Here is a 53,600-nt window from a genome sequence, read left to right on the forward strand (position 1 = left end):
CGTGCGGCGGACGGAAAAGCCGGTCGAAGGAAAGGTGCCAGCGAAACCACAGCCGATCTCCCCCCGTGTGGGGGAGATGCGCGGCAGGGCAGAGGGGGGCGCAAAGGAACGCAACGATTCCGCCAAACCCATTGTCCGCCAGCGCAGTGGTATCGGCTCCTACGAAGACCCGGCCGACGCCCGCCGTGAAAAGCGCCGCCCCGGCAAGACGGGGCGCCCGGGACGCTAGCGAGCTTCCCTTCTCCCCCTGGGGGAGAAGGTGGATCGGCGCGCAGCGCCGAGACGGTTGAGGGGTGCTGGACGGATCGCCGTCGGTGCCAAGCTGGAGCACCCCTCATCCGACCGCTTCGCGGCCACCTTCTCCCACAAGTGGAGAAGGGGGAGCCTAGCCACTTGCCATCGGCCCTAGCCTTGGTGTAGCCAGTTTCTACAACTCGAACGTCTTGAAAGGAGGGCTGCGTGTTATTTTCTCACCACCGTCAGCGCGGCCCTGTCTTTGCCCTGCGAGCTAGCTTGCAGGGCTGACCAGGGACGGTCCGGGTTTTTCCCCGCTTCGATTTTTTGGTCTGCCCTTCGTGGTGCGCAATGCCGAGCCTAATGGCTGGCACGTGCACCGTCAAAGTGCATTGAGCCGGGCTCCGGCAAGACCAGAGAAATCAAAATGGCCCTGATCAGCCTCAAATCCCTCGGCGTCACCCTGAATGCGCCGCTGTTTTCCAACCTCGACCTCACCATCGGCACCGGCGACCGGCTCGGCATCGTCGCCGCCAATGGGCGCGGCAAATCCACTTTGCTGAAGTGCCTGACCGGCGAGATGGAGCCGACATCAGGCGACATCACCCGTACGCGCGGCCTGCGCGTCGGCTATGTCGAGCAAGTCGTCCCGGCAGCGCTGGCCGGGCGCAGCTTCCAGCAGGTGGTCGCTGATGCCTTGCCGGCCGGACAGGTCGAAAGCGAACAATGGCGCGTCGATGTGGTTCTTGACTCGCTTGACGTGCCAGAACCGATGCGCGGGCGGCCAATGCAGGCGCTGAGCGGCGGCTGGCAAAGGCTGGCGTTGATCGCCCGCGTCTGGGTCACCGACCCCGACGTCCTGCTTCTCGACGAGCCGACCAACCATCTCGACCTCGGCAAGATCAGCCAGATCGAGACCTGGCTGAAGGCGCTGCCGCGGGAGGTGCCGGTGGTGATTGCCAGCCACGACCGCGCTTTTCTCGATGCTACGACCAACCGCACGCTGTTCCTGCGCCCCGAACAATCGCCGGTGTTTTCGCTGCCCTATTCGCGGGCGAGGCTTGCGCTGGACGAGGTCGACACCTCGACCGAACGCAAGTTCCAGCGCGACATGAAGGTGGCGCAACAGCTGCGCCGGCAAGCGACCAAGCTCAACAATATCGGCATCAATTCCGGCAGCGACCTTTTGACGGTCAAGACCAAGCAGCTCAACCAGCGGGCAGAGCGTCTGGAAGAAGCGGCAGCGCCGGCACACCGCGAAAGATCGGCGGGCGCGATCAAGCTCGCCAATCGCGGCAGCCATGCCAAGGTGCTGATCACGCTCGACGATTTGGTGGTCGGAACACCTGACGGCACGGTTCTGTTCAGCACCGGCAAGCGCCACATCTGCCAAGGCGACCGCATCATCCTGCTCGGCCGTAACGGCGTCGGCAAGTCACGGCTGATCGGCCTGATCCGGAACGCCATCGTCGAGCCGGAAACGGCGGCGCGAAGCCTGAAGGTGCCGCCGTCGACGGTGCTCGGCTATAGCGACCAGGCATTGTCGGGCATCGGCGGCGACGACACGCCGCTGGCGATGCTCTCGCGCAGATTCGATGTCGGCGAGCAGCGCGCCCGCTCGCTGCTGGCGGGCGCCGGCGTCAGCATCGACATGCAGGAGCGCAGGATCGGCGTGCTGTCGGGCGGACAGAAGGCGCGGCTGATGATGCTGGCGCTGAGGCTCGCCAATCCCAATTTCTATTTACTCGACGAGCCGACCAATCATCTCGATATCGATGGTCAGGAAGCACTGGAAGCGGAATTGCTGGAACATCAAGCGAGCTGCCTGCTTGCCTCGCACGACCGCTCCTTCATCCGCGCGGTTGGCAACCGCATCTGGCTGATCGAGAAACGGCGATTGACCGAGATCGACAGCCCGGAGGAGTTCTTCCGGGAGGTTGCCGAAGCCGGCGGCTGAAGGCTTGCGGAAAAAAATTCCGGCGCCTGTCGGATGATGATCGCATGCCACGTCCTTGGGTTGCCGACACGGTGATGCCGGCGCCAATCGAGGAGAAAGCATCATGTCTATTCTGTCATCCATAGGTCACGCCGTGACGCGTTACTCGGCGGCTCGCGCCCGCTATCGCAGCGAACGCGCCATCCTTTCATTGCCGATCGAGCTGCGCAAAGATATTGGCTGGCCGGAAATCGTCGTCGACGCGCAAAACAGCCCGCGGATTCGCATCGAAGGTTGAAAGGTGGCAGTTGGCCGTCGCGGCAGGCGCCATTTCGAATCCAAAAAACCATCGGCCGTGTAGGATCGTCGCCGTTCCGTTCGTCCTGTGGTTCGCAAAGGCAAACCAGACGCAAAGAGGAGCATGACATGAATGACCAGCCGCAGACCCAGCCCGCCGTCAAAGTGCTTGGCGGATTGACGCCCTACCTTCAGTTGGATGGCGCTTTCAAAGCCGCCGAATTTTACCGAAAGGCCTTCGGTGCCGAGCAGGTCTTTGCCTATCCGCCGGACGAACAGGGCCGTACCATGCATATCCATCTCCACATCAACGGTTCGACCCTGATGCTTTCCGACTTCTATCCCGAGCATGGAATGGCCGCTGTGAAGCCGCAGGGCTACACCATGCAGCTCCATCTCGGCAGCGACGACATCGACGCCTGGTGGCAGCGGGCCATCGAGGCGGGCTGCGAGGAAGTCGTGCCGTTGCAAGTGATGTTCTGGGGTGATCGCTGGGGCAATATGCGTGATCCGTTCGGCGTCGAATGGGCAATGAACGCACCGGTGAAAGCAGCTTAGCATTCCACACAGGCTGTGTCTGAAATCACCTCTCCCGCTCCAGAGGGAGAGGAAAACGATCGCATGGAGGAAATCAGATGTCCTATGTCGACGGTTTCGTACTTGCCGTACCGAAGGCAAAGCTCGATGCTTACAAGAAGCTGGCGGAAACCGGCGGCGCCGTCTGGAAGGAGCACGGTGCTCTTGCCTACGTCGAATGCGTCGGCGACGACGTCCCTTATGGCGAGCTCACCTCGTTCCCGCGCGCCGTACAGGCCAAGGACGACGAGGTCGTCATCTTCTCATGGGTGGTCTACGAATCGCGCCAGAGCCGCGACGCGGTGATGGCCAAGGTGATGGCCGATCCTCGTCTCAAGCAGGACTGGGAGACCATGCCGTTCGACGGCAAGCGCATGATCTTTGGCGGTTTTCAGCCCTTCATCGAGCTGTAGGCGCCCCTCGATCAAGTTTATTGAGCAGCGGCTTCAGCCGGTCGCCATAGCGCTTCCACAGGTCGACCGAGCCCTGATACATCGGCTGGCGCACTTGCGCAGCCGACGCCGTTCGCACCGGCCGGTCGGTCTGGTGGAACGACAGCACGGCGTCGTCCCACGGCAGGCCGAGATGGGCGATCAGCGCCCGCGACTGGCCTTCTTGGTCGGCGACGAAATCCTCGTAGCGAACGTCGTGCACGACATCAGGCAGCACGGCGTGCCAGTGCGCCATGATGTCGGTGTACAGATTGTGGAAATCGGCGAGCTCGTCGAGATCGTAGCCGTAGCGATGGCTGTCGCCGCGGAAGTGCACCTTATAGATCGACAGGCAGGTCGCCGCCGCATCGCGCGCGCAATGGATGATCTTGGCCTTCGGCAGCATCATATGGATGAAGCCGACCAAGAGGAAATTGCCGGGCATCTTGTCGGTGACGTGCCGAAAACCCGGATAGCGGGCGTGCAGCATGTCGAGATAGGCCTGGCCGGCCTCGGCATAGGCCTTGTCGGGCATGTCGGCGATGCCCCAGGGAAAGCCGCCCTTCATGCTGAGCGGAAACTGCTTGCCGACCGCCGTCTTTAAAATGCTGAGCTCGCCGGCGCCATAGACCTGCGGATGGCTGGCGATGATCTGCTCGACCAGCGTGGTGCCGGAACGCGGCATGCCGACGACGAAGATCGGCGTGGCGTCGGCTATCCCGCCTGGCCTGTGCCTTTCAAAAAAGGCCTTGTCGAACACCGCCTTCATCGCCTCGAACTCGCCGCGCGTCTTGCCGGCGTCGTAGTCTATGCCCTGTCGGCGGATCGCGTTGCCTTCGGCGAAATAGTCGAAGGCGCGGCCATAATCCCTGAGGTCGTCGTTGGCCTTGCCGAGACCGAAGGAAAGCTGCATGCGCGCCAGGCTGCCTTGCGGCGCCTTGGCGTGCTCCGCCTCCATGCGGGCAAGCTCGGCATCGCGCTCCTTCTGGCGCTTGACCTGGGTAAGCATCAGCCAGGCCCTCGCCATGCCGGGGTCCACAGCCAGCGCCTGCCTGAAAAGATCCGCAGCCTCGTCGAGATTGCCCTTTTCCATCAGCCCGACACCCAGGCCGTGCAAAAGATCGGCATCCTTCGGCCGGATCGTCAGCGCCTCGCGAAAAACAGCCAGTGCCTCATCCAGCCGGCCCGCTTCCTGCAGCGTTTCGGCAAGCCCGACGCGGGCGCGGACATGGAACGGGTTACGGCCGATCGTGCCGCGATAAATATCCTCGGCGCCTTCGAATTGGCCGAGCTGCTTCAGCGACGAGCCGAGATTGTCACGCGCCGCCAGCTGGTCCGGCCGAATCGCCACCACCTTGCGGAAGAGATCGGCGGCGGCCGCGACCCGGCCGAGGTCGCGCAGCACGGTGCCGAGATTGTTGAGGAAATCCGGGTTGTTCGGTTGCAGACGCACCGATTGTTCGATCAGCGCCAGCCCCTCGGCGCTGCGCCCGGTCTGGTGCAGCAGAAGCCCAAGGAAATGCGCAGCAGCCGGGTGGTTGGCCTTTTGCGCCAGCACCTGTCGGTAAAGCGCCTCGGCTTCCTGCCGGCGCCCCGCCTGGTGCAACTGCAGCGCCTGCTGCACGTACTGGTCGAGCCCCAGTGGTGGCTGCCCGCCTGAGCCGTAACGTGCGCCTGCCGGTTGTCTCGGATCTCTGTTGATGGGAAACCTGCCGTGTTGTCCGCCTGCCGCGATCTAGGCCATCGCTGCGGCGCGTGCAAGAGCAGAGGCGGTCGCAAGGGAGCGAACCTCGGAACCCACCGAGCTACCGAAAGTCGGCCGGCGTCAGCACATACATGTTCCTGCGGCCGTGCGAGTAGGCTTGGCGCGCAATCTCGTGGATCGACGAACGCTTGGCGTCGAAGGCGCTGAGAAATTCGGCCTCGGCTCCGCTTGCTGCCGGGTTTGCCGCCGAAAGTGCCGCGACCTCGACAAAGAACGGGACTTCGAGCATGCCGTCATGGCCGACGAAACGAATGCGCTTGGCCGCCGGGTCATAGGAGCGGCTGGGATTGGGAAAATTGAGCGTCATGGCTTGCGCGTCAAATCAGGCGGTTGCTTTCGGCAAGCTGGCGCGCCCGCCGCGCCGTGCCGTCGGTGTCGGCAATCCTTCGCCTTGCCGCCTCGTCGCTTCTTATCGTGAGACGCGGCGACAAGACCTTTATCGGCTTTGCGACAGGACTGACTGCAACTGTCGGGACATCCGGTGTTCTTGCGGAGTTCATGACTCTCTTCCTTCCATTGCTAGATAAATACAAATGCCGGAGGAATTTTTTCGGAAGTTCTTTAAACAATTTTTGAGGTGCACCGGGACCGTATCATCGTTCTGCGGATAACTATAGAAAAGTAATTTGACGTTGGTAGGGGTAAGAGGCCGAAAACTTCTTGAATAAGCCGTATTTTCAGACTAATGGTATAAAACCGTTTTGGGTCATGCTTGGCCCCGCGGTGTCAGGGATTCTCGGCCCGCCAAACTTATCCAAATCGCCGACACCTGGTACCGCAATGCAGGCTCCGCTTCCGGGGCAGGCCGGAAAGAAACTTCAAGGCACGAGAACTTCAAGGCACAAGCGAGAACTTCGAGGCACAAGAATGTCTGCTCGCACCACCCATTCCATAGCGCATTTCGCGGCACCTTTCGTGCTTGGCGGGCTGGATGGCGCGCAGCCGGCCGGCGACTATGACATCGACCACGACGAAGAACTGATCGACGGCATGTCCTGGCCTGCCTGGCGCCGCGTCGCCACTTTCATCCATCTGCCGGCAAGGACAGTGAAAAGCGCGACCAGCCAGCTTGTCGCCATTGACCATGCCGAGCTCGACGCAGCGCTTCGGCACGACCAGGAGAATGTCACATGATCCGCTTCCAGCAGAATGCGCGGCGCACGGACACGCCGGCGCATATCTTCACCGTCGGCCAGACCGTCCGCATGAAGAGCCGCACCGGCCTTGCCCAAAAGACCGCGGAGCTGTTCCAGATCAAGAGCCGGCTGCCGGTCAAGGACGGCTCGCCGCAATATCGCATCCGCAGCGATCAGGAGACCTATGAGCGGGTCACCACGGAAGACAATCTCGAACCGGTCGACAACCCGGCCAACTGAGCCGACGCGCCGCAACGCTGCTTCACATGCTGATGATGCCGCAGATCCGCGTCGCCTGCGCATCTTCAAGGGAACGGCGCTGAGCTGTACGCCGGCCCCCAGATGGTGCTTATCCGGCCAGGCTGTAGGTCGGTGCGCTAGCAGGACCCGTCATCGACGACGCGATAGTCCGCCGCGCGGGCTTCGCATTCGTTGGGGAATGTGCGCAGTTCGCCATGGCGACGGGCACAGACGGGGCGGTATTCGCGGGTGCAGAATGTCTGCTCCTCACCGCCACCACCACCGCCGCGGCACTCGCCCTCGCGAATGATGCGGTATCCGGCCCGTTCGGCAAGGCAGGCATTGGCAAAGGTCTGGCGGTCGCCGCCGCGCCGGGCACAGACCGGGTCATATTGCCTGGTGCAGAATTGCGGCCCCGGCCGTGGCGGGCGCGGCCCCGGCCCCTCATCATCCACCACGACGGTGCAGGCTGCGAGAATTGCCGACAGGAACAGGATGGAAAAAACCTGCCGCGGAAAGATTGCCGCAAGAAACCGCATGAATGTTCTCTCCCTCGAAACTCCGGCCCGCACAAATGGTGCCTGGGTCAGGCCGATCCTCGTCATTCCGCTGCCAGATGCAACCCCTGTTTGCAACTGGCGAGCCAGAGCGGTATGCCGGCGCAAGCCAAGACAGCACCTGCCCCGCTTGCTGGACCATGCCTGGGTGAAGTCTGGCCGATGACCGCGCAGCGAACCCGGACTATCGGTGCGATGCGTCGGGATGCGCCTGTTGGGGCCGCCCGCGGCTGTGTCTTGCAAGCATCACGTTTCCGTGCGATAAATTTTGTGTTCGGGCATTTGCGACCCGGAGAGCGGAACGTTTTGGACGACCTTTCCCCGATACTGTGAATCTCTGACAGCCCCGTTTTCGGCGGGGGGTTTTACCATGCGCCAATGCATGACTGCCGAAGCAACCACCGGGACTTGCCCACGGCGCCAGGCGGCGGGCGGAACCACCAAGACTGACACGGGTGAAGGAGTTTCCCCAATGGCCCAGACCGGCACCGTTAAATTCTTCAACGCTACCAAAGGCTTCGGCTTCATCACGCCCGATGGCGGCGCCAAGGATGTGTTCGTCCACATCTCGGCGATCGAGGCTTCCGGGCTGCGCACGCTCGTCGACGGTCAGAAGGTCACCTTCGATGTCGAGCCCGACCGTATGGGCAAGGGTCCGAAAGCGGTCAATCTCCGCGCCGCCTGAACGGCGGCGTTCCGCGCGTCCTTTCGGGGTGTGAGGATGCTGCAAGGCTTTTGAGTGAACTTGAATTCTGTAAAGGCGCGGCGGTTTTCGTCGCGCCTTTTGTGTTCCGGGATGCTTGCCGGCACCCGCAAAACTTTCTCTTGCCGATGGCACTAAAATAAAGGACAAATTTCCGTCCGGGCATTTGCCGGCCCGAGACTGGACTTGTGGGATCAAAGGAGCTTCCCATGCCGCAGACCGGCACCGTCAAATTCTTCAATCACGCCAAGGGCTTCGGCTTCATCACGCCGGACGACGGGGCAAAGGATGTCTTCGTCCATATTTCGGCCGTGCAGGCGTCGGGTCTTCCCGGTCTCGAGGATGGGCAGAAAGTGACATTCGACACCGAGCCGGACAAGCGCGGCAAGGGTCCGAAAGCCGTCAACCTGTCGATCGGCTGAACCACCCCCGGGCAGAATGGACGTGGGCCGGTCTGGCCTGCGGTATTTGCCGCACGCTTGAACCGCCCAGTTAGATGAACCGCCTGGCCAAATTTCGTTCAGCCCCCGTTCAGCCACGGTCGCATATTAATCTTCGTTAAAGCCGGACCGCATCCCCCGAAACGACCCGGGCCGGCACGAAGGAGACTGACATGAACCGAATTTTCAAGACTGCCATCCTGTCCGCCGCGGTCGTTGCGACCACGCTTGCGACCTTGCCCGCGGCCAATGCCGACGAATGGCGCCATCACCGCCGGCACCACGGCAACGGCGACGCCGTTGCGGCCGGCGTGCTCGGCCTTGCGGCCGGTGCCCTGATCGGCGGTGCGCTCGCCAGCCCGCAGCCCCGCTATTACGACCCGGCCTATGATGATGAATACTACAGGCCTGCCCCGGTGCGCCGTTATTACGTGCAGCCGCGAGTGGCCTATGCCGAAAGCTATGCGGAGCCGTGGACCCGCGGCTGGTACGAATACTGCTCGGACCGCTACCGGAGCTTCAACGCCCGTACCGGCACGTTCACCGGCTATGACGGCGAACAGCATTTCTGCACCGCCAATTAGCGAAGGCAGTTTCCCGTCGGAAAAAAGCGCGGTCGCACAGGCCGCGCTTTTTGTTTCCGGCAAGCGGTTTCAGACCAGAAAAGGATTGCTCCGCCGCTCCTCACCAAAACGGCCGCCGGGACCATGGCCGCAGATAAAGCCGATGTCGTCGCCCAACGGCAAAAGCTTCTCCTTGATCGAGGCGATCAGCGCGGCGTGGTTGCCGCCCGGCAGATCGGTGCGGCCGACCGAACCGCGGAACAGCACGTCGCCGACATGGGCGAACTTCGCAGCCCGGCTATAGTAGACGACGTGGCCGGGTGCATGGCCCGGACAATGGAGCACCTCGAACACGTGCGAGCCGAACGAAACGGTCTCGCCTTCGGCAAGGAACCGGTCGGGGACACAGTTGCGCACGGGATCGGTGATGCCGTAGCGCTTTGCCTGGTTCTCGAGATTGGCGAGCAGCGGCCGGTCGGCGGCATGCGGACCGATGATCTCGATACCGAGCGCCTCCTTCAGTTCCATGGCCCCGCCGGCATGGTCGATATGGCCGTGCGTAATCCAGATCGCGCCGGCAGTGATCGCATTGTCCTCGAGCGCCGCCAGCACCTTGTCGATGTCGCCGCCCGGATCGACGACAACGCCTTGCCTGTCGTCCATGTCGAAGAGGATGGTGCAGTTCTGCTGGAACGGCGTGACCGGCACGATGCCGGCGTTGAGCTGACCCATATTCGTCCTTTCACGCTGTCGGAGCGCTGCGCGTCCCCTCGAACGCGTCAGGAGAGCTCCAACCTTGAACCAGGCCCTGATGTAGAGACACACGCGAACGGCGTCCACCGCTCCCACAAACGGCAAACGAAATGGGCGGCCGAAGCCGCCCATTTGAAAACCTGAAACGTCAAAGCTTATTTCTTCATCGCGTTCATGACCGCACCGATGATGCCGGTCAGGATGGCGCCGCCGCCGGCACCGCCAACGATATTTGAAATGTTCAACGCGCTGCCGGCCCCTGCCGCCGTGGCGGCGGCTGCCGGATCGACCGAGCCACCCAGCAGACTGTTGAGGATGGCCGCACCGCCGACGCCGCCGACAGCGCCGCCCAGGATTTTGGTAAGCTGCCCCATCGCCGCAGTCTTGATAGCCGCGCCAACCGCCTGACCACCGATGATACCCGTAATCACCTGAATAATGATCGGAAGAAGCGTGTTCATATCCATATTTCCAGTCCCTCCATAGCTGCCAGCCTCCCGGGCCGACCCCATCATGAGACGCCGAATTGTGTGAAAGTCAAATGCAGAAGCGCTTAAATAAAAGGGGCGGCCCGAAAACCGCCCTTACTAGTTAAAAAAGCTGTGACTTTCGTTATTCTGCAGCGATTGCGTGCTTGGGCTGAACGGCCGCAGAATAGTCATTCATCAGCGTCTTGGCGATTTCGCCGACCTCGAATCGGTATGGACCGATCTCCGAAACCGGCGTCACCTCGGCTGCCGTCCCGGTGAGGAAGCACTGCTGGAAGCCTTCAAGCTCATCCGGCATGATGGCGCGCTCGATCACCTCCAAACCGCGGTCCTTGGCAAGGCCGATAACCGTGCGGCGGGTGATGCCGTCGAGGAAGCAATCAGGCTTGGGCGTATGGATCTTGCCGTCCTTGACGAAGAAGATGTTGGCGCCTGTCGCTTCCGCCACCTGGCCACGCCAGTCGAGCATCATGGCGTCGGCATAGCCCTTGGCCTCGGCGGCATGCTTGGACATGGTGCAGATCATGTAGAGGCCGGCCGCCTTCGATTTCGACGGTGCGGTGCGCGGGTCGGGGCGGCGCCATTCGGCCATGTCGAGGCGGATCCCCTTGAGCTTCTGCGCCGGGTCGAAATAGCTTGGCCACTGCCAGATGGCGATGGCGCAGTTGATCCGACTGTTCTGTGCGGAAACGCCCATCTGTTCGCTGCCGCGCCACGCGATCGGCCGGACATAGGCGTCCTGGAAACCTTGCTTCTTCAACAGCGTGCGGCAGGCGTCGTCGATCTCGGCGACCGAGTAGGGTATCTTGAAGCCAAGCAGGCGCGCCGATTCATGCAGGCGTTCGGTGTGGTCGGTCAGCTTGAAAATTTCGCCCCCATAAGCGCGCTCGCCCTCGAATACCGCGCTGGCGTAGTGCAGCCCGTGGGTCAAGACGTGGATCTTGGCGTCGGCCCATTTGACGAATTCGCCGTTCATCCAGATAAAGCCGTCCAGTTGGTCGAAGGGAACGGATGCCATGGTAACCTCCCGCGGGCGGCAGCCCGCACATCATTGTGTCGTTGCGTGTTTCGCCTCGGCCGCTGCGGGCGGCCATTGTCTCAAAGCGTAGGCGGATATTTAAGGTCTGGCAAACTCAGGAAGTTCCGGAAAAAACGGCTTCGCTTGCCTTTTCGTTCGCAATCCGCCGAAAAGCTTGCCAAAAATTACCATCGCGCGGAAAATACGTCAATAGTGCTGACATAATTTCCTGCTTCACACGGAGAAAAGATGACGAGCCACGCAGCCGCAGAGCCGATCAGGACGGCGATCACCGACGAGGACGGCATCGATTTCGCCATCATCGAGTTGTTCTTCTTCGCCTATCGCGACTTTACCTCCGATCCGGACCAGATCCTGGCCGATTACGGTTTTGGCCGCGCCCATCATCGGGTGTTGCATTTTGTCAATCGCCGGCCCGGCCTGACGGTCGCCGAGCTCCTCGATGTGCTCAAGATCACCAAGCAGAGCCTGGCGCGCGTGCTCAAGCAACTGATCGACACCGACCATATCGTGCAATTGCAGGGCCCCCGAGACCGCCGCCAGCGCGAGCTTTATCCGACGGCCAAGGGCCGTGCTCTGGCGCTGGCACTGGCGCGGCCACAGTCGCGCCGCATCCATGCTGCATTGGAAGATTCCGGAGCCACCGAACGCGCCGTTATCGAACGGTTCCTTGAAGCGATGGTAAATCCGGAACTAAGGGCGCAGATCGATATTGTGCCCGCAAAGATGTCAGGGAAAAGCCATGGAGACCATTGAGAGGGTTGATCATCCGACAGCACCGGAAGACGACGCGCCGCATCTGCTGGTGGTCGACGACGACACCCGTATCCGCAATCTTCTGAAACAGTATCTGACCGAAAACGGTTTTCGCGTCACCGTCGCCGGAAATTCCGGCGAGGCGAGGCGCAAGCTCGCCGGCCTCGACTTCGATCTGATCGTGCTCGACGTCATGATGCCGGGTGAAAGCGGCGTCGATCTCACCAAGGCGCTGCGGGCCGAGAAAAACGTGCCGATCCTGATGCTCACCGCACTGTCCGAAACCGACAGCCGGATCACCGGGCTCGAGGCCGGTGCCGACGACTATCTGCCTAAACCGTTCGACCCGCGCGAGCTGATCCTGCGCATCAACAATATCCTGCGCCGCGGCGGCCCCGCGACGACGCCCAAGGTCGAACAGCTGGTCTTTGGCCCCTATACGTTCCAGATCGCCAGGCGTGAGCTGAAGCGCGGCGGCGAGGCGCTCAAGCTGACCGACCGCGAGCAGGAAATCCTGGCGATCTTCGCTGCGCGTGCCGGCGAAACGATACCGCGGCATGAGCTTGTCGGCGATGAATCCGAGGTCGGCGAGCGCACGATCGACGTCCAGATCAACCGGCTGCGCCGCAAGATCGAACGCGATCCGTCCAATCCGGTCTGGCTGCAGACCGTGCGCGGTATTGGGTATCGGCTCAGCGTGGAATAGAATGCCGCCGACAGCGGCCCTTTGCCGGGTCCCGGTGAGCGAAAGGACGAATGGCGACCACGCAACTCGAACGGCCGGGAGATGGCGGCTTCAGCGCCCGCGCGACGCGGGCGCTCAAGGCCGTGCCGCGCGCCTGGAACCGTTTCTGGCGCCTGGTGTCGCTTTACATGCCGAAGCGGCTCTATGCCCGCTCGCTGATCATCGTCATCGCGCCAATGATCATGCTGCAGTCGGTCGTCGCCTTTGTCTTCATGGAGCGCCACTGGCAGACCGTGACGCAACGCCTGTCGCAGGCCACGGTGCGCGACATCGCCGCCATCATCGACCTGATAGAGACCTATCCGCATGACGCCGACTACGCCAACGTCATCCGCATCGCCCAGGATCGCATGCAGCTGAAGGTCGACCTGCTCCCGCCCGACCCGCTGCCGCCTCCCGGGCCAAAGCCGTTCTTCTCGATCCTCGACGAGATCCTTTCGTCCGAGATCACCCGCCAGATCAACCGTCCGTTCTGGATCGATACGGTCGGCAATTCCAATATCGTCGAGGTCCGCGTCCAGCTCGAGAACAAGGTGCTGCGCGTCTTCGTGCGCCGCAGCCAGGCCTATGCATCGAACACCCATATTTTCCTGATCTGGATGGTCGGCACCTCGCTGGTGCTGCTGATGATAGCCATTCCCTTCCTGCGCAACCAGATCCGGCCGATTCTGACGCTGGCCGAGGCGGCCGAGAGCTTCGGCAAGGGCCGGCCGATGCCGCGCGATTTTCGCCCGCGCGGCGCGGAGGAAGTCCGCCGCGCCGGCTTTGCCTTCATCCAGATGCGCGAACGCATCGAACGCCAGCTCGAGCAGCGCACCGCCATGCTGAGCGGCGTCAGCCACGATCTGAGGACCATCCTCACCCGCTTCAAGCTGCAATTGGCGCTTGCCGGGACCAAGGCGGCCGATACCCAGGCACTCGACCAGGACATCGACGACATGCAGTCGATGCTGGAAGGCTACCTTGCCTTTGCACGCGGCGAAGCTTCGGAAGATGCCGGTCAGTTCGATCTCGAAGCCTTCTTCGACAAGCTTCGCGAGGAAGCCGCGCTGCGCAAGCGCAAGCTGTCGACCGTGCTTGTCGGCGATCCGCATGTGCACGTGCGCCCCAATGCCTTTGCGCGGCTGCTGTCCAACGTCGTCGGCAATGCATTCCGCTATGCCAAGACGGTGGAGATCAATGCCAATCATGGGCGCGGTTCGCTGCTCGTCACCATCGACGATGACGGCCCGGGAATTCCGCCCGAAAAGCGAGAGGATGTATTCAAGCCGTTCGTGCGGCTGGACGAGGCCCGCAACCTCGACGCCAGCGGCACCGGCCTTGGCCTCTCCATCGCACGAGACATTGCCCGCAGCCATGGCGGCGACATTGTCCTCGAACGCAGCCCGCTCGGCGGCCTTCGGGCGGTGATCAAGGTCCCCGCTTGACGGCAGCGACACCCGGCCTTCATCGGCCCGTCATGAAACCATGGTGAAGAGCGCCAATGAAGCGCGCGATCCTGATTGATTCGGCCCTGCGGCCTCATTTCGACCCCGCGCCTGCCCGGGTGCGCTGGTGCGACGCCCGAGCTGCGGCGTGGTCGCCGCTCAGGCGTCGCGGCGAGGCAATCAAGCTTGCCGCCAAGGGACCGCCATGCGCATCCTGATGGTCACCGACGCCTGGCGCCCGCAAGTCAACGGCGTCGTCCACACGCTGGAGCGTCTCTCGGAGACCCTGAAATCCTTCGATATCGAGACGGACTTCCTGACGCCGAAAATCTTTCGCACCCTGCCTCTGCCGACCTATCCCGATATCAGGCTGGCGCTGACGACGCCGCACCGCGTGGCGCAGCTGATCGAGGCACGCAAGGTGGACCACATCCATATCGTCACCGAAGGACCGCTCGGCATTATGGCCCGGCGCTACTGCCGCAACGCCGGCCGCCCGTTCACGACCAGCTATCACACACGTTTTCCGGAATATCTGAGCGCGCGCCTGCCGGTGCCTGAAGCATGGGCCTATCGCTGGCTGCGTGATTTCCACAATTCAGGACAGGGCACGCTGGTTGCCACCCAGTCGCTTGCCGACGATCTTGCGGCGCGCGGCTTCACCAAGCTCCGGCCGTGGACGCGCGGCGTCGACACCGATCATTTTCGGCCGGACAAAAGAAAGGACCTGGGATTTCCCGGACCGATCTTCCTCTGCGTCGGCCGCGTCGCGATCGAAAAGAACCTGCCGGCCTTCCTAGACCTCGACCTGCCCGGCAGCAAGTTGGTCGTAGGCGAAGGGCCGGAATTGGCGAAGCTGAAGGCCAGATATCCCGATGCCCATTTCCTTGGCCATCGTCCGAACGACGAACTGGCCGAGATCTACGCCTCGGCCGATGCTTTCGTCTTCCCCAGCCGTACCGACACGTTCGGCAACGTCATCATCGAGGCGCTGGCCAGCGGCACGCCGGTCGCAGCCTATCCCGTCACCGGACCCATCGATATTGTGGGTGACGGCATCGGCGGCGCGGTGTCGGACGACCTGCGGCAAGCAGCGCTCGCCGCCCTTCACGTAGACCGCGCCGAGGCGCGGCAACGCGCAATGCGCTACAGCTGGAAGGCCTGCGCGGAAATGTTCATGGAAACGGTCGAAGAAGCGCTGGGTACCAGGCGTAAACTGGCTGCGTGAACAACAGCGCAGCTAGAACAACCTGCCGCCGTCCGGCACTTTGCGTTCGATTGCCCCAAGCACCACCGCGCCCTCTTCATCGGGAAAGCCGAGCGTCAGCACTTCCGACATGAATGGCCCGATCTGACGCGGCGGGAAATTGACCACAGCGAACACCTGCCGGCCGATCAGGGCTTCGGGCAAATAGTATTTCGTGATCTGGGCCGAGGATTTCTTCACTCCGATCACGGGACCGAAATCGATTTTCAACTTGATCGCCGGCTTGCGCGCCTCGGGAAAAGGCTCTGCCTCGACGATCGTGCCGGCGCGGATGTCGACGCGGTCGAAATCGGCAAAGCTGATCTCGGGTTTTCGCGCGTTGCTCGAAACCATCGACGGTCAGGCGTTTCCGTAAGTTTCGAACAGCACGCCGGCCAACGCATCCTTGGCCGAAGTTCCCGACCAGACGACGAACTGGAACGCCTGGAAATAGCATTCGCAGGCCTCCAGCGCCGACGACAGCAGCACCTCGACCTGCTGGCTCGACGGCTCGACCCCACCAGCCAGCAGCAGCGACTGGCGGAACATGATGGCGCCTTCCTGCTCCCAGAGATCGAAATGGCCAAACAGCATCTGCTCGTTGATCAGCGAAAGCAGCCGCATCACCTCGAGCGCGCGCGCCTCCGGGACCTTGATGTCGAAGGCGCAGGCCAGGTGCAGCGCCTCGTAGTCCTCCATCCAGGAGAATGAAACGTGGTAGTCGGTCCAGCTTCCGGCAACCGAGATCGAGATCTCGTCGTCGCCGGCCCGCTCGAAGGACCAATCGTTATTGTGCGCCACCTGCTCGATAACATCCACCGGATGGATTTCGCGGGAGAATTCGAGTTCGAGAAGTTCCATGAAATGCTTCCTGTCGTTCTGGGAGCGCCACCACACGCTCCGCGGGAGAGGCACACTCGAACAATTCTGCCTAGAACTCGGACGGCCAGGACTTCGTCAACGCAAAGACCCCGGACCGGACCCCACCGCCCGGCGCATGACCCTGCTCCGAATCATGCAACAAATTCAGTCTATTGATCGGGAGTCGCGTGACCAGCCAAATTTTTCGCACTGCGTCATTCGCATGTGGAAAGGCGCTGTCACAAAGATTCACGCAGTACCGGTAAGCGATTCACGACAAAGCGCTTTTTGCGATCCGGCTTTGTGGAAAAGTTTAACGATTTATTTCTTGTTATTTTTTTGCACGCGGCTTTGACGCAGCCGCAGGCGCTGGTTGACCGGTCAATTCGGCAAGCCTGGCCTCGAGCGCCTCGATGCGAGCGGCGAGGCGGGTGTTTTCTTCCCTGGCCTTCGCCGCCATGTCGCGAGCGGCCTCGAATTCCTCGCGCTGCACCACGTCCATGGAGTTGAGTATGCGCTCGGCCTGGCCCCTGAAGGCGGTCTCCACCTCGCGCCGCACGCCTTGCGCGGCACCGGCTGCATCGGTCATCAGCTTGGCGAATTCATCGAGAATGCGGTTCGGTCCGGTCGCCATGGCAAATCCTCGCTTGGTCGAATTGACGTAGTGGCGCGCGATTCGGAATGCAAGCATATGCTTGCCTTGACCCCGCCAAAAGCCTGCCGCATGGTCCGCGCCCGAACCTGATTGGGAACCCGGAGACCCTGTTGAGCGAATATTTGCTGCCGCTGGCCGCCCTGCCCTTTCCCAACATCGACCCGGTCATCGTCCGGATCGGACCGCTGGCGGTGCATTGGTACGGCGTCGGCTACATCGTCGGCATTCTGTTCGCCTGGTGGTATGCCAAGCGCCTCGTCACCAACCCAAAACTGTGGCCCGACGGCACCCTGCCGATGAAGCCCGTCGACCTCGACGACTTCATCGTCTGGGCAGCCATCGGTGTGGTGCTCGGCGGACGCACCGGCTACGTGCTGTTCTACGACCTGCCGCGCTACATCGCCAATCCGCTCGATATCGTCGCCGTCTGGCAGGGCGGCATGTCGTTTCATGGCGGCCTGATCGGCGTCATTGTCGCAATGACGCTGTTTTCCCGGTCTCGCGGCATCCGCACATGGTCGCTGTTCGACGTGGTTGCCGCCGGCGTGCCGGTGGGGCTTGGCCTCGTTCGCCTGGCAAACTTCATCAATTCCGAACTATGGGGCCGGCCGACCGACGTTCCATGGGCATTCGAATTCCCCAATGGCGGTCCATTTGCACGCCATCCGAGCCAGATCTACGAGGCGCTGCTCGAAGGGCTGGTGTTGTTCCTTATCCTGCGCTTCCTCACCCATTCGCGGCTCAAGCTGAAGACGCCGCGCTTCGTCGGCGGCGCCTTCATCGCCGGCTATGGCGCCTCGCGCATCTTCATCGAATTCTTTCGCGAGCCCGACCAGCAGCTTGGCTACCTCCTTGGCACGAGCTGGCTGACCATGGGAATGGTGCTGTCACTGCCGATGGTGCTGGCCGGCATCTGGGCAATGGCAACGGCCAAGCCGGTGACAAAACCGCAGCCGGCATGACGCGGCTGAAGACCCGCATCGCCGAGCTGATCGGTGCGGTGGGACCGATCCCCATCAGCGAATACATGGCGCTCTGCCTGTTCGATCCGCAGGACGGCTATTATACGACACGCGAGCCGTTCGGCGCCGCCGGCGACTTCGTCACCGCGCCGGAGATCAGCCAGATGTTTGGCGAACTGGTCGCCATCTGGCTCTATCAGGCGTGGCTGGCGATCGACCGGCCGACGCCGGTCGCCATCGCCGAAATAGGCCCCGGCCGCGGCACGCTGATGAGAGATATGCTGCGCACACTTTCGCGGCTCGATCCGACGCTTACCGCCAGCGCATCGTTCGCCTTGATCGAGACCAGTCCGCGGTTGACCGAGGTCCAGAAACGAACGCTTGCCGGGACGTCGGCCACCGTCGCCTGGCATGAGGCCGTGGACACACTACCGCAGGCGCCGCTTCTGATTGTTGGTAACGAGCTGTTTGACGCGGTGCCCATCCGCCAGTTCGTCCGCGCCGGAGCCGGCTGGCGCGAGCGGATGATCGGTCTCGACGATGCGAACCGGCTGCGCTTTTTTGTCGGCGCCGGCTCGCTCGACCCGATGCTGCTGCCGGAGGGTGCCGAGAATGCGCCGGAAGGTGCGATCGTCGAGGTGGCGCCAGCCCGCGCCGCCCTGATGGCGGCCATCGCCGGGCGACTTGCCGGATTTGGCGGCGCCGGCCTGTTTCTCGACTACGGTCACCTCCAGCCCGGGATCGGCGACACCTTGCAGGCCTTGCGCAAGCACGGTCATGAGGACGTGCTGGCCAATCCGGGGCAGGCCGATCTCACAGCCCATGTCGATTTCGGTGCCCTCGCGGCAACCGTTCGGGCACACAGCCTCGATGCCCACCTCTCAACGCAAGGTGAATTCCTGCTCAAGATGGGGCTTCTCGAACGAGCTGGCCGGCTCGGCGCCAATGCCGATGAGGCAGCTCGCGAAAAGATCGCGGCCGACGTCGAGCGCCTCGCCGGCCCGCTGGCCATGGGCGAACTCTTCAAGGTGCTTGCCGTCCTCCCCGCCGGCATTGCCGTTCCGCCGTTTCCAAGCACGGATTGACTTTTCGTTGCCGCCTCTCCCACTCTTCCGTCTCTGACTAGCGGCCGACATCAACTGCGCCAGCCTTAAACTGACCAGCCTTCAACTGCGCCCTTCAACTCGCTTGACGAAATCGCCCATACGGACAACAAAGCCGCCATGCTGAATCAGACCAAACCGGATCCCGTTCGGTCGCCCTTGCTGGAAACGGCGCAAGGTATCCGCCACGGCTACTTCACGCGAGTCGGCGGCATTTCCAGCGGCATCTACCGGGGCCTCAATATCGGCACCGGGTCGAACGACGACCAGACGCTGGTGCGCGAGAATCGCCGCCGGGTCGCCGAATGGATGGGCGTGCCTGCAAACCATCTGCTAACCGCTCACCAGGTTCATTCGCCGGACGTCGTCATTGCCAGGGAGCCTTTTGCCGGCGAGCGGCCCAAGGCCGATGCCATTGTCACCGACCGGCCGGGCATTGCCGTCGGTGCCTCGACCGCCGACTGCGGACCGGTCCTCTTCGCCGACGCCGAGGCGCGCATTATCGGCGCCGCCCATGCCGGCTGGAAAGGCGCTTTCACCGGAGTGCTGGAAAACACCATCGCGGCAATGGAAAGCCTCGGCGCCCGGCGCGACCGCATCGTCGCAGTGCTCGGTCCTTCGATCGGCCCACGGAATTACGAAGTCGGACCGGAATTCGTCGCCCGTTTCGTCGACGCCGATGCCGGCAGTGCCCGCTATTTCGCGCCCTCCGCAAATGCCGGACACGCGATGTTCGATCTCAACCGCTACACGGTCGACCGGCTGACCAGGGCTGGCGTCAATGCCGAAGGACTTGGCCGCTGCACCTATGCCGAGGAAGAGCTTTTCTACTCCTATCGGCGCAGCACGCATCGCAACGAGCCCGACTACGGGCGGCAGGTTTCGGCAATCGTTTTGGAGGCTGACTGATGGCGCTGCATTTCGAACGCTCGGAATTCGACGCGCGGCGCGATCGACTGATGATCGAGATCGCCGAAAAGAAGCTCGACGCCGTCCTGCTGTTTGCCCAGGAAAGCATGTATTGGCTAACCGGCTACGACACCTTCGGCTTCTGCTTTTTCCAGTGCCTGGTGGTCAAGGCCGACGGCTCGATGGTGCTGCTGACGCGTTCGGCCGACTTGCGCCAGGCGCGCCACACCTCGATCATCGACAACATCGTTTTGTGGACGGACCGCAACGGCGCCAATCCGGCGGTAGATCTGCGCAATCTGCTCAACGAGCTTGACCTGCTCGGCGCCCGGATCGGCGTCGAATACGACACCCACGGCCTGACCGCCTATAATGGCCGGCGCCTCGACGAGCAGTTGCAGACCTTCGGGCAGATCGCGGATGCCTCCGGCATTGTCAGCCGGCTACGGCTATTCAAGAGCCCGGCAGAAATCGCCAAGGCGGAAAAAGCCGCAAATCTGGCCGACGACGCGCTGGACGCAGCACTGCCGCTGATCAAGCAGGGTGGCGATGAGGCGCTGATCCTCGCCGCCATGCAAGGTGCGATCTTTGCCGGCGGCGGCGATTATCCGGCCAACGAGTTCATCATCGGCTCCGGAGTCGACGCCCTGCTTTGCCGCTACAAGGCCGGTCGCCGCAAGCTCACCAAGAACGACCAGCTGACGCTCGAATGGGCCGGTGTCTTCCACCACTACCATGCGGCAATGATGCGCACGGTGTTGACCGGCAAGGTATCGAAACGCCACCAGGAATTGTTCGATGCCGCCCGCGCCGCGCTACTTGCAGTCGAGAAGGCGATGACGCCCGGCAATACGTTCGGCGACGTGTTCGACGCCCATGCCCGCACCCTCGAAGCCCACAACTTGACCAAGCACCGGCTCAATGCCTGCGGCTATTCGCTCGGCGCCCGCTTCACCCCGTCCTGGATGGATATGCCGATGTTCTATCAGGGTAATCCCGAACCGATTGCGCCGAACATGACGCTGTTCGCCCATATGATCATCATGGACTCCGAAACCGAAACCGCGATGACGCTTGGCCGCACCTATCTGACCACCGAATCCCAGCCGAAGCCGCTGTCCCGCCATGATCTCGACTTGATCGTGCAGTGAATCCATAATGGAAAGAGTGTAAGGGGCGTTCGTCGCCAAGGAGTTTTCAGGCTAATGAGACGATCGCATGTGACGACCGTGTCATTGCTCGTGGCGCTGGCACTGGCGGCCTGCACCAATGCGAAGGACGTTCTCGAACCCTCGGCCATTGCCCCGCAATCGACGCAATCCCTCTCCGGAGCCGGAGGTGCCGCGACGCCCCCCGCAACTCCGGCTCAGCCTGCCGGCACCGCGCAAACTGCAGATACGGCGCAGCCTTCCGCTGCAGCAGCCGTGCCGCCCGCCAAAAGCGCGGCTGCCATTGCGCGGACCCGGCTGCAGGTGGCGCCGATCGTCGGCGCCTCGGTAGAAGCCGCGACACCGCTGACCGCCGAGCTTCAGACACGCGCCAGGCAGCGCGGCATCACCTTGGCCGGCAGCACCGACCAGACCCCAACACATGTGCTCAAGGGCTATTTCTCGACCATGACGGAAGGCAAGGACACTACCGTCATCTATGTCTGGGACATCTATGACCCGGCCGGCAACCGGCTGCATCGCATCAACGGCCAGCAGAAGGCGCCGTCTGTTGGCGGCGGCGAAGGCTGGACGGCGGTCGCGCCTGCGACCATGCAGGCAATTGCCGACCAGACAATCGACCAGTTCGCCACCTGGCTTGGCGGCGGCGCCGGCTGACCTGGAGCATAATTCCGAAAGTGAAATCCGGTTTTCGGAAAAGATCATACTCAGACTGAAAGATAGAGCTATGCCGATTCCGTCGGCGTCGAAGTGGACCTATCGCCGCATCGTCAAGCCGTAAGCGTTTATTGAGATTAGCCGGCGGATTCCCATTCACGACGCTTGCAATACCGGCGCGGGCCGCTAAAAGCCCGACTAAGAGGCTGGAGTGCTATCCCGGAGTCTCTCAATCCTTCGCCAGGAACGGTGCATGAAGCTCTTCGCGGGCAATTCCAACAGGGTGCTGGCCGAATCAGTCGCCCGCTACCTCAACATTCCGCTGGGCAAGGCCAGCGTCAGGCGCTTCGCCGACCAGGAAATCTTCGTCGAGATCCAGGAGAATGTGCGCGGCGAGGACGTCTTCATCCTGCAGTCCACCTCGTTCCCGACCAACGATCATTTGATGGAACTGCTCATCATGATCGACGCCTTCATGCGCTCTTCGGCCAAGCGCATCACTGCGGTTATTCCTTATTTCGGCTATGCCAGGCAGGATCGCCGTGCCTCGGGCCGCACACCGATCTCGGCCAAGCTGGTCGCCAACATGATCACCAGGGCGGGCGTTAACCGGGTGCTGACCCTGGACCTCCATGCCGGCCAGATTCAAGGCTTCTTCGACATCCCGACCGACAATCTGTTTTCCGTGCCGGTCATGGCCCGCGACGTAAAGGCGAAATACAAGCAGCTTGCCAATGTCATGGTGGTGTCGCCGGATGTCGGCGGCGTGGTCCGCGCCCGCGCGCTCGCCAAGCGCATCGACGCCCAGCTTGCCATCGTCGACAAGCGCCGCGAGCGCCCCGGCGAATCGGAAGTCATGAACGTCATCGGTGACGTGCGCGGCAAGGATTGCCTGTTGATCGACGACATCATCGATTCGGGCGGCACGCTGTGCAATGCGGCCGATGCGCTGCTTGCCGATGGCGCCACCAGTGTGACCGCCTATACTACCCATGGCGTTTTGTCCGGCGGCGCCATCGCCCGCATCGGCGCCTCGAAACTGCAGGAACTGGTCATCACCGATTCCATCCAGCCGACCCAGGCAGTGCTGGACGCCGCCAATATCCGCGTCATCTCCATCGCCGAACTGATGGGCGAGGCGATCTCGCGCACGGCGACCGAGGAATCGGTGTCGAGCCTGTTCGATTAATGCGTGTCGCGCAAAACTGTGCAGCGGTTTTGCGATAACGACATGCATACAACAAGAACCCAAAGCGCGTCGCATGAGGCCGGTCGAACGCGACGCCCTTCAGGGCTGCGCCTCAGGCCGAGCCGGACCACTTGTTCGTCGCACACCTTCGCCAGCATCACGGGCGCCCCGCATGTAACCGCGTGGCGAGGCTCCCAGCATGCGCTTGAACATGGTGATGAACGCCGGCACGCTGTCATAGCCGAGATCGAGCGCCACCCTCGTGATCGGCTCGCCGTCGGCCAGCCGTGGCAGCGCCGCGAACAGACAGGCCTGCTGACGCCAGGTCGACAGCGACAATCCGGTCTGGCGGTGGAACGCGCGGGTGAAAGAGCGGCGGCTCATGCCGACGATAGCGGCCCACTCGTCGATCGTCGCATGCGGTGACGGTGCCGACACGAAGCGCCGGCACAGCGTCGCCAACCTTGCATCGGACGGGAACGGAAGACCGAGCGGCCGTTCCGGCAGGTTCGGGATTTCGTGCAGCAGGAGCTTCATGATCAGTCCGCCCCGCCCCTTCAGCTCGGCGCCTTGCGGCAGCTTTTCCGATTCCACGATCAGGCTATGCATCAGGTCGGTGATGCCGACGACACGCAACCCGTCCGGCAGGCCGGGAATGGCCTCCGGCATCACATAGACGGACCGCATGCTGACGTCGCCCAGCATCTCGACGGAATGTTCGGTGCCGGCGGGGATCCACATCGCGTGGTCCGGAGGCACCATCCAGCGCCCATGCCGCGTCGTCACCAGCACGACACCGACCAGCGCGTGCAGCAACTGGCTGCGGCTATGATGGTGCCGTGGCACATGGTAGCCGTCCGGATATTCGGTCGGCAGCGCCACTGCCGGCCCGACGGCCTCTTCCAGCCATTGCCAGCGACGCTCATGCAACAGCCCGAGATCGGTGTCGCCCGCTCTGAACATTTCCCTGCCATGCGGCATCAGCTATGGCCCACTTGCGAAACTATTGGACCAAACCACGAAAGAAGTCGCGTGACAAGCAACGTATAAGGCTGCGCCCCATAAGACCGCCTGCGGGAGCGCCCGCCAAAAAGACCACGGAGCCTGCCTTGACCGATACCACAGCAACCGCCGACGCCAAGCCGGCAGCGGCCAGCCACATTTCAGCTCAGGCGACGGCCTTCACCGTCATCCTGGCGGTGAGCTTCTGCCATTGCATCAACGACATCATGCAGTCGCTGCTGTCGGCGATCTATCCGCTGCTGAAGGACAATTATGGTCTCGATTTCTGGCAGATCGGCCTTTTGACTTTTACCTTCCAGGTGACGGCATCCTTGCTGCAGCCGGTGATCGGCATGATTACCGACAAGCGGCCGATGCCTTATTCGCTGCCCTACGGCATGGCTTCTTCGCTGATCGGGCTGGTCGTGCTGGCCTATGCCGGACATTACTCGCTGCTCCTCATCGGCGCCTCGCTGATCGGCATCGGCTCGGCGATCTTCCACCCGGAATCCTCGCGCATCGCCCGCTTCGCCTCCGGTGGCCGGTTCGGTCTTGCGCAGTCGCTGTTCCAGGTCGGCGGCAATTTCGGCCAGGCGATGGGGCCGCTGCTGGCAGCATTCATCGTCGTGCCCTTCGGCCAGACCAGCATCGCCTGGTTTGCCGGCGGCTCGCTGATCGGCATCATCGTGCTGTGGCAGGTTGGCGGCTGGTACAGCCGCCTGCGCGCCGCACAGGGCACCCGCAAAGCGGCAGGCTTCGTTTCGCCTTTCCCGCGCCGCAAGGTCCTGGGCGCGCTGGCGGTGCTGACCTTGCTGGTATTGACCAAGAACGCCTACATCGCCAGCCTGTCCAGCTACTACACCTTCTATGCCATCCATAAATTCGGCGTTTCGGTGCAGATGTCGCAGGTCATGCTGTTCCTGTTCCTCGGCGCCTCGGCCCTGGGCATCCTGCTCGGCGGCCCGTTCGGCGACCGCTACGGACAGAAGGCGATGATCTGGTTCTCGATCGTCGGCGTGCTGCCCTTCACCCTGGCCCTGCCCTACGCCAATTTCGAGTGGACAATGGTTCTCACCGTGCTGATCGGCCTGATCCTGTCCTCGGCCTTCTCGAACATCGTCGTATTCGCGCAGGAACTGGTGCCCGGCCGGGTCGGCATGATCGCCGGCATCTTTTTCGGCTTCGCCTTCGGCATGGGCGGCATCGCGGCCGCCGTGCTTGGCGTCGTCGCCGACATGAAGGGCATCGATTTCGTCTTCCAGGTCTGCTCGTATTTGCCGCTGCTCGGGCTGCTGACGGTCCTTCTGCCTAACATGAAGGAAGCGAGGAAGGCGGAGGCGGGGACCACGATCGGGTGAAGTTTGGGTTGGACTTCGGCTTCCCCGCCCACCGGGCAGCGCGAAATTCGGTTCTCGACATAGACTTCGAGCCGGTCAGGGCCGCCGCGTAGCGACATCGCGGCCATTGGCTGACACGCTCCGTCATCTGAAACACGCTCCGTCATCTGAACTTGAAAGCACGCGTCGCCCGCATCAGCCGGAATGCCTGCTCGGCAGCGTTCGCCAGCAGCGTGTCGGCGTCACGGATCGCGTCTTCGAGGGAACACGGTCGGCACAGAATGCTGAAGAAGGCATCGATGCCGATGTCGTGGGTCGCCTCTGCACCTGCTCCGATCGTTCCGGCCAAGGCGATGACGGGCAGATTGTGACGTTTCGCGCGCCGGGCAATCTCGGCTGGTATCTTTCCAAAGCTCGTCTGACCATCCAGGCCACCCTCGGCTGTCATGACGATGTCGGCGTTTGACAGCCGATGATCGAGATCCATATACCGCAGGATCAGGTCGAAGCGCGGATGCAGCCGGGCCCCAGCAAAGGCGTGAAGTCCGGCGCCGAGTCCCCCGGAAGCTCCTCCGCCGACAAGCGACGTCACGTCGACGCCGAGGTCGCGGCGAACGACGTGAGCGACATTTTCCATGCCCTGCTCGAGCAAAACCACCTGGTCAGGTGTTGCACCCTTTTGCGGGCCGAACACCCGGGCGACGCCTCTCTCGCCGAGCAGCATGTTGTAGGGATTTACCGCGACGTCGATACGAACATTCGAAAGGCGATGATCACGATTGGAAAGATCGACACGAGCTAGCGATGAGAGGGCCGAGCCGCTCCCCGAAATGGGACGGCCGCCGCCGTCGAGCAGACGCACGCCTAATGCTTGGGCCATGCCGGTTCCTGCATCGTTGACACCCGAGTCACCGCAGCCGATCAGAATTCTTTCCGCGCCAAGATCGAGCGCAAAACGAATCAACTCACCAACCCCATAACTTGTAGTGCGGGTCGGGTCACGCATGTCCGTGGGGACGAGCCGGAGCCCGGCAGCCGCCGCGATTTCCAGAACTGCTGTCCGTTTCTTTCTTCGCCCGAGAAAACCGACATTGGCCGCCACGGGTTGTCCCACCGGTCCCGTCACTGTGACGGAATGCAGCTCGCCATCAGACAATTCAACAAGGGTCCGCGTAAAATCCTCGCCGCCATCCACCATTGGAAGGCCCAGGATCTTTGCTGTCGGAACGGCATTGCGAACGCCGCGCGCCAATGCAGCGATGACATCACGAACGCCGAGGCTCTCCTTAAAGCCGGAGGGTGCGACCAATACTCGAAGCCGTCTTCGTTTCGTCAATCCTTTCTTTTTCGACATTCTACGGCTCTCCAACAAGTTGCAGATGGAGCGTGTTGAGCAGGGCTCCGGTGGTTGGCCACACGGCGACCGCGAACACGACGATGAGGATGAACTGCATCGGCAGCAGGATTGAGCTGAGCAAGGCGAGGTCTTTCGGGCCGTAGCCTTCCTCGTCGACCCCCGCGAAAAGCGCGACCGGTTTCGCGCAGATCGCGAGGGTTTGGCAAAAGCCGGTCGCCGAGACGAGGACAAACATTGCCAGGAGAGGGTCGAGCCGCGCTGTCGATGCGAGCATCAGCGCCGGGGGCAGCAGCACCGAGACACGCGCCGTGCGACTGTGGATCACGAGATGACTGAAAAGCCCAAGCAAGGCTAATAAGGAGATAAGCGCCAACGGGCCCAAGCCGGTGCCGCGCAGCGGATCGACAGTCGTCTCGATCAACCACCGATTGAGGCCTGATGCCGTCAGGCCGTCTGCCAAGCAGATCGTCGCCGCCAGAAACAAGAGCAGCTTCCACTCCGCACTCTTGATTGCATCGCCAAACGCCACGGAGCCTACTCTAGGAAGTGTGGCCAAGAGAGCGCCGCCAAGAGCGACAACGGTGGCATCAAGTCCGTGGACAGGTTCGGTCAGCCACGCGATGACAACCCCGCCGGCGATCCAGAGTATCGGCTGCCGTGCCAATCCGGCACCGCCACTAGTCACCGTCGTTGGCTGCAAAAGGGTCATCCGCCGTTCGATCGGCGACAGGAAAAGCCGGAGCAGGCATTCGACCGAAAGGAAGGTGCTTACGGCCGCAAACGGCAGGCCGAAAGCGATCCATTCCAGATAGCTTACTTTCACACCCGAGAGGCGGCCGACCATTTCGATCGCCAGCAGATGGGCACCGGCGCCGACGGGCGATGCAATGGCCGAGAGCAGGATAACAGTGGGGAACAGCAGCGCGAAGGTCCTTCGCAACCGGGCGCTTCCACAGCGTCCCGCGATCGCCTGAAAGGCGGGGATCATCAAAGCTGCGCGACCTGAGGTCGACGGAATGACGAAGGCTGTGGCGATCATGACGGCCGTCAAGGAATAGGCGATTGCGCGAACCGATCGCATGCGCCCCGTCACGAGGCCGAGAACGCGATCTGCGACCCCACTCGCCTTGAAGGTGGCCGCCAACATGAAGGAGGCAAGCAATAGCCAGATCAACTCATCGCCGAGCGCATGAAACAGCGCGCCTGGATCACGGTTGACCAGCAGCGCCATTGCCAGCCCGGCGGCGATCGCAACGAAGGTGTCGTCGAACGGCGTCAGGGTCCACCCGATGATCGCGACAAGCAGGATCTCGAGCGCTCGCCGGGCGTCGGACGGGAGCGCGGAGAGGCCGAATTCAATGATGGCCACACACAGGGATACACAGGTTCCGATCAGTGCGGCTCGCCATATCGGCCAGAGCACCGGCGGTGTCCTTTCCCGAAGGGTGGCGTCACTGTCGGTCCGAAAATCTACTTGTGCCAACCGAAACCTCGTCTAGTTCGCCGCCAACGTGGCGATGAGGGCGTCGCACACCCTCCGCTCGAACTTAGGAGGTTCCGATTAGACGCTTGGGAGGGCTCCGGTTAGAATTTGGTGAGAGGCATTATCCGATCGCCGGCAGGATTACCGCATGACCGTTCGAGGCCGCATCTTCCTATTTCAAATCGTCATTCTCGCCCTTGTCGGACTGATTTCAGGACTGGCATTCGCAACACTCCAGCTGACAGAGGAATTCGTCCGCCGAATCGACAGCGTCCACGGGCGGTTCGAGGCGCTCGCCGAACTCAATGGGCAAGCCAACAATTACACCGAGCAACTCGCTGAAGTCTTGCTGCTTGGGCCCGAGCAAATGCCGGATTTCGAAGCGGCGCGAGAAGCAGTGAAATCCGGATTCTACAAGCTGGAGGGCGCCACTCGCGAGGAACTCGGTGCTCTCGGATATTGGAGCGATAGACGCCAGGAGGAGGCCGAACTCAGATTCGTCGGTCGCGTCAAGGCGCTGTTTGAGGCGATCGATCGGGCCGCCCAGCGACTGTTCAGCCAGCGAACAAAGGGGGATCCAAAGGGCATCGTAGACGCCTTCCGCAACGATGTGGAGCACCGATTAGAGAACGATCTTGAAGAAATGATTGAAGCCGCTTTGCACGATGAGCGCAGGGAGGTTGGAGAGGAACTCGCCGGCGTCCGTGGCGCACAATGGCGGCTGCTGCTGCTGACCGGCGGCTTCGCTGCGTTGCTCATGCTGGGCAGTCTGGGGTTCGGCCTGGTCCTGCGACGATCAATCGCCACACCTGTGCGTGAACTGAACGAAAGCGCCAAAGCCATCGCTGCAGGCAAGCTCGACCATCGCGTTTCCGCGACCGGACGCGACGAGTTCGCTTCCCTCTCGCGAAGTTTCAACAGCATGGCCGAGGCTCTCGAGATCGAACGTGCTGCTCTGATTTCGGTACAGGACCGCTTGGAGGCGGAGGTTCAGTTGCGCACCCGTGAACTGCGGAAAGCCAATGAGCAACTGAGAGCGATCGATAGCCGACGCACACAATTTTTTGCGGAGGCAAGCCACGAACTCCGCACGCCGTTGACGATTCTCCGCGGAGAGGCCGACGTTGCCCTCCGCGGCCAACCGCGTGTTCGATCTTACCGCGAAGCTCTGAGCCGAATCCGCAATTGCGCTGAAGATATGGCTCGCAACCTGGGGGACCTTCTGGCATTCGCCCGCTCCGAAGCTGAAAATTTCAGGTTCTCCTTGCGCAACATCGATACCGGTGAGGTTGTGAAGGCGGCCGTTCAGGAGGCTTCCGTACTCGCAGGTCCCAAGCAGATATCCGTTGACCTGTCGCTCAACCCAGACCATTGCCTCATTCGGGGTGACGCCCAGCGCCTAAAGCAAGCGCTGCTGATCGGCTTCGACAACGCCATAAAGTACTCAAAGCCGTATCAGACAATAGCAGTCGAGATGGCTGAGCGTCATGGAATGCTTGAGATCGCCATCCGCGACAACGGTTCAGGGATCGATGCCAACGATCTCCCGTTCGTGTTTGACCGATATTATCGCGGGCGTGTCGGCGGGAGGTCCGCAGCCGACGGCCTTGGTGTTGGCCTCGCGATCGCCAAGGAGATTATAGACGGGCACAATGGCACAATCGGCCTTGAAGGAATTGAGCCTTCGGGAACCCTCCTCAGAATCAGACTGCCGCTGGTACATCGCACCCATGATTCGAATCCTGATCGTTGAAGACGACCGGCGTGTCTCCGACTTTCTCCGCCGGGGGTTGGAGGCCGAAGGCTTCCACGTGAGTGTCGCGGAGGACGGTCGCGAGGGACTAGCCATTATTCGTACGGATCCATTCGATCTCGTGATCCTGGACCGTCTGCTTCCCTACCTGGACGGCCTTGAGCTGTGCCGGATCGTGCGATTGGAGCAGTGGCCGGTTCTCATCCTGATGCTGACCGCGAAGGAGACAATTCAGGATCGCGTAGATGGGCTCAAGGGCGGTGCCGACGATTACCTGACGAAACCGTTTGCGTTTGATGAACTGGTGGCCAGGATTGACGCGCTGCGCCGACGCCGTCAGGGTGCAGTGGATCGACAATTGCTTCGAGTGAGCCGCCTCAATCTCGACACGAGCGCTCGTCGTTTTGCGGACGGCGACCGGGAAATCAGCCTTACCCGACGTGAATTCGACCTTCTGCATTTCCTTATGCTCAATGCGGGGAAAGTGGTTAGCCGCGAGCGCATCCTCAACAATGTCTGGTCATACAGCTTCGAACCCGGGACGAAGATCGTGGAGGTATACATTCGCTATCTGCGTGCGAAGCTCGGGCCGGATGCATCGGCCAGCATTCAGACAGTTCGTGGGATCGGCTACATGCTGGTCGAGCGGAAGCCATAGAAGGTAGAGCGAACTCTTTGTCGCACCGTTCTCGCCGCTCGCTGGAAACCTTCCCTTCCGCAACGCCGCTTCCACCGCTTGTTTCCGAATAGGAGTTCATTGGCTCCCTTCCATGCTGCCGGCGCGCGCCGTCCACCCGCTGTGGGCATTGCCCCGCCGCGGTCCGACCTTTCCATTCGTGTTCTGGCTTGGCCGGCGACGCCGATTTTGGCGGCCGTTAACCGCTTTCGCAATTCACGCCCTCTACCCCCAGGCCTGCAGCCACCCAGTCGGGGAAGCCGCCTTCGAACCGGAGCGAGGCCCAGCCTCGTGCCCTGAGGATTGCCAAGGCGTCGGCCGAAAGAACGCACTGGACTCCACGACAATAGGCGACAACGAGTGAAACAAGAGATGCCAAAATGTTGGAGTTCGTTGTTCGTGCGGCCGTCGTTGGAACGGCGCGACAGCCCTGATGGACCTCTGGGGATGGTTTCTGAAGCGAATGTTCGCGATTCCACCGCTTGATTACGCCTGGGTCGGCCGCTGGATAGGGCACTTTCCACATGGACGTTTTGCACATGCGAATATCGCACAAGCTGCCCGCGTTCGCGGCGAAACCGCCATTGGATGGAGTGCGCATTACGCGACCGGCATCGTATTTGCCGCAGCGCTGATTGGAGTGTGGGGCCTCGACTGGGCACGGCACCCGACAGTGCTTCCGGCCCTGTTGGTCGGCGTCTGCACCATCGTCGCGCCGTTCTTCGTGATGCAACCGGCTTTTGGGATCGGCATCGCGGCTTCGAAAGTTCCCAACCCGCGCACTGCGCGCCTGCGCAGCCTTATGGCCCATCTGTCTTTCGGGGTTGGGCTGTACGTTGCAGCATCGCTTTCGGCATTGCTACTTCCGGCCTGATGGGCCGCCCGCTTGCACCTCGCGCCGCCTTCCGCTATAGAGCCGCCACCCGCGTAGACACCCTTGGAGGCAACGCGGCGGAAGGCCGCCTTCCCGCATGATCCCGAAAAGTGGATTCCGGTTTTCGGACCAGGTCATGCGTTAGCTATGTCGGCTTTCGACGTTTACGGCCCCGGCACGTTGCCGGCCGCGAACGCTCCAGAACAACGCGAAAGGAAATGCCATGAGCCACGATACTTACGAGCTCAAGGCCGAAGCGCGCGAACAGGTCGGTAAGGGGTCCGCCCGTGCAGTTCGCCGCAACGGTAAAGTGCCTGCAGTGATTTACGGCGACAAGCAGCCTCCCCTGGCGATTGCGCTGACCTACAAGGACATCTACTACAAGATCCATGGCGGCGGGTTTCTGACCACGGTCGCCACGATCGATGTCGACGGCAACAAGATCCAGGTTCTGCCCAAGGATTTTCAGCTCGACCCGGTCAAGGATTTCCCTGTCCATGTCGATTTCCTGCGCATCGGCAAGGATACCGAAGTCAACGTCGATGTGCCCGTGCACTTCATCAATGAAGACAAGTCGCCCGGCATCAAACGCGGCGGCGTGCTCAACATCGTGCGCCACGAGGTCGAGTTCCACTGCCCGGCCAATGCGATCCCGGATTTCATCACCGTCGATCTCACCGGTACCGATATCGGCGATTCGATCCACATTTCGGCCGTCACCTTGCCGGCCGGCGTCAAGCCGGTGATCTCCGACCGCGACTTCACCATCGCGACCATTGCCGGCTCCTCGGCGATGAAGCCGGAGGCTGCGGAAGAGACGACTGAAGCGGCTGCGCCCGAAGCGGCTCCTGCCGCCGAAGAGAAGTAACCCCTTCCCGCCCGGAGGCGACGATGCTTGTCTTTGCAGGCCTCGGCAATCCGGGCGCGAAATACGCCAACAACCGGCACAATGTCGGCTTCATGGCGGCGGACGCGATCGCCCGCCGCCATTCCTTTTCGCCTTGGTCGAAGAAATTCCAGGGTCTGATTGCCGAAGGCACGCTTGCCGGCGAAAAGGTGATCCTGATCAAGCCGCAGACCTTCATGAACCTGTCCGGCCAGGCGGTCGGCGAAGCCTTGCGCTTCTACAAGCTCGGCCCTTCGGCGCTGACTGTCTTTTATGACGAGATCGACCTTGCCGCCGGCAAGGTGCGGGTCAAGGTCGGTGGCGGTTCCGGCGGCCACAACGGCATCCGCTCCCTCGACCAGCACGTCGGCAAGGATTTTCGCCGTGTGCGCATCGGCGTCGGCCATCCCGGCGTCAAGGAAATGGTGCACGGCCATGTGCTTGGCGATTTCGCCAAGGGCGACCGCGAATGGCTGGACGTGCTGCTCGACGCAATCGCCAATGGTGCCGGATTGCTTGCCAAGGGCGACGACAATTCGTTCATGAACCGCGTGACGCTGGCGCTGCGCGACAAGCTCACGCCGACGGACGACGACGATCGCCCGCCGCCCAAGGCGCCAAAGGCGCAAAGCCACGTCCGCCAGGCGCGGCCGCAGCAGCCGGCGGCCAAGCTGCCCGAAACCGGCCCGATGGCGGCCATGCTGAAGAAGCTTTTTGGCGGCAAGGACTGAGCCATGGATCTGGATGACATTCAGGAATTGGTCCGTCTCATCAGACAGAAGTATGTTGATTATTTCGTCACCGCTGCCGGCGAACTTGCTCGCAACAGCCAAGGATCGCATGCGACCGAAATCAAGTTTTCGAACGTCGATTCCTTCTATCGAAATTTCATCGCGGTTGATTTCGTCAGTAATGACGGACAGCCAAATCCGCAATTCATCAACAGCGATTCCTATGTGAAATTCTCTCCGGATATTCACGCCGGGATGGGTGGAATGGATGTCCTCATCTCACCTTTCAGGTGGGATGAGGTTCATTTTAAATTCCCTATAAATGAGCTCGACGGCGATCTCTTCGACGAATGGTTTCGCGGCTGGTTCGATATCGATAGCGAGCGTGAAACATCGGAGACCGTCGGAAACGTCATTCACAGTGCGCAATTGCTCGAGGGGCAACTGACCATCGATTTCGGAACCGCTGAGGTCGACGCGTTCTGGCATCTTCTGCAAATACTGAGCAGGTCCGGCGTTCGTTCGTTGGCGATAGGCACCGATGACATCGCGCAGCGTCTGAATTGAATTGCGCCTTGACGATCATCGGCGCTTTCGCCCATAGCCCTGATCAAATTTCGATTTCCCGATAGGACCAGACAAAAATGGGTTTCAAATGCGGCATCGTTGGCTTGCCCAATGTCGGCAAGTCGACGCTCTTCAATGCGTTGACCAGGACGGCGGCGGCGCAGGCCGCCAATTATCCGTTCTGCACCATCGAACCGAATACCGGCGAGGTGGCGGTGCCCGATCCGCGCCTGCAGAAGATCGCCGCGATCGGCAAGTCGAAGGAGATCATCCCGACCCGCATCTCGTTCGTCGACATTGCCGGCCTGGTGCGTGGCGCCTCCAAAGGCGAAGGGCTTGGCAACCAATTCCTCGCCAACATCCGTGAGGTCGACGCCATCGTCCATGTGCTGCGCTGCTTCGAGGATGACGACGTCACCCATGTCGAGGGCCGCATCGATCCTGTCGCTGATGCCGAGACCGTCGAAACCGAATTGATGCTTGCCGACCTCGACAGCCTTGAGCGCCGCATCGTGCAGATCCGCAAGCGTGCCGCCGGCAAGGACAAGGAAGCAGCGACCGCACTTCCGATGATGGAAGCGGCGCTTGAACTGCTGCAGGCGGGCAAGCCCGCCCGCATCCTGCTCAACGGCATCTCGGCTGAGGATCTACGCATCCTGCAGGGGCTGAATCTCTTGACCTCACACCCGGTGCTTTACGTCTGCAACGTCGCGGAAGCCGATGCCGCCACCGGCAACGCGCATACCAGGGCGGTCGAGAAGATGGCCGCCGCGCAAGGTGCCCGCACCGTTGTGATTTCCGCGGCGATCGAGGCCGAGGTCGCCCAGCTCTCGGACGAAGAGGAAATGGAATTCCTGGCAACGCTCGGTCTGGACGAACCCGGCCTGAACAAGGTCATCCGCGCCGGCTACGAGCTGCTCCAGCTCATCACCTACTTTACCGTTGGCCCCAAGGAGACACGCGCCTGGACCGTGCACAAGGGCGCCAAGGCGCCGCAGGCGGCAGGCGTCATCCACACCGATTTCGAGCGCGGCTTCATCCGCGCCCAGACCATCGCCTATGAGGACTTCGTCAGGCTAGGCGGCGAAGTCGCGGCCAAGGAGGCCGGCAAGGCGCGCGACGAAGGCAAGGAGTATGTCGTCCAGGACGGCGACATCATGCTGTTCAAGTTCAACACCTGAGCCGGCGAGGGAGCCCAATGGTCACCATTGCCGTCGCTCGATGACAAACTTCAAAGCAGGGCGTCGCAGTGGCTCTTGCGCTGCTTGACGGGCCATCGTGCGGGGTCTAAGGGGCCTCTGCACCGGCCTCGCGCCTCGCCTGCCCGTGTCCGTGCGATGTGACTGACGCGCCCCCTCCAAACGAACGCTCTTTGGCAACAGCAAGGGAGACCCGGCGATGATCAAGGCCTTCGTCGTCGACAATGATCGCCTGCGCCTGGTCGACGATCTCGTGCAAAACAGCGACACTGTCGTCTGGGTCGACCTCTTCAACCCGACAAAGGAGGAAGAGACGACAATCGAGACCTGGCTCGGCATCGCCGTTCCGACGCGGGAAGAGATGGAGGAGATCGAGATCTCGAGCCGTCTCTACGTCGAGGACGGCGCCTACTTCATGACCGCCATTCTGCCTGCGCAGACCGAGGTGAACGATCCCTTGATGTCGCCGGTCACCTTCGTGCTCGCCGGAAGCAGGCTGATCACCGTGCGTTACCACGAGCCGAAGGCGTTCAAGACCTTTCCGCTGCGCGCCGAGAAGGTGGCGACCGGCTGCACCAGCGGCGACACCATCCTGATCGGACTGCTGGAGGCGATCGTCGACCGCCTCGCCGACATTCTGGAGCGCGCCGGCCGCGACGTGGAGGCGATCTCGCGCGACATCTTCGAGGCACGCTCGACCAAGGTTTCCAAGCGCAACCGCGACTTCCAGGAGCTGTTGAAAGGCATTGGCCGCAAGGAGGACCTCGCCTCCTCGATCCGCGACAGCCTGATCTCGCTGCAGCGCCTTGCCGGCTTTCTCGCCCATGCCTCCACGCAAAGCAGGATGAGCAAGGATACCCGCGCTCGCATCAAGACCTTGTCGCGCGACGTGCTGTCGCTCGCCGACCACGCCACGTTCCTGTCGCAGAAGATCAGCTTCCTGCTCGACGCGACGCTCGGCATGATCTCGATCGAGCAGAACGCCATCATCAAGATCTTCTCCGTCGCCGCTGTCATCTTCCTGCCGCCGACGCTTGTCGCTTCGATCTACGGCATGAATTTCGACATCATCCCTGAGCTCAAATGGCACTTTGGCTATCCCTTCGCCATCGGCATGATGGTGCTTTCGGCAATCCTGCCTTTCTGGTATTTCCGCCGCCGCGGCTGGCTATAGGGTCGTCAATACCGCGCTGCGGCTTGGTCGCAACGGGCTGGCGCAATAGAAATTGCTTGACCAAATGCCGCCCTGCCTGCATCCGGGACCCGGACCCGTAGCGATCGTACAATCCTGAACAGGATTTCCAGACCATGACCGCAAAGACCTGGGCTTATGAGGATTTTGTCGAGGGCGCTTCGCTCGACCTCGGCACCAAGCTGGTAAGCGCCGCCGAAATCATAGAATTCGCCAACGAGTTCGATGCCCAGCCGATGCATCTCGACGAGGCCGCGGGCAAGGCCAGCATCCTCGGCGGGCTGGCGGCTTCAGGCTGGCACACCTGCGCCATGTTCATGCGCATGCTGTGCGATGCCTTCCTGCTCGACTCGACCTCCCAGGGCGCGCCGGGCGTCGACCAGGTCAAATGGAAACGGCCGGTCCTGGCCGGCGACCTGTTGACCGGCAGCACCACCGTCCTTGCCAAGCGACTGTCCAGATCGAAACCCCGCCTTGGCCTGGTGACCATGCGCAGCGAGTTGTTCAACCAGCGCGGCGAAGGTGTTTTCGAGCTCGAAAACACCGTCATGTTCCTCACCCGCGAGGGCAGTGCGTGAGCCTCGACGAATTCTTCTGCATCGGTATCACCGTCACGCTCGGTTCACATCGATTCGAACCGGAGGCGATCAAGGCGTTCGCCCGCAAATACGACCCGCAGATATTCCATATCGACGAAGAGGCGGCGAGGAACAGCATATTCGGCGGGCTCTGCGCCTCGGGCTGGCACACCGCCGCCACCTGGATGAAATTGAACCTCCAGGCTGGCATAGAGGCAGAGGTCGCCCGCTGGCCCGGTCCCGGGCCGGTGCCGAAATTCGGCCCCTCGCCCGGCTTCAAGAACCTCAAATGGCCCAAACCTGTCTATGCCGGGGAAACCGTGACTTTCACCCGCACCGCGCTGGCCCATCGCCCTATCGCCTCGCGACCGGGCTGGCGGCTGCTGACGCTCCGCTCGGAGGCCTTCGATTCGACCGGCGACAAGGTCATCGAATTCGAAAGTGCCGTGCTGGTGAAGGTGGAGTGAGCGGAGTTCTTCCCTACTCCACAAGAAGGGGAGAAGGAAGAAACGCTCAATGCCCCTCAAACCCGATCAGCGTCCTCACCGGTACGCCGAGCGCCTCTAACCTCTCGCGGCCGCCAAGGTCCGGCAGGTCGATGACGAAGCAGGCGGCGAGGATGTCGGCGCCGATCTGCCGCAATAGCTTGACGGCCGCCTCGGCCGTGCCGCCGGTGGCGATCAAATCGTCGACGAGGATTACCTTCTCGCCTGGAGAAACACCGTCTTTGTGCATCTCCATCTCGTCCAGCCCGTATTCCAGGCTGTAGGCGACGCGCACCGTCTCGGAAGGCAACTTGCCCTTCTTGCGGATCGGCACGAAGCCGGCCGAGAGCTGGTGGGCGATGGCGCCGCCGAGGATGAAGCCGCGCGCCTCGATGCCGGCGATCTTGTCGATCTTGAGGCCGGCATAGGGATGCACCAGTTCGTCGATGGCGCGGCGGAAGGCCCGCGCATTGCCGAGCAGCGTGGTGATGTCGCGAAACAGGATGCCCGGCTTGGGATAATCCGGAATGGTGCGGATCGCGGCAAGCAGCGTCTCTTCGAGCGAGGATTTCATCAAGCGGCTCTCCGGGCCTTTCAGATTCGGCTGAAGACGTGAAGGGAATGGGCCAATCGTAACCCGGTGCAGCTAAGTCCGGCTACCGCCATGTGACGCCTGACAGAAAATTGTCCGGCAAAGGGGCCACTCTGCGCCGGCAGCGATGAATCGACATGCCTGCAATGAGAAGGGCGTCTTTCGACGCCCTCGCATTCTCGTAGATCGCAGGGCTCAGTGCGCCACGCCGGCCCACACCTTGCGTTTGGTCAGGTAGACCAGTGCGCCGAACAGCAGCAGGAAGACCAGTACGCGAAAGCCGGTCTTCTTGCGGTCCTCGAGGTGTGGCTCGGCCGCCCACATCAGGAAGGCCGACACGTCACGCGAATACTGGTCGACCGTCTGCGGCGCGCCGTCATCATAGGTTACCTGGCCGTCAGAGAGCGGCTTCGGCATCTTCAGCGACACGCCGGACAGGAAGTACGGATTGTAGTACGTGCCTTCTGGTATGACCATGCCCGCCGGCGGCTGCTGGTCGTAGCCGGTCAGCAGCGAGTGGATGTAGTCGGGGCCGCCCTGGGCATACTGGGTAAAGATATCGAAGACGAAGCGCGGGAAGCCGCGTTCGACCCCGCGCGCCTTTGCCAGCAGCGACATGTCGGGCGGTGCTGCGCCGCCATTTGCCGCCGCCGCCGCTTCCACATTGGGGAACGGCGCCGGGAAATGGTCGGACGGCTTGCCGGGACGATCGAACATGTCGCCGGCATCGTTCGGTCCGTCATGGATCGTATATTCGGCCGCCAGCGTCTTGATCTGCGCATCCGAATAGCCAAGGCCCTCCAGTGTACGGAACGCCACCAAATTCATCGAATGGCAGGCCGAGCAGACTTCCTTGTAGACCTTCAGCCCGCGCTGCAGCTGGGCCTTGTCGTAGGTGCCGAATGGCCCGGCGAAGCTCCAATCCATTTCCTTCGGTTCGTGTATCGGGAAATGCGTCGGCGCCGCCTCATTGTGCGCCTCTTCCTGGGCGCTGGCTCCAGTGCTTGCGGCACCCATGCCCGCGGCCACAAGGCCAAGCAGCGCCAGCGAGGAGAGAATCTTCTTCATGCCAAATCCCCTTGAGATTCTCTGACGCGCCGTCACCGTCTCGAGCATGACCTTGTCCGAGTACCGGTTTCCACTTTTCGGAATCATGCTCAGCCCTTGGTTTCCGGCGCGGTCGTGGCGCCGGCAGGATGTCCACCGCCGCCCTTGTTCTTCTCGAGCACCGCCTCGGTGATCGAGTTCGGCAGCCGCCGCGGCTTTTCGATCAGCCCGAGCACCGGCAGCGCTACCAGGAAGAAGGCGAAGTAGAACAGCGTCGCCATCTGCGCCATGAATACATAGCTGCCCTCGGCCGGCTGCGAGCCCAGCCAGCCGAGCAGGATGGAGTCGGCCACGAACAGCCAGAAGAACAGCTTGTACCAGGGCCGGTAGACTGCCGAGCGCACCTTCGAGGTGTCGAGCCACGGCACCAGGAACAGCATGACAATCGCGCCGAACATGCAGAGCACGCCGCCGAGCTTGGAGTTGATGGGCCCGATATTGAAGGTGATAGCGCGCAGGATCGCGTAGAACGGCAGGAAGTACCATTCCGGCACAATGTGGGCCGGCGTCTTCAGGGGGTTGGCAACGGTGTAATTGTCCGGATGGCCGAGATAGTTCGGCAGATAAAAGACGAAATAGGCGAAGACGAACAGGAACACGATCATGCCGAACCCATCCTTGATGGTCGCGTAAGGCGTGAAGGCGAGCGTGTCGGTCTTCGATTTGACCTCGATGCCGGTCGGATTGTTCTGGCCGACGACGTGAAGCGCCCAGATGTGCAGCACGACAACGCCGGCGATCATGAACGGCAGCAGGTAATGCAGCGCAAAGAAGCGGTTCAGCGTCGGATTGTCGACCGCGAAGCCGCCGAGCAAAAGCTGCTGGATCCAGTCGCCGACCAGAGGTATGGCGGTGAAGAAACCGGTGATGACGGTGGCGCCCCAGAAGCTCATCTGGCCCCAGGGCAGCACGTAGCCCATGAATCCGGTCGCCATCATCAGCAGGTAGATGATACAGCCGAGGATCCACAGCAGCTCGCGCGGCGCCTTGTAGGAGCCGTAGTAGAGCCCGCGGAAGATATGGATGTAGACGGCGACGAAGAAGAACGACGCGCCGTTCGAATGCAGGTAGCGCAGCAGCCAGCCCGAATTCACGTCGCGCATGATCTTTTCGACCGAATAGAAGGCGAGAGTGCTGTCGGCCGCATAGTGCATGGCCAGCACGATACCGGTCAGGATCTGCGCCGCCAACATAAGCGCAAGGATGCCGCCGAAGGTCCAGGCATAGTTCAGGTTGCGCGGCACCGGATAGGCGATGAAGCTGTCATAGACCAGCCGCGGGAGCGGCATGCGGGAATCGAACCAGCGTCCGATACCGGTCTTGGGCGTATAGGTCGAGTGTCCCTCGCTCATCGAAATATCCCTTGCCTCAGCCGATACGGATCTTGGTGTCGGAAACGAATTGAAACACCGGCACCGCCATGTTCTCCGGCGCCGGTCCCTTTCGGATGCGGCCGGCCGTATCGTATTGCGAACCGTGGCATGGGCAGAACCAGCCGCCGAAATCGCCTTCCTGGCCGAGCGGGATGCAGCCGAGATGGGTGCAGACCTGGACCATCACCATCCAGGCTTCCTTGCCCGGCGTGGTCCGGTTGGCGTCGGTTGCCGGCGCGTCGGCCGGCAGGTTGGCATTGCGGGCAATTGGATCCTTGAGTTCGGCGAGATTGACCGCCTCGGCGTCCCTCATCTCTTTTTCGGTGCGGTTGCGCACGACAACCGGCTTGCCGCGCCACTTCACGACGAGCGACATTCCCGGCGTCAGCGAGGAGACGTCGACCTCGACCGAGGCGAGCGCCAGCGTCGAGGCATCCGGTCGCATCTGGTCGATGAATGGCCAGGCAACGGCGCCCGCGCCGACCACTGCGGCCATGCCGGTGGCGACGTAGAGAAAATCACGACGGTTGGGATCCTGGGTGTCGGTTGCGCTCACGGGTGCCTGATCCTTTCGCCTCTTCCGTGCCGGCGGCCGAGCCTTGTTCCCCGCTCAATCGCGCCGGCCCGACAGCGCATGGCGAACAGGCTAGCGAATTCCTCCGGCATTTGGGACTTGGGTTTATGCGTGAAGCCTGTTTTTGTCCAGACGGGTGAAGGCACAAGGGCAGATTGTCGCGGGGGCGTAATTCGCACGGCGGAACGATTGGAAAACAGCAGCAAAACCAAATGGCTGCGTTCGCCTCGACATCTGGCGCTCGCCCGGTTTATCCTCGGCCTATGGCGCATGTCATAGACCGCGGCAAATGGGCCGAAGCGCCCGACCGCTGGCCCGACCACTGGCAGGGCGAGCTGCAAGGCGGAGCTTACGGCGCCCGCAGCTGCCTGATCTTCAACTACCTGCCTGACATCGGCGGCGGCCCCAGGCTGCACAGCCATCCCTATTGCGAGATTTTTATCATCCGGACCGGCACCGGCCTGTTCACCATCGGCGACCGGCAGATCGAGGCCACCGCCGGCCAGATCCTGGTCGTACCGCCGAACACGCCGCACAAATTCACCAATCTCGGGCCAGGCCCGCTGGAAACCACCGACATACACGAGAACGGGAGCTTCATCACCGAGTGGCTGGAATAACGCTTCCCAAACCAGTTCCGGTTCGGATCATGCGCTGGCGCCGAGCCTGGCCAGCACGGCCTTGGGAATGTTGTATTCCCGGATCACCGCGTCGTGCTTGCGCAGGCCGCAGAGTTCGCGCTGGATGAAATACCCGTGCACCGCTTCGGCTGCATCCCTGAGCAGCCGGGCGCGGTCGACATCGTCGCAATTCTCGCGCAGCCTCGTCAATGTTTCCTCGACGCGCCGGCCGGCGCGGCCGAGCGCGGCCGCCTTCTCGCCGAGGATTTCATGGCCAAGCAGGTCCAACGCGCTCTCCTGCGCGCCGGACCGTCCGAAATTCGATGGCATTCTCACCATCATGGTCTACTCCGGTCTTTAGAAACTACTCCGCCGGCCGGGTCTCGGCCAGCGCGCTCTCCTCGTTGAACAGGAAACCGCCGGACTGCCGCTTCCACAGCCTGGCATAGAGCCCGTCGAGCCCGACCAGCTCGTCATGCGTGCCTTGCTCGACGATGCGGCCCTCGTCGAGCACTACCAGCCGGTCGAGTGCCGCAATGGTCGACAGCCGATGCGCGATGGCGATGACCGTCTTGCCTTCCATCAGCCTTGCCAGATTTTCCTGGATCGCCGCCTCGATGTCGGAATCGAGCGCCGAGGTCGCCTCATCGAGCACCAGTATCGGTGCATCCTTGAGGAAGACGCGGGCGATCGCCACGCGCTGGCGCTGGCCGCCGGAGAGCTTGACGCCGCGCTCGCCGACATAGGCCTCGTAGCCGATACGATCGCGATTGTCGCGCAGACCGAGGATGAACTCGTGCGCCTCGGCCTTCTTCGCTGCCGCGACCACCTCGGCGTCGGTCGCTTCCGGCATGCCGAGCTTGATGTTGTCGCGCAGCGAGCGGTGGAAAAGTGCCGTATCCTGGCTGACGACGCCGATATTGGCGCGCAGCGAATTCTGCGTGACCCTGGAGACGTCCTGCCCGTCAATGGTGATCTTGCCGCTCTCGAGGTCGTAGAGGCGCAGGATCAGATTGACCAAGGTCGTCTTGCCGGCGCCGGACGGGCCGACCAGGCCGACCTTTTCGCCCGGCCGCACGACGAGGTCGATGCCGTTGAGCACGCCGGACCCCTTGCCGTAGTGGAACTCGACATTGTTGACGTTGATACGCCCGCCGCCGACGACAAGCTCTTTCGCGTCCGGCGCATCGGTCAGGCCGAGCGGCTGTGAGATCAGCGCCTTGGAATTCTCCAGCACGCCGAGGTTCCGCAAGATGCCGTTGAGCTGCATCATCAGCCGGCCGAGCAGCATGTTCAGCCGCAGCACCAAAGACAGCGTGAAAGCCACGGCGCCGACTGTGATCGCACCCTCGACCCAGAGATAAACGGCAAAGCAGGCGATCGCCGTGATCATAATGCCCGACAGCATCGTCAGCGCCATGCGCACGCCGGTCAGCCTGCGGGTGAACGGGCGCAGCGCGTCGAGATAGATGTCGAAGCCGTTCCTGATGTAGCGGTCGTCGCCATCGGCCGAGAACAGTTTCAACGTCTGCACGTTCGAATAGGAATCGACAAGGCGGCCGGTGATCATCGAGCCGGCTTCGGCGGTGGCTTCGGCATGTTTGCGGATTGCCGGCAAATAGCGCCTGGCCAGAAAGCCGAAGGCGGTAATCCAGATCACCACCAGCACCGCCAGCCGGAGATCGAGCCCGGCGACCAGCGCCAGCGTCGTCACCGTATAGACGACCATGAACCAGACCACCTCGATGAAGCTTTCCATCAGATCGCCGGTCGCCTGTCCCGCCTGCCAGACCTTGGTCGCGATACGCCCGGCAAAGTCGTTCTGGAAGAAGGCGTAGGATTGGCGCGAGACATGGCGATGCGCCTGCCAGCGCACCAGATTATAGAAACCCGGCGTGATCGTCTGCTCGTCGACCAGCGCCGACAGGCCGACGACAATGGTGCGGATGACCAGCACCACCGCGATCATGAAGACAAGTTCCGGGCCGGCGGCAGTCCACAGAGCGTGCCAGCTGCGTTCACCGGGAAGCTGGTCGAGGATGTCGACCAGCCGCCCGACGAAATAGAACAGTCCGGCTTCGACCAGCGGCGCGATGCCGCCGATCACCAGCATGGCGAAGAAGGCGATCTTCGCCTGCCCGACATAATGCCAGAGGAAACCCCTGACGCCGGCAGGTGGGCGAAGGTCCGCAGGCTCGCGGAATGGATAGACCCAGTTCTCGAACCAGCGGTAGATGGCAGTCATCATTCGGCGGCTTCACCCTTGGCGATTGCATCGTTGGCGGCTGCATCGTTGGCGGAGGGGCCGTCGTCGAGCAGGAAGCCGCCCGACTGGCGTTGCCAGAGCTGGGCGTAGAGCCCGCCGCTGGCAACCAGTTCCTCATGCGAACCTTCCTCGATGACGCGGCCCTTGTCCATAACGACGAGCCGGTCCATGGCGGCGATCGTCGACAGCCGGTGCGCAATGGCGATGACGGTCTTGCCTTGCATCAGTCTGTAGAGGTTCTCCTGGATGGCCGCCTCGGCCTCGGAATCGAGGGCGGAGGTCGCTTCGTCGAGGATAAGGATTGGTGCGTCCTTCAGCATGACACGGGCTATGGCGATGCGTTGCCGCTGGCCGCCGGACAATTTGACGCCGCGATCACCGACATGCGCGTCGAAACCCTTTCGACCGTTAGAATCCGACAATCCGGCGATGAAATCCAGCGCCTCGGCGCGCCGCGCCGCCTCGATCAGCATCTGGTCGCTGGCGTCCGGCCGGCCATAGAGGATATTCTCGCGCACCGAGCGATGCAGCAGCGAGGTGTCCTGCGTGACCATGCCGATCTGGGCGCGCAGCGAGTCCTGCGTCACCGCCGCAATGTCCTGGCCGTCGATCAGGACCTTGCCGCTTTCGAGGTCATAGAAGCGCAACAGAAGATTGACCAGCGTCGACTTGCCGGCACCCGAACGGCCGACGATGCCGACCTTCTCGCCCGGCTTCACCGTCAGCGACAGGCTTTCGATCACGCCCTTCTGCTTGCCATAGTGGAAGCGGATGTCCTCAAAACGGATCTCCCCCTTGGTCACGGCAATATCCTTGGCGCCAGGCCGGTCTTCGACGAGGCGCGGCAGCGAGATCGAGGCGATGCCGTCCTGCACCGTGCCGATATTCTCGAACAGCGTGGACATCTCCCACATGATCCATTGCGACATGCCCCAGAGCCGAAGCACGAGGCCGATGACCAGGGCGACGGCGCCGATCGTCACGGCTTGGCCGAGCCACAGCCATAGCGAGATTGCGGTGACCGAAAACAACAGCAGCGAATTCAGGACGTAGAGCAGGCCGTAGAGCTGAGTCACCAACCGCATCGACCGGTAAACGGTGTCGAGAAAGCCGGCCATACCGTCCTTGGCGAAGGATGCCTCGCGCCGCGCATGCGAGAACAGCTTGACCGTCTGGATGTTGGAGTAGCTGTCGACGACACGGCCGGTCATGGTCGAGCGCGCATTGGCCTGCTCCTCGCCGACCTTGCCCAGCCGCGGGATGAAATAGCGCAACAGCAGGACATATCCGGCAAGCCAGACGGCAAGCGGCGCAGCCAGCCGCCAGTCTGCCGAGCCGACGATGAACAGCATGCCGAGAAAATAGACGACGATATAGTTGAGCACATCGATGAGCTTGATGACGCACTCGCGCACCGCGAGCGCGGTCTGCATCAGCTTGGTCGCGATGCGCCCGGCAAACTCGTCCTGATAGAAGCTCATCGACTGCTTGAGCAGGTAACGATGCACCTGCCAGCGGATACGCATCGGATAATTACCCATCAGCGTCTGCTGGTTGAGCAGCGAATGGAACCAGACCGTCGCCGGCAGCGCGAAAACCACGATGAAGGCCATCCCGGCCAGCTTCAAGCCTTCGGTCTGCAGGAATGTCTCGCGATTCTGTCCGGACAGCCAGTCGACGATCCGGCCCATGAAGCCGAACATCCACACCTCGGCAAGGGCGATGGCCGTCACCAGTACCGCATCGAGAGCGATGTAGGGCCACGCGCCGCGCGTATAATGCACGCAGAAGGCGATCAGTGTCCGCGGCGGCTCGACCGGCTCCTTGGCAGGGAACGGATCGAGCCTTTTTTCAAACCAGCTAAACATAGAGATGCTCACAATACCTGTTTCCGCTCACGCGGCACGCGAACGGACGGGGTGCCCAGACCGCATGGCGTCAAGGACCGGCGATACGGAATCGTCCGCCTCGCCGGTCCTGCTTCGCGCTATATAGGTTGTCGCGGGCCTTTCGCCGACAGTCTCGTTTGACGATGCTGACGACGTTTTGACGATCCGGATTTTCGCGCTGGTTTTTGCACCAGGCCGGATCAGCCTGATGATCCGGCGCACCAGCGACGGCCGGCTATAGTCCGGAACGGCGCGCGAGAAATCGACGTCCGGCAGCATACCGCGATGCGGACGCCGGCGGGTCTCGGCGTGAACCGCCGACGAGTAGGTCTCGCCGATCAAAAGCGCCCAGGTCGCAGTCTTCCGCTCGTGCAGGCTTCTTGAGCCGGGTATTCTACAGGGATCGAACATCGGTCCGTCCTCCAGTTGAAGATGCAGGTAGAAGGGTGAACCAACCCAGGCCGCGGGCACGCGCGGCGCGGCAAAGGTGGCATCGGTCGAAGCGTGTTCAGGTGGGGCGTTCAGCCCCTTCCACAGCTTGAAAAACATCGCAGGATTCCTTCAAAGGCCGAAAAAGGTTTCGGCGGGAATCGGTGCGATTGAAGTCTAGAAGGTCAGGAGAATCGTCGTACCGAAACCGCCGTCGGGCTGGTAAGCCCACGAGAGGGGTGGTGGATGTGCATGGCCATCATGAATTACCCCTCCGTCGGTTCGGGTTGACAATGCTGGCCGTATAACCGACTTCGCAGAAAATGACCACCCGCCAGTCCAGGAATTTCCAAAACCGCGAGAGCTCTGTGGCTGATCTGCCACTTATTAGAAAGACGCGGAAATGAACGACCGTCTCCGCATCGCGCTCTACCAGCCTGATATCGCCGGCAACACCGGGACAATCCTGCGCTTCGCCGCTTGCCTCGGTCTCGGCGTCGACATCATCGAACCGGCGGGCTTCCCGCTCGGTGACCGGGCGCTGAAACGGGCCGGCATGGACTACCTCGAAATGGCGGCGCTCACCCGGCACGTCGACTGGCACGCCTTCGAGGACTGGCGCAAGCTTGCCAAGCGGCGGCTGGTGCTGCTGTCGACCAAAGCCACGACCCCTTACACCAGCTTCGCCTTCGGCGATGACGACATTCTTCTGTTCGGCCGCGAATCCGCAGGCGTTCCGGATCTTGTCCATCAAGCGGCGGATGCCCAATTGACCATTCCCATGCAAGACGCTGCGCGCAGCATCAACGTCGCGCTTTCCGTCGCCATGGTGGCGGGTGAAGCCATCCGGCAACTCGGATAACGGCACTCCGTCTCCCGTCATCCTGGCCCAGGCGCACATCACCATCTCCTTGGTTTGCAGATCCCGGGTTTCTTCGCTACAAGCTCAACTTAACTTTAGGTCAAGCGAAAAAATCGGAACGGAAAAAGAGGGATGGCACCGGTAACGGAATTGACGGTCGGCCAAGTGGCCATGCGCAGCGGTGTGGCGGTGTCGGCGCTACATTTCTATGAGGCCCGCGGGCTGATCCGCAGCCACCGGACGTCAGGCAACCAGCGGCGCTACGGCCGCGACGTGCTGCGCCGTGTCGCGATTATCAAGGTAGCGCAGGAGGTCGGTATCTCACTGGCCGAGATCGGCACGGCCCTTGCGTCACTGCCCGAGGGCCGCACGCCGACGCGCGATGACTGGAACCTGCTATCGACCGCCTGGCGCGACGGGCTCGACCACAAGATCGCCCAGCTGAAGAAACTGCGCGACGGGCTGACCGACTGCATCGGCTGCGGCTGCATGTCGATCGACAAGTGCCCGTTGAGGAACAAGGGCGACCGGCTGGCAAGGGAGGGGACCGGGGCGCGGCGGCTGATTGTTGCATCCTAAATGGAAGCAGTGCGATTATGGTGCGATACGGAAGGGAACCTCAGTGCTGGGACATCTAATCCAAGCAGAAGAAGAGACACAGCTCATCGTGTCTATCGGATCGATTCCGGCGGCATGCCAACGCCCTATACGTCCTTGAGCTTCGATGAGGCGCAGAAAATGGGCTTCGAAAAATTCGGCAAGCTACTTGGTGAGAACCTAATTCTAGATTCTCCAAAATTGCGCGATCTATTTTTGTCGTGACATCCCTTAATCTGCTGCCGGCAACCGTCGTATCGTGAACTCGATCACGTCGCCCGGCCGCTCGAACCAGCTTTCGATCTCGGTCCAATAGGCCTGCTTGGGAAAGCGCTCGAACCATTCCTTCGCCTTGAGACGAGCGTCGGAGCGCGGCAGCACGAAGGTCTCGCGCAGGAAGCCGTCGCGCGGCATGCGCGCGTTCTCGGCGCGCGAACGGTCGAGCCTCTTCTTCAGGCCATCCAGCGGCGGTCTTGCCGGGGTGCGCACGAAAGAACTACATTCACACTTGACCCTTGCACCCAAGAGATTAGGGATCGCGGCCGGAAAAGACGAGTCATTTGTCGGGCGCGCCCGCAACCGGAGACAGGATTTGCAACGACCCGAGATACCGGCGGGGCTGCCAGCCGACATCGAACAGAAGAAGACGAAGGCACGGCTGTGGTTCGAGACGTTGTGCGAGCGCATCTGTGCCAGCTTCGAGCAGATCGAGCAGGACCTGCAGGGGCCGCAGGCTAGCTGGTCGCCCGGCCGCTTCGAAAAGACGCCGTGGCAACGCGATGCCGGCAAGGGCGGCGGCGGTATCATGTCGATGATGCACGGCCGCGTCTTCGAGAAGGTCGGCGTCCACACCTCGACCGTCCACGGCGAGTTCTCGCCCGAATTCAGGAAGCAGATGCCGGGCGCCGAAGAGGACCCCTCCTTCTGGGCAAGCGGCATTTCGCTGATCGCCCATCCGTGGAACCCCAACGTGCCGGCCGTGCATATGAACACGCGCATGGTCGTCACCTCGCGCCAGTGGTTCGGCGGCGGCGCCGACCTGACACCGGTGCTCGACCGCCGCCGCAGCCAGGACGACCCCGACACGATCGCCTTCCACAGAGCGATGCAATTTGCCTGCGAGAAGAACGCGGCGATCGCCGACTACGTGAAATTCAAAGCCTGGTGCGACGAGTACTTCTACCTGCCGCACCGCGACGAGCCACGCGGTACCGGCGGTATCTTCTTCGACTGGCTGCATTCGGATGAGGACAAAGGCGGCTGGGACGCCGATTTCAACTTCGTCCAGGACGTCGGGCGATCTTTTCTCGTCGTCTACGGACATCTGGTGCGCGCCAACTTCAATGACAACTGGACCGATGGCGACCGTGACGAGCAGCTCATCCGCCGCGGCCGTTATGTCGAATTCAACTTGCTTCACGATCGCGGCACCATCTTCGGGCTGAAGACCGGCGGCAATGTCGCCTCGATCCTGTCCAGCCTGCCGCCAGAAGCGAAATGGCCGTAAAATCTCGGTGAGCACAACGTGAGCCGCAATCGGGTCCAAATCCCCAGAATTTGACGGCGAATGTGGCGCAAGGCGCGCCAGAAAATATCTTTTTCGTCTAATATACCATTGTAAAGATTGGGTTATTTGTCGCGTCGGGCCGGGAAACGCCGGCGGTTCTTTACTCCCGAGAGCCGCGACCCGACGTGACCGGACGGCCCATGATTGAATGGGGCACCTTTCCCAAGCGGTGCCCGCATTTTCCAGGAGAGCATGCCATGCGCAAGCTTATTATGACCGCGGCCGCCGCTGCCGTTCTCGCCTCTGGTACTGCCGCATTCGCTGCGGTCAAGCACACCACCGGCACGATCAAAAGCTTTGATGGAACGGCGATGAGCCTAGTTCTGGATAACGGAGCCACCTTTACGTTGCCCCAGACCTTCAAGGATCCTGGCCTGAAGGTCGGCGAAAAGGTCCGCGTCACGTGGGATATGAGCGGCAAGGATAAAATTGCCGAGGCAGTCAAGATCGTGAAGTGATGTCCTGCCCGCTGGAGCAAGACGAGGTCTTACTCCTGGGTGGCGTAAGAGGGCGGAGCAGCGATGCTCCGCCTTTTCGCAACCCGATCACCAGAGGGCCGCGTGTCGGCTTGGACGCACGGCACTCTAAGGCAACCAAAACCGTTCGATCGTGTTATGCTTAGCTGGCCAGCGTGTAGCCCGGATACCGTACGCGGTTTCCGGATCGCGCAATCAAAGGTCTGGAGCTTCCGTGTCAGTGCGCTGCGCGGCGCTCCAAGGAGGAGATGAGGAGAAGCCGATGAAGGAATTCCATTGCGGGTCGCTCGTACCCGGCTGCGAGTGGCACACACGCGCCGAGGAGGAGGCTGAGGTCATGCGCCGTGCCGTCGAGCATCTGCGCGAGACGCACGGCGAGACGGTGATCCGCGAGACGATGATCGAGGCGATCCGCTCGCGCATCGAAAAGGTCCGCGACGCAGCGTGACGGTCAGGATTCGAGTGCCTCCGCGGCGCGCTTGAGCAGCGCGCCGCGATCAAGCGCAAAACCGGACTCGACCCATTCCTTTTCGAGATTCTTCAACGTTGCACCAAGCTTCGGCCCCGGTGATGCGCCAAGCGTCGTCAGATCGGCGCCCTTGACCGGAAAAACAGGATTTTGCCATTTTGCAGCGAAGGCAAGCAGGCGCGAGAAGCCGCCGGCTTCGAGCAGTGCGTCATTGTCTTCGACCGCGCGGGATCGAGCGGAAGCGAGCAACAGCCGCAACCGGTCGACAAAGCCTTGGCGGTCGCCAAAATAAAGCCTTTTCGCCAACTCTCCTTCAGTCGTTTTCGGATCGACGGCAGCTGTGATCGCCCAATTCCGCAGCCGGCTTGCTTCGCTCACGGAAAGCCTCAATCTCTCGGCAAGCGTTTTCATGCGCGCGGCATCCGGCGGCACGATGGATTCCAGCCTGAGCAGCGGGTCCGGCGCCCAGGCCAGGTCCTTCTCGGTCTTGGTCAGCCCGTGGATGGCATCGATGCCCCATTTCTGGCTTTCCGGCAAAACGGCGGTCAGAACGCCGGCCTGGCGCATCCACAGCAGCGCCCGCGACGGATCTGGCGCCGACAGCAATTTCTTCAATTCCCACCAGACGCGCTCGACCGAAAGCTGGTCGAGCCCCTGCTTCAGCCGAGCACAAGCCTTCAACCCTTCGGCATCCGGCCTACCGTCGCCATACCATGCGAAGAAACGGAAGAAACGCAGGATGCGCAGATAATCCTCGCGGATACGGGCTTCCGGATCGCCGATGAATCGCAGCCTCCGCGCTTCGATATCGGCGATACCGCCGACCAGATCGACGACCGTTCCATCGGCCTCGGCATAGAGTGCATTGATGGTGAAATCACGCCGCTCAGCGTCGGCTTTCCAGTCGCGGCCGAACGACACTTTGGCGCGCCGGCCGTCGGTTTCGATATCGGCACGCAGCGTGGTGACCTCATAGGCCTTGCCGTGGCCGACCGCGGTGACTGTGCCATGCTCGATGCCGGTCGGTACCGTCTTGAAGCCTGCCGCCTCGGCGCGCCGGATGGTTTCCTCGGGCACCGTGGTGGTGGCGATGTCGATGTCGGCGACCGGCTGGCCGATGAGCGCGTTGCGCACCGCACCGCCGGCGACACGCGCCTCCTCGCCGCCATCAGTCAGCGCGGCGAGCAGGCGCTGCAGGTGGCGTTCGCCGAGCCACCCGGCCTTGCCCGCGATCGACACTGGATCGCTCACGAATAGAGCCTTTCATAAAGCGTACGGATGATGCCCGCGGTGACGCCCCAGATGCGCTGGCCGCCATAGGGCATCTCGTAATAGAACCATTCGAGGTCGTTCCACATGCGACTGTCTCTGGTGTGGTTGGCGGGGTCCATCAGAAAGCCCAGCGGCACCTCGAAGACGGCATCGACTTCGTCGGAATTCAGCGTCAGGCTGAAACCGGGCCGCACAATCCCGAGCACCGGGGCGATGCGATAGCCGCTGCCGGAAACGTAGTCCGGCAGACGGCCGACGATCTCGATGTAATCCCTATCGAGACCGATCTCCTCGAATGTCTCGCGCAACGCCGCCGCTTCCGGGCTCGCATCGGTTTGATCGATGGTACCACCGGGGAAAGCCACCTGCCCCGAATGGTTGCGCAGCTTTTCCGCCCGTCTGGTCAAAAGGACCGTGGCTTCATGGCCATGATCGACCACCGGGATCAGCACGGCGGCATCGCGCAGCGCCTTGGCCAGCTTCAGCCTGGGATGGCCCGGATTGAAGCGGTGGTCGCCAAAATCGTCGCCGGCATGCGCCAGCGGCTGCGCCGCGACGCGCTGGCGAAACCCGGCAACGGAAAACGGCAACGGCATCACCTGATCCATCATAGGCGGTCCATCATGCGCTCAGCCGTTTCAGTTTCTCAGCCGGCATGATTGGATAGACCTCGCCTTTGGAACGGACGGCAAACATCCTCTTGCCACCGATGTCGATCTCTTCGCCGTGCTCGACCAGCTCGTACATCACCGGCCGTGCCACCAGCGCCTCCAGCCGCCCGCGCACCAGCACATAAGGCTTCAGGCCACCTGTCTCGTCCTCATCGACGAAGCGCAGCGGGTGTCCCGCCCCAGCCTCGACCACGTCGCCGACATTGGTGCGAAAGGTGATGATTTGTCCGTCGCCGACGCCCGACACGTCCATCTCGACGGCAATGAAGGGCGCGTCGGCGACGCGGATGCCGACCTTTTCCACCGGCGTCACCAGGTAAGTCCTGCCGTCTGCGTCCTTGCGCAGCACTGAGGAAAAAAGCTGCACCAGCGGCATCCGGCCGATCGGCGTTCCCAGATAGAACCAGGTGCCGTCCTGCTTGATTTCCATGTCGAGATCGCCGCAAAATGCCGGATTCCAGCGTTCCACCGGCGCCGGCCCCTTACCGGCGCGCGTCGCGCGCGAGACCAGCGCTTCCAGCCCGCGCGCCTCGGTCGCGGCCGTCAGGCTCTCTTCACGATGGTCGGCGGCTTCCGTCATGGTCACGAAATAGTCACTGTTGTTCCGCTTGTCAGCCTAAGTCTGTGATTTAAGTTCATTGCAGGCGCATGCGAAGCCGAATCGCGGCATTCTCTGCGGCACCAAGGTGCCAAGCGGTGTTTCCAACAGAAGGATCGATGCTGCATGAGCGTTATGATCAAGGAAAGCCCAATCAGCGAAAAGGACATGGTGGCGCAGGCCGAGAAAGCGCTGGCCGACATTTCGAGGGTCCGTGACGGCGTCGGCCGGGTCATTTTCGGCCAGGAAAGCGTCGTCGAGCGCACGCTCGTCGCATTGCTGGCCGGCGGCCATGCACTGCTGGTCGGCGTGCCCGGCCTCGCCAAGACCAAGCTGGTCGAAACGCTGGGCATCGTGCTCGGCCTCGATTCGCGCCGCATCCAGTTCACGCCCGACCTGATGCCATCCGACATTCTCGGCTCCGAAGTGATGGAGCAGGATGAATTCGGCAAGCGCTCCTTCCGCTTCATTTCCGGGCCGATCTTTGCGCAACTGCTGATGGCAGACGAGATCAACCGCGCCTCGCCACGCACTCAGTCGGCGCTGCTGCAGTCGATGCAGGAATACCACGTCACCATTGCCGGCGTGCGCCATGATCTGCCGTCACCGTTCCACGTTCTGGCGACGCAGAACCCGCTGGAGCAGGAAGGCACCTATCCGCTGCCGGAAGCGCAGCTCGACCGCTTCCTGATGCAGGTCGATATCCTCTACCCCGAGATCGAGGCGGAGCGCCGCATCCTGCTGGAGACCACCGGTATCGAGGATGCCAAGGCTGAAAACGTGCTGCAGCCGGCGCGGCTGAAGGACATCCAGACGCTCATCCGCCGTATGCCGGTGCCGGAAAGCGTCGTCGAGGCGATCCTCAAGCTGGTGCGCTCAGCGCGCCCCGGCCAGGGCAACGCCGATACCGACAAGCACGTCGCCTGGGGCCCAGGCCCGCGCGCCAGTCAGGCGCTGACGCTGTGCACCCGCGCCCGCGCCCTCTATGACGGCCGGCTGGCGCCGTCGGTCGACGACGTCCGCGCGCTGGCCGAGCCGGTGCTGCAGCACCGCATGGCGCTTACCTTCGCCGCCCGCGCCGAGGGCACCACGGTTCGCGATGTTGTGGCGAAGCTCGCGAAAGGGATTTGATGGCGCGCATCGGTGAAGCGCAGGCACCGGCAGCGACGCGCGATGCGCTCGCCAGAGGCCGGTTGCGGGCTTCGTTGGTGCCGGACCTGCTGGTCGAGGCGCGCCGCATCGTCAATACGGTAATTGCCGGCTGGCATGGCCGCCGCAAGC

At 62.2% G+C, this 53,600-nt stretch carries 64 protein-coding genes (2 of these 64 only partly in view); 39 read left to right on the forward strand and 25 right to left on the reverse strand.

Annotated elements, in window-relative coordinates; all coding sequences use genetic code 11:
* The 5 genes from uvrB to NKH41_RS18245 form a co-directional block, all read left to right on the forward strand.
* Positions 1-229: the 3' portion of an excinuclease ABC subunit UvrB gene (uvrB, locus tag NKH41_RS18225; protein WP_352770951.1), read on the forward strand. 3,062 nt of this gene lie to the left of the window's left edge; the window shows 229 of its 3,291 coding nt (coding positions 3,063-3,291); the start codon falls outside the window, past its left edge; its stop codon occupies positions 227-229.
* A gap of 432 nt (positions 230-661) precedes the next feature.
* Positions 662-2,191, forward strand: a complete 1,530-nt coding sequence (locus tag NKH41_RS18230) for an ABC-F family ATP-binding cassette domain-containing protein (protein ID WP_352770949.1) — start codon at positions 662-664, stop codon at positions 2,189-2,191.
* 103 nt (positions 2,192-2,294) lie between these two features.
* Entirely contained in the window at positions 2,295-2,468 is a 174-nt protein-coding gene (locus tag NKH41_RS18235; protein WP_023719167.1) for a hypothetical protein, read from the forward strand.
* 128 nt (positions 2,469-2,596) lie between these two features.
* Positions 2,597-3,025 carry a VOC family protein gene (locus NKH41_RS18240; protein WP_352770947.1) on the forward strand — a complete coding sequence of 143 codons (429 nt, stop codon included), beginning with the start codon at positions 2,597-2,599 and terminating at the stop codon, positions 3,023-3,025.
* A gap of 77 nt (positions 3,026-3,102) precedes the next feature.
* Positions 3,103-3,456, forward strand: coding sequence for a DUF1428 domain-containing protein (locus NKH41_RS18245; RefSeq protein ID WP_352683481.1), 354 nt, complete (start codon positions 3,103-3,105; stop codon positions 3,454-3,456).
* Here NKH41_RS18245 and NKH41_RS18250 read toward each other — a convergent pair.
* From NKH41_RS18250 to NKH41_RS18260, 3 genes are all read right to left on the reverse strand, one after another.
* On the reverse strand, positions 3,443-5,098 hold the full coding sequence (locus NKH41_RS18250) for a tetratricopeptide repeat-containing sulfotransferase family protein (protein WP_352770945.1): 1,656 nt from the start codon (positions 5,096-5,098) through the stop codon (positions 3,443-3,445). The two genes, NKH41_RS18245 and NKH41_RS18250, sit on opposite strands and share 14 nt — an antisense overlap.
* 181 nt (positions 5,099-5,279) lie before the next feature.
* On the reverse strand, positions 5,280-5,546 hold the full coding sequence (locus NKH41_RS18255; RefSeq protein WP_352683477.1) for a DUF1488 family protein: 267 nt from the start codon (positions 5,544-5,546) through the stop codon (positions 5,280-5,282).
* A gap of 10 nt (positions 5,547-5,556) precedes the next feature.
* Entirely contained in the window at positions 5,557-5,739 is a 183-nt protein-coding gene (locus tag NKH41_RS18260) for a hypothetical protein (RefSeq protein ID WP_023678406.1), read from the reverse strand.
* Between the two features lie 367 nt (positions 5,740-6,106).
* Here NKH41_RS18260 and NKH41_RS18265 point away from each other — a divergent pair, with 367 nt between their 5' ends.
* Positions 6,107-6,373: a hypothetical protein gene (locus NKH41_RS18265; protein ID WP_352770943.1), complete on the forward strand. Its 267-nt coding sequence runs from the start codon at positions 6,107-6,109 to the stop codon at positions 6,371-6,373.
* Positions 6,370-6,615: a hypothetical protein gene (locus NKH41_RS18270; RefSeq protein ID WP_023678408.1), complete on the forward strand. Its 246-nt coding sequence runs from the start codon at positions 6,370-6,372 to the stop codon at positions 6,613-6,615. The genes NKH41_RS18265 and NKH41_RS18270 overlap by 4 nt, the downstream gene beginning before the upstream one ends.
* A gap of 137 nt (positions 6,616-6,752) precedes the next feature.
* Here the strand turns inward: NKH41_RS18270 and NKH41_RS18275 are convergent, their stop codons facing one another.
* Positions 6,753-7,154: a Kazal-type serine protease inhibitor family protein gene (locus tag NKH41_RS18275; protein WP_352770941.1), complete on the reverse strand. Its 402-nt coding sequence runs from the start codon at positions 7,152-7,154 to the stop codon at positions 6,753-6,755.
* A 490-nt stretch (positions 7,155-7,644) separates the two neighbouring features.
* Between NKH41_RS18275 and NKH41_RS18280 the strand changes: the two genes are divergently transcribed.
* The 3 genes from NKH41_RS18280 to NKH41_RS18290 all read left to right on the forward strand — a co-directional run bounded on the left by NKH41_RS18280 (position 7,645) and on the right by NKH41_RS18290 (position 8,899).
* Complete coding sequence (locus NKH41_RS18280; RefSeq protein WP_006202520.1) at positions 7,645-7,857, forward strand: cold-shock protein; 213 nt, start codon at positions 7,645-7,647, stop codon at positions 7,855-7,857.
* 227 nt (positions 7,858-8,084) lie between these two features.
* Entirely contained in the window at positions 8,085-8,297 is a 213-nt protein-coding gene (locus tag NKH41_RS18285; protein WP_006202521.1) for a cold-shock protein, read from the forward strand.
* 191 nt (positions 8,298-8,488) lie between these two features.
* On the forward strand, positions 8,489-8,899 hold the full coding sequence (locus NKH41_RS18290) for a BA14K family protein (protein WP_352687867.1): 411 nt from the start codon (positions 8,489-8,491) through the stop codon (positions 8,897-8,899).
* Positions 8,900-8,968: 69 nt separating this feature from the next.
* Here NKH41_RS18290 and NKH41_RS18295 read toward each other — a convergent pair whose 3' ends face one another.
* The 3 genes from NKH41_RS18295 to NKH41_RS18305 form a co-directional block, all read right to left on the reverse strand.
* Positions 8,969-9,610 (reverse strand): MBL fold metallo-hydrolase, encoded by a 642-nt coding sequence (locus NKH41_RS18295; RefSeq protein ID WP_352450491.1) that lies wholly within the window; start codon positions 9,608-9,610, stop codon positions 8,969-8,971.
* A 176-nt stretch (positions 9,611-9,786) separates the two neighbouring features.
* Positions 9,787-10,098, reverse strand: coding sequence for a hypothetical protein (locus NKH41_RS18300; RefSeq protein ID WP_352450492.1), 312 nt, complete (start codon positions 10,096-10,098; stop codon positions 9,787-9,789).
* A 145-nt stretch (positions 10,099-10,243) separates the two neighbouring features.
* Positions 10,244-11,137 (reverse strand): branched-chain amino acid aminotransferase, encoded by an 894-nt coding sequence (locus NKH41_RS18305; protein ID WP_352450493.1) that lies wholly within the window; start codon positions 11,135-11,137, stop codon positions 10,244-10,246.
* 249 nt (positions 11,138-11,386) lie between these two features.
* Between NKH41_RS18305 and NKH41_RS18310 the strand changes: the two genes are divergently transcribed.
* The 4 genes from NKH41_RS18310 (at position 11,387) to NKH41_RS18325 (ending at position 15,314) form a co-directional block, all read left to right on the forward strand.
* Complete coding sequence (locus NKH41_RS18310) at positions 11,387-11,914, forward strand: MarR family winged helix-turn-helix transcriptional regulator (RefSeq protein WP_023719182.1); 528 nt, start codon at positions 11,387-11,389, stop codon at positions 11,912-11,914.
* The gene (locus NKH41_RS18315) at positions 11,901-12,620 is read left to right on the forward strand and encodes a response regulator (RefSeq protein WP_023678415.1); all 720 of its coding nucleotides are present in this window, start codon (positions 11,901-11,903) and stop codon (positions 12,618-12,620) included. Before NKH41_RS18310 ends, NKH41_RS18315 begins: the two co-directional genes overlap by 14 nt.
* Before the next feature lie 50 nt (positions 12,621-12,670).
* On the forward strand, positions 12,671-14,086 hold the full coding sequence (locus NKH41_RS18320) for an ATP-binding protein (protein ID WP_352541020.1): 1,416 nt from the start codon (positions 12,671-12,673) through the stop codon (positions 14,084-14,086).
* Between the two features lie 205 nt (positions 14,087-14,291).
* The gene (locus tag NKH41_RS18325) at positions 14,292-15,314 is read left to right on the forward strand and encodes a glycosyltransferase family 4 protein (protein ID WP_352770938.1); all 1,023 of its coding nucleotides are present in this window, start codon (positions 14,292-14,294) and stop codon (positions 15,312-15,314) included.
* A 12-nt stretch (positions 15,315-15,326) separates the two neighbouring features.
* On the opposite strand, the gene NKH41_RS18330 is transcribed toward NKH41_RS18325, so the two are convergent.
* The 3 genes from NKH41_RS18330 to NKH41_RS18340 form a co-directional block, all read right to left on the reverse strand.
* Positions 15,327-15,686: a tRNA-binding protein gene (locus NKH41_RS18330; RefSeq protein ID WP_352778020.1), complete on the reverse strand. Its 360-nt coding sequence runs from the start codon at positions 15,684-15,686 to the stop codon at positions 15,327-15,329.
* Positions 15,687-15,692: 6 nt separating this feature from the next.
* Positions 15,693-16,193 (reverse strand): type III secretion system chaperone family protein, encoded by a 501-nt coding sequence (locus tag NKH41_RS18335; RefSeq protein ID WP_023678420.1) that lies wholly within the window; start codon positions 16,191-16,193, stop codon positions 15,693-15,695.
* A gap of 331 nt (positions 16,194-16,524) precedes the next feature.
* On the reverse strand, positions 16,525-16,827 hold the full coding sequence (locus NKH41_RS18340; protein ID WP_352469829.1) for an accessory factor UbiK family protein: 303 nt from the start codon (positions 16,825-16,827) through the stop codon (positions 16,525-16,527).
* 131 nt (positions 16,828-16,958) lie between these two features.
* Between NKH41_RS18340 and lgt the strand changes: the two genes are divergently transcribed.
* From lgt to NKH41_RS18370, 6 genes are all read left to right on the forward strand, one after another.
* Positions 16,959-17,810 (forward strand): prolipoprotein diacylglyceryl transferase, encoded by an 852-nt coding sequence (gene lgt / locus NKH41_RS18345; protein WP_352770936.1) that lies wholly within the window; start codon positions 16,959-16,961, stop codon positions 17,808-17,810.
* Positions 17,807-18,895, forward strand: coding sequence for a class I SAM-dependent methyltransferase (locus tag NKH41_RS18350; protein WP_352770934.1), 1,089 nt, complete (start codon positions 17,807-17,809; stop codon positions 18,893-18,895). Before lgt ends, NKH41_RS18350 begins: the two co-directional genes overlap by 4 nt.
* Before the next feature lie 138 nt (positions 18,896-19,033).
* Complete coding sequence (gene pgeF / locus NKH41_RS18355) at positions 19,034-19,822, forward strand: peptidoglycan editing factor PgeF (protein ID WP_352683930.1); 789 nt, start codon at positions 19,034-19,036, stop codon at positions 19,820-19,822.
* On the forward strand, positions 19,822-20,973 hold the full coding sequence (locus NKH41_RS18360; protein ID WP_023678425.1) for a M24 family metallopeptidase: 1,152 nt from the start codon (positions 19,822-19,824) through the stop codon (positions 20,971-20,973). The genes pgeF and NKH41_RS18360 overlap by 1 nt, the downstream gene beginning before the upstream one ends.
* Positions 20,974-21,027: 54 nt before the next feature.
* Positions 21,028-21,648, forward strand: a complete 621-nt coding sequence (locus NKH41_RS18365) for a hypothetical protein (RefSeq protein WP_023678426.1) — start codon at positions 21,028-21,030, stop codon at positions 21,646-21,648.
* A gap of 253 nt (positions 21,649-21,901) precedes the next feature.
* Positions 21,902-22,837, forward strand: coding sequence for a ribose-phosphate pyrophosphokinase (locus NKH41_RS18370; protein ID WP_023678427.1), 936 nt, complete (start codon positions 21,902-21,904; stop codon positions 22,835-22,837).
* 99 nt (positions 22,838-22,936) lie between these two features.
* Here the strand turns inward: NKH41_RS18370 and NKH41_RS18375 are convergent, their stop codons facing one another.
* Positions 22,937-23,818 carry an AraC family transcriptional regulator gene (locus tag NKH41_RS18375; RefSeq protein ID WP_352770932.1) on the reverse strand — a complete coding sequence of 294 codons (882 nt, stop codon included), beginning with the start codon at positions 23,816-23,818 and terminating at the stop codon, positions 22,937-22,939.
* 128 nt (positions 23,819-23,946) lie between these two features.
* On the opposite strand from NKH41_RS18375, the gene NKH41_RS18380 reads away from it, so the two are divergent.
* On the forward strand, positions 23,947-25,197 hold the full coding sequence (locus NKH41_RS18380; RefSeq protein WP_352770931.1) for an MFS transporter: 1,251 nt from the start codon (positions 23,947-23,949) through the stop codon (positions 25,195-25,197).
* Between the two features lie 142 nt (positions 25,198-25,339).
* Here the strand turns inward: NKH41_RS18380 and NKH41_RS18385 are convergent, their stop codons facing one another.
* Positions 25,340-26,530, reverse strand: a complete 1,191-nt coding sequence (locus tag NKH41_RS18385; RefSeq protein WP_352770929.1) for a glycerate kinase family protein — start codon at positions 26,528-26,530, stop codon at positions 25,340-25,342.
* A gap of 1 nt (position 26,531) precedes the next feature.
* Positions 26,532-27,956, reverse strand: a complete 1,425-nt coding sequence (locus NKH41_RS18390) for an SLC13 family permease (RefSeq protein ID WP_352933238.1) — start codon at positions 27,954-27,956, stop codon at positions 26,532-26,534.
* A 208-nt stretch (positions 27,957-28,164) separates the two neighbouring features.
* Between NKH41_RS18390 and NKH41_RS18395 the strand changes: the two genes are divergently transcribed.
* The 10 genes from NKH41_RS18395 to NKH41_RS18440 all read left to right on the forward strand — a co-directional run bounded on the left by NKH41_RS18395 (position 28,165) and on the right by NKH41_RS18440 (position 36,939).
* The gene (locus NKH41_RS18395) at positions 28,165-29,769 is read left to right on the forward strand and encodes a sensor histidine kinase (RefSeq protein ID WP_352469745.1); all 1,605 of its coding nucleotides are present in this window, start codon (positions 28,165-28,167) and stop codon (positions 29,767-29,769) included.
* Positions 29,747-30,427, forward strand: a complete 681-nt coding sequence (locus tag NKH41_RS18400; protein WP_352450507.1) for a response regulator transcription factor — start codon at positions 29,747-29,749, stop codon at positions 30,425-30,427. Before NKH41_RS18395 ends, NKH41_RS18400 begins: the two co-directional genes overlap by 23 nt.
* 451 nt (positions 30,428-30,878) lie before the next feature.
* Positions 30,879-31,319 carry a DUF2938 domain-containing protein gene (locus tag NKH41_RS18405; RefSeq protein ID WP_352770925.1) on the forward strand — a complete coding sequence of 147 codons (441 nt, stop codon included), beginning with the start codon at positions 30,879-30,881 and terminating at the stop codon, positions 31,317-31,319.
* A 223-nt stretch (positions 31,320-31,542) separates the two neighbouring features.
* Positions 31,543-32,187, forward strand: a complete 645-nt coding sequence (locus NKH41_RS18410) for a 50S ribosomal protein L25/general stress protein Ctc (protein ID WP_352469743.1) — start codon at positions 31,543-31,545, stop codon at positions 32,185-32,187.
* 23 nt (positions 32,188-32,210) lie between these two features.
* On the forward strand, positions 32,211-32,936 hold the full coding sequence (gene pth, locus NKH41_RS18415; protein ID WP_352770923.1) for an aminoacyl-tRNA hydrolase: 726 nt from the start codon (positions 32,211-32,213) through the stop codon (positions 32,934-32,936).
* Positions 32,937-32,939: 3 nt separating this feature from the next.
* Positions 32,940-33,503: a hypothetical protein gene (locus NKH41_RS18420; protein WP_352770921.1), complete on the forward strand. Its 564-nt coding sequence runs from the start codon at positions 32,940-32,942 to the stop codon at positions 33,501-33,503.
* 77 nt (positions 33,504-33,580) lie between these two features.
* The gene (gene ychF / locus NKH41_RS18425; RefSeq protein ID WP_352469740.1) at positions 33,581-34,684 is read left to right on the forward strand and encodes a redox-regulated ATPase YchF; all 1,104 of its coding nucleotides are present in this window, start codon (positions 33,581-33,583) and stop codon (positions 34,682-34,684) included.
* A 217-nt stretch (positions 34,685-34,901) separates the two neighbouring features.
* Positions 34,902-35,876, forward strand: a complete 975-nt coding sequence (gene corA, locus NKH41_RS18430; RefSeq protein ID WP_352469737.1) for a magnesium/cobalt transporter CorA — start codon at positions 34,902-34,904, stop codon at positions 35,874-35,876.
* A 134-nt stretch (positions 35,877-36,010) separates the two neighbouring features.
* On the forward strand, positions 36,011-36,472 hold the full coding sequence (locus NKH41_RS18435) for a MaoC family dehydratase (protein ID WP_352770919.1): 462 nt from the start codon (positions 36,011-36,013) through the stop codon (positions 36,470-36,472).
* Positions 36,469-36,939 carry a MaoC family dehydratase gene (locus tag NKH41_RS18440; protein ID WP_352469735.1) on the forward strand — a complete coding sequence of 157 codons (471 nt, stop codon included), beginning with the start codon at positions 36,469-36,471 and terminating at the stop codon, positions 36,937-36,939. The genes NKH41_RS18435 and NKH41_RS18440 overlap by 4 nt, the downstream gene beginning before the upstream one ends.
* A gap of 46 nt (positions 36,940-36,985) precedes the next feature.
* Here the strand turns inward: NKH41_RS18440 and NKH41_RS18445 are convergent, their stop codons facing one another.
* The 4 genes from NKH41_RS18445 to petA all read right to left on the reverse strand — a co-directional run bounded on the left by NKH41_RS18445 (position 36,986) and on the right by petA (position 40,585).
* Positions 36,986-37,531, reverse strand: a complete 546-nt coding sequence (locus NKH41_RS18445; protein WP_352469734.1) for an adenine phosphoribosyltransferase — start codon at positions 37,529-37,531, stop codon at positions 36,986-36,988.
* A 213-nt stretch (positions 37,532-37,744) separates the two neighbouring features.
* Positions 37,745-38,617, reverse strand: a complete 873-nt coding sequence (locus NKH41_RS18450) for a cytochrome c1 (protein WP_352469733.1) — start codon at positions 38,615-38,617, stop codon at positions 37,745-37,747.
* Positions 38,618-38,706: 89 nt separating this feature from the next.
* Positions 38,707-40,008, reverse strand: coding sequence for a cytochrome b (locus tag NKH41_RS18455; RefSeq protein ID WP_352770915.1), 1,302 nt, complete (start codon positions 40,006-40,008; stop codon positions 38,707-38,709).
* Between the two features lie 16 nt (positions 40,009-40,024).
* Positions 40,025-40,585: a ubiquinol-cytochrome c reductase iron-sulfur subunit gene (gene petA / locus NKH41_RS18460; RefSeq protein WP_352469731.1), complete on the reverse strand. Its 561-nt coding sequence runs from the start codon at positions 40,583-40,585 to the stop codon at positions 40,025-40,027.
* Between the two features lie 281 nt (positions 40,586-40,866).
* Here petA and NKH41_RS18465 point away from each other — a divergent pair, with 281 nt between their 5' ends.
* A complete protein-coding gene (locus tag NKH41_RS18465; RefSeq protein ID WP_352770913.1) occupies positions 40,867-41,223 on the forward strand; it encodes a cupin domain-containing protein in 357 nt (118 codons plus the stop codon).
* 27 nt (positions 41,224-41,250) lie between these two features.
* On the opposite strand, the gene NKH41_RS18470 is transcribed toward NKH41_RS18465, so the two are convergent.
* Genes NKH41_RS18470 through NKH41_RS18485 form a run of 4 tightly spaced genes read right to left on the reverse strand, consistent with a single transcriptional unit; the run spans position 41,251 to position 45,927 of the window.
* Positions 41,251-41,565 carry a DUF6665 family protein gene (locus NKH41_RS18470; protein WP_352683924.1) on the reverse strand — a complete coding sequence of 105 codons (315 nt, stop codon included), beginning with the start codon at positions 41,563-41,565 and terminating at the stop codon, positions 41,251-41,253.
* Positions 41,566-41,587: 22 nt separating this feature from the next.
* Positions 41,588-43,471 carry an ABC transporter ATP-binding protein gene (locus NKH41_RS18475; protein ID WP_352683923.1) on the reverse strand — a complete coding sequence of 628 codons (1,884 nt, stop codon included), beginning with the start codon at positions 43,469-43,471 and terminating at the stop codon, positions 41,588-41,590.
* Positions 43,468-45,357, reverse strand: a complete 1,890-nt coding sequence (locus NKH41_RS18480) for an ABC transporter ATP-binding protein (protein ID WP_352541005.1) — start codon at positions 45,355-45,357, stop codon at positions 43,468-43,470. Before NKH41_RS18480 ends, NKH41_RS18475 begins: the two co-directional genes overlap by 4 nt.
* A gap of 27 nt (positions 45,358-45,384) precedes the next feature.
* Positions 45,385-45,927 (reverse strand): hypothetical protein, encoded by a 543-nt coding sequence (locus tag NKH41_RS18485; RefSeq protein ID WP_352469727.1) that lies wholly within the window; start codon positions 45,925-45,927, stop codon positions 45,385-45,387.
* 283 nt (positions 45,928-46,210) lie between these two features.
* Here NKH41_RS18485 and NKH41_RS18490 point away from each other — a divergent pair, with 283 nt between their 5' ends.
* Together NKH41_RS18490 and soxR are read left to right on the forward strand one after the other, a co-directional pair.
* Positions 46,211-46,669, forward strand: a complete 459-nt coding sequence (locus NKH41_RS18490; protein ID WP_352683922.1) for a tRNA (cytidine(34)-2'-O)-methyltransferase — start codon at positions 46,211-46,213, stop codon at positions 46,667-46,669.
* A gap of 132 nt (positions 46,670-46,801) precedes the next feature.
* On the forward strand, positions 46,802-47,248 hold the full coding sequence (soxR, locus tag NKH41_RS18495) for a redox-sensitive transcriptional activator SoxR (RefSeq protein ID WP_352683921.1): 447 nt from the start codon (positions 46,802-46,804) through the stop codon (positions 47,246-47,248).
* Positions 47,249-47,497: 249 nt separating this feature from the next.
* Here the strand turns inward: soxR and NKH41_RS18500 are convergent, their stop codons facing one another.
* Positions 47,498-47,755 (reverse strand): hypothetical protein, encoded by a 258-nt coding sequence (locus tag NKH41_RS18500; protein WP_023679487.1) that lies wholly within the window; start codon positions 47,753-47,755, stop codon positions 47,498-47,500.
* Positions 47,756-47,858: 103 nt separating this feature from the next.
* Between NKH41_RS18500 and hemF the strand changes: the two genes are divergently transcribed.
* The 3 genes from hemF to NKH41_RS18515 all read left to right on the forward strand — a co-directional run bounded on the left by hemF (position 47,859) and on the right by NKH41_RS18515 (position 49,757).
* Positions 47,859-48,773 carry an oxygen-dependent coproporphyrinogen oxidase gene (gene hemF, locus NKH41_RS18505; protein ID WP_352469726.1) on the forward strand — a complete coding sequence of 305 codons (915 nt, stop codon included), beginning with the start codon at positions 47,859-47,861 and terminating at the stop codon, positions 48,771-48,773.
* A 257-nt stretch (positions 48,774-49,030) separates the two neighbouring features.
* Positions 49,031-49,291 (forward strand): DUF1344 domain-containing protein, encoded by a 261-nt coding sequence (locus tag NKH41_RS18510; RefSeq protein ID WP_023679489.1) that lies wholly within the window; start codon positions 49,031-49,033, stop codon positions 49,289-49,291.
* Positions 49,292-49,571: 280 nt separating this feature from the next.
* On the forward strand, positions 49,572-49,757 hold the full coding sequence (locus tag NKH41_RS18515; RefSeq protein ID WP_023679490.1) for a DUF1059 domain-containing protein: 186 nt from the start codon (positions 49,572-49,574) through the stop codon (positions 49,755-49,757).
* A 3-nt stretch (positions 49,758-49,760) separates the two neighbouring features.
* Here NKH41_RS18515 and NKH41_RS18520 read toward each other — a convergent pair whose 3' ends face one another.
* The 3 genes from NKH41_RS18520 to NKH41_RS18530 are packed head-to-tail and all read right to left on the reverse strand — an operon-like array spanning position 49,761 to position 52,301.
* Positions 49,761-51,029, reverse strand: coding sequence for a CCA tRNA nucleotidyltransferase (locus tag NKH41_RS18520; RefSeq protein WP_352770911.1), 1,269 nt, complete (start codon positions 51,027-51,029; stop codon positions 49,761-49,763).
* Positions 51,026-51,658, reverse strand: a complete 633-nt coding sequence (locus NKH41_RS18525) for a CoA pyrophosphatase (protein ID WP_352771005.1) — start codon at positions 51,656-51,658, stop codon at positions 51,026-51,028. The genes NKH41_RS18520 and NKH41_RS18525 overlap by 4 nt, the downstream gene beginning before the upstream one ends.
* 13 nt (positions 51,659-51,671) lie before the next feature.
* Positions 51,672-52,301: a DUF1285 domain-containing protein gene (locus NKH41_RS18530; RefSeq protein WP_352469826.1), complete on the reverse strand. Its 630-nt coding sequence runs from the start codon at positions 52,299-52,301 to the stop codon at positions 51,672-51,674.
* A 144-nt stretch (positions 52,302-52,445) separates the two neighbouring features.
* On the opposite strand from NKH41_RS18530, the gene NKH41_RS18535 reads away from it, so the two are divergent.
* Positions 52,446-53,450, forward strand: a complete 1,005-nt coding sequence (locus tag NKH41_RS18535; RefSeq protein WP_352450525.1) for an AAA family ATPase — start codon at positions 52,446-52,448, stop codon at positions 53,448-53,450.
* Positions 53,450-53,600, forward strand: the start of a protein-coding gene (locus tag NKH41_RS18540) for a DUF58 domain-containing protein (RefSeq protein ID WP_352540998.1). It continues 764 nt past the right edge of the window; the window shows 151 of its 915 coding nt (coding positions 1-151); it begins with the start codon at positions 53,450-53,452; the stop codon falls past the right edge of the window. The genes NKH41_RS18535 and NKH41_RS18540 overlap by 1 nt, the downstream gene beginning before the upstream one ends.

The sequence above is a fragment of the Mesorhizobium sp. M1169 genome (assembly GCF_040318345.1).
Taxonomy (GTDB): Bacteria; Pseudomonadota; Alphaproteobacteria; order Rhizobiales; family Rhizobiaceae; genus Mesorhizobium.

What these genes read in the sequence shown, in the direction of transcription:
- NKH41_RS18305 (WP_352450493.1), bottom strand. Translation starts at nt 11,137, where the DNA reads ATGGCATCCGTTCCCTTCGACCAACTGGACGGCTTTATCTGGATGAAC.
- NKH41_RS18395 (WP_352469745.1), top strand. Translation starts at nt 28,165, where the DNA reads ATGACCGTTCGAGGCCGCATCTTCCTATTTCAAATCGTCATTCTCGCC.
- NKH41_RS18435 (WP_352770919.1), top strand. Translation starts at nt 36,011, where the DNA reads ATGACCGCAAAGACCTGGGCTTATGAGGATTTTGTCGAGGGCGCTTCG.
- NKH41_RS18535 (WP_352450525.1), top strand. Translation starts at nt 52,446, where the DNA reads ATGAGCGTTATGATCAAGGAAAGCCCAATCAGCGAAAAGGACATGGTG.
- NKH41_RS18240 (WP_352770947.1), top strand. Translation starts at nt 2,597, where the DNA reads ATGAATGACCAGCCGCAGACCCAGCCCGCCGTCAAAGTGCTTGGCGGA.
- NKH41_RS18325 (WP_352770938.1), top strand. Translation starts at nt 14,292, where the DNA reads ATGCGCATCCTGATGGTCACCGACGCCTGGCGCCCGCAAGTCAACGGC.
- corA (WP_352469737.1), top strand. Translation starts at nt 34,902, where the DNA reads ATGATCAAGGCCTTCGTCGTCGACAATGATCGCCTGCGCCTGGTCGAC.
- NKH41_RS18480 (WP_352541005.1), bottom strand. Translation starts at nt 45,357, where the DNA reads ATGTTTAGCTGGTTTGAAAAAAGGCTCGATCCGTTCCCTGCCAAGGAG.
- NKH41_RS18230 (WP_352770949.1), top strand. Translation starts at nt 662, where the DNA reads ATGGCCCTGATCAGCCTCAAATCCCTCGGCGTCACCCTGAATGCGCCG.
- pgeF (WP_352683930.1), top strand. Translation starts at nt 19,034, where the DNA reads ATGCTGAATCAGACCAAACCGGATCCCGTTCGGTCGCCCTTGCTGGAA.
- NKH41_RS18310 (WP_023719182.1), top strand. Translation starts at nt 11,387, where the DNA reads ATGACGAGCCACGCAGCCGCAGAGCCGATCAGGACGGCGATCACCGAC.
- NKH41_RS18515 (WP_023679490.1), top strand. Translation starts at nt 49,572, where the DNA reads ATGAAGGAATTCCATTGCGGGTCGCTCGTACCCGGCTGCGAGTGGCAC.
- ychF (WP_352469740.1), top strand. Translation starts at nt 33,581, where the DNA reads ATGGGTTTCAAATGCGGCATCGTTGGCTTGCCCAATGTCGGCAAGTCG.
- NKH41_RS18475 (WP_352683923.1), bottom strand. Translation starts at nt 43,471, where the DNA reads ATGATGACTGCCATCTACCGCTGGTTCGAGAACTGGGTCTATCCATTC.
- NKH41_RS18485 (WP_352469727.1), bottom strand. Translation starts at nt 45,927, where the DNA reads ATGTTTTTCAAGCTGTGGAAGGGGCTGAACGCCCCACCTGAACACGCT.
- NKH41_RS18410 (WP_352469743.1), top strand. Translation starts at nt 31,543, where the DNA reads ATGAGCCACGATACTTACGAGCTCAAGGCCGAAGCGCGCGAACAGGTC.
- pth (WP_352770923.1), top strand. Translation starts at nt 32,211, where the DNA reads ATGCTTGTCTTTGCAGGCCTCGGCAATCCGGGCGCGAAATACGCCAAC.
- NKH41_RS18295 (WP_352450491.1), bottom strand. Translation starts at nt 9,610, where the DNA reads ATGGGTCAGCTCAACGCCGGCATCGTGCCGGTCACGCCGTTCCAGCAG.
- NKH41_RS18265 (WP_352770943.1), top strand. Translation starts at nt 6,107, where the DNA reads ATGTCTGCTCGCACCACCCATTCCATAGCGCATTTCGCGGCACCTTTC.
- NKH41_RS18235 (WP_023719167.1), top strand. Translation starts at nt 2,295, where the DNA reads ATGTCTATTCTGTCATCCATAGGTCACGCCGTGACGCGTTACTCGGCG.
- NKH41_RS18280 (WP_006202520.1), top strand. Translation starts at nt 7,645, where the DNA reads ATGGCCCAGACCGGCACCGTTAAATTCTTCAACGCTACCAAAGGCTTC.
- NKH41_RS18420 (WP_352770921.1), top strand. Translation starts at nt 32,940, where the DNA reads ATGGATCTGGATGACATTCAGGAATTGGTCCGTCTCATCAGACAGAAG.
- NKH41_RS18315 (WP_023678415.1), top strand. Translation starts at nt 11,901, where the DNA reads ATGGAGACCATTGAGAGGGTTGATCATCCGACAGCACCGGAAGACGAC.
- NKH41_RS18525 (WP_352771005.1), bottom strand. Translation starts at nt 51,658, where the DNA reads ATGGATCAGGTGATGCCGTTGCCGTTTTCCGTTGCCGGGTTTCGCCAG.
- NKH41_RS18245 (WP_352683481.1), top strand. Translation starts at nt 3,103, where the DNA reads ATGTCCTATGTCGACGGTTTCGTACTTGCCGTACCGAAGGCAAAGCTC.
- NKH41_RS18490 (WP_352683922.1), top strand. Translation starts at nt 46,211, where the DNA reads ATGAACGACCGTCTCCGCATCGCGCTCTACCAGCCTGATATCGCCGGC.
- NKH41_RS18470 (WP_352683924.1), bottom strand. Translation starts at nt 41,565, where the DNA reads ATGATGGTGAGAATGCCATCGAATTTCGGACGGTCCGGCGCGCAGGAG.
- NKH41_RS18375 (WP_352770932.1), bottom strand. Translation starts at nt 23,818, where the DNA reads ATGCCGCATGGCAGGGAAATGTTCAGAGCGGGCGACACCGATCTCGGG.
- NKH41_RS18255 (WP_352683477.1), bottom strand. Translation starts at nt 5,546, where the DNA reads ATGACGCTCAATTTTCCCAATCCCAGCCGCTCCTATGACCCGGCGGCC.
- NKH41_RS18330 (WP_352778020.1), bottom strand. Translation starts at nt 15,686, where the DNA reads ATGGTTTCGAGCAACGCGCGAAAACCCGAGATCAGCTTTGCCGATTTC.
- NKH41_RS18400 (WP_352450507.1), top strand. Translation starts at nt 29,747, where the DNA reads ATGATTCGAATCCTGATCGTTGAAGACGACCGGCGTGTCTCCGACTTT.
- NKH41_RS18370 (WP_023678427.1), top strand. Translation starts at nt 21,902, where the DNA reads ATGAAGCTCTTCGCGGGCAATTCCAACAGGGTGCTGGCCGAATCAGTC.
- NKH41_RS18260 (WP_023678406.1), bottom strand. Translation starts at nt 5,739, where the DNA reads ATGAACTCCGCAAGAACACCGGATGTCCCGACAGTTGCAGTCAGTCCT.
- NKH41_RS18405 (WP_352770925.1), top strand. Translation starts at nt 30,879, where the DNA reads ATGGACCTCTGGGGATGGTTTCTGAAGCGAATGTTCGCGATTCCACCG.
- NKH41_RS18385 (WP_352770929.1), bottom strand. Translation starts at nt 26,530, where the DNA reads ATGTCGAAAAAGAAAGGATTGACGAAACGAAGACGGCTTCGAGTATTG.
- NKH41_RS18365 (WP_023678426.1), top strand. Translation starts at nt 21,028, where the DNA reads ATGAGACGATCGCATGTGACGACCGTGTCATTGCTCGTGGCGCTGGCA.
- NKH41_RS18340 (WP_352469829.1), bottom strand. Translation starts at nt 16,827, where the DNA reads ATGGCGACCGGACCGAACCGCATTCTCGATGAATTCGCCAAGCTGATG.
- NKH41_RS18360 (WP_023678425.1), top strand. Translation starts at nt 19,822, where the DNA reads ATGGCGCTGCATTTCGAACGCTCGGAATTCGACGCGCGGCGCGATCGA.
- NKH41_RS18465 (WP_352770913.1), top strand. Translation starts at nt 40,867, where the DNA reads ATGGCGCATGTCATAGACCGCGGCAAATGGGCCGAAGCGCCCGACCGC.
- NKH41_RS18270 (WP_023678408.1), top strand. Translation starts at nt 6,370, where the DNA reads ATGATCCGCTTCCAGCAGAATGCGCGGCGCACGGACACGCCGGCGCAT.
- NKH41_RS18320 (WP_352541020.1), top strand. Translation starts at nt 12,671, where the DNA reads ATGGCGACCACGCAACTCGAACGGCCGGGAGATGGCGGCTTCAGCGCC.
- NKH41_RS18275 (WP_352770941.1), bottom strand. Translation starts at nt 7,154, where the DNA reads ATGCGGTTTCTTGCGGCAATCTTTCCGCGGCAGGTTTTTTCCATCCTG.
- NKH41_RS18335 (WP_023678420.1), bottom strand. Translation starts at nt 16,193, where the DNA reads ATGGAACTTCTCGAACTCGAATTCTCCCGCGAAATCCATCCGGTGGAT.
- NKH41_RS18300 (WP_352450492.1), bottom strand. Translation starts at nt 10,098, where the DNA reads ATGGATATGAACACGCTTCTTCCGATCATTATTCAGGTGATTACGGGT.
- NKH41_RS18290 (WP_352687867.1), top strand. Translation starts at nt 8,489, where the DNA reads ATGAACCGAATTTTCAAGACTGCCATCCTGTCCGCCGCGGTCGTTGCG.
- soxR (WP_352683921.1), top strand. Translation starts at nt 46,802, where the DNA reads ATGGCACCGGTAACGGAATTGACGGTCGGCCAAGTGGCCATGCGCAGC.
- NKH41_RS18530 (WP_352469826.1), bottom strand. Translation starts at nt 52,301, where the DNA reads ATGACGGAAGCCGCCGACCATCGTGAAGAGAGCCTGACGGCCGCGACC.
- NKH41_RS18285 (WP_006202521.1), top strand. Translation starts at nt 8,085, where the DNA reads ATGCCGCAGACCGGCACCGTCAAATTCTTCAATCACGCCAAGGGCTTC.
- NKH41_RS18450 (WP_352469733.1), bottom strand. Translation starts at nt 38,617, where the DNA reads ATGAAGAAGATTCTCTCCTCGCTGGCGCTGCTTGGCCTTGTGGCCGCG.
- NKH41_RS18510 (WP_023679489.1), top strand. Translation starts at nt 49,031, where the DNA reads ATGCGCAAGCTTATTATGACCGCGGCCGCCGCTGCCGTTCTCGCCTCT.
- NKH41_RS18455 (WP_352770915.1), bottom strand. Translation starts at nt 40,008, where the DNA reads ATGAGCGAGGGACACTCGACCTATACGCCCAAGACCGGTATCGGACGC.
- NKH41_RS18445 (WP_352469734.1), bottom strand. Translation starts at nt 37,531, where the DNA reads ATGAAATCCTCGCTCGAAGAGACGCTGCTTGCCGCGATCCGCACCATT.
- NKH41_RS18350 (WP_352770934.1), top strand. Translation starts at nt 17,807, where the DNA reads ATGACGCGGCTGAAGACCCGCATCGCCGAGCTGATCGGTGCGGTGGGA.